This window comes from Planosporangium flavigriseum, from assembly GCF_011947225.1.
GTDB lineage: Bacteria > Actinomycetota > Actinomycetes > Mycobacteriales > Micromonosporaceae > Planosporangium > Planosporangium flavigriseum.
Genome location: NZ_JAATVW010000022.1, coordinates 1 through 56,208, shown reverse-complemented (window position 1 = coordinate 56,208; position 56,208 = coordinate 1). Strand labels below are relative to the sequence as shown.

Here is a 56,208-nt window from a genome sequence, read left to right as displayed (position 1 = left end):
TCGCCGCGGAGGAGTTCGCCCGTGGCCCGCAAGCCCGGGCGGCCCGACTGGTCGAGACGGGCCGGCGGCTGCTCGACGAACTGAGCGCCGGACCGCCGGAGCGCGATGACCGGATGCGCATTGAAGCTACTCTGCGGGAGATCGACGCGGGGTTCGTCCTTGCTGATGCTCCGCAGGCGCTCCAAGACATGCGCGGCCTCCTGGTCGCCGCGATCCAGCGGTGAGTCAGGCGTCGTTGACCCTGCGCTGGCACCGGCGCGACGCGCCGCTGCCGGCCGCCGCCGTCGTCGCGTCCGGTGCGGTCATGGCCGAACTGCGGGCGGACACCCTGATCCGGGTGGCGGCCGGTGCCCAGCTTCGCGTCTGTGCCAGCCAAGAGCAGGGCTGGCTGATCGTGCTCGGCGATCGCGCTGAGCTGCCCTGGGCAGACGGAGCCGTCTACCTGGGTTGGGACGGTGGTGTCCTGGTACCGACGCTTACCGAGCCCTGGCCGTGTGCCGACCTGCTGCGTGAGCCGCTGCGCCGACTCGTCGGCCAGCAGGTGGGACTGGTCGCGTTGCTGCCCGGTCTGGTCCTGGCCGGTCCGCTGCCGCGGGAACCGGTCGATCCCGCACGGCTGGACCCTGATGTCTGAGCGCCCCGATCTCCCGGCGTCGCTCGCCCCTTGGGCGCCGGCGCTTTCGACTCTCACCATCGATGTCGCGCTCGCCATGGGCCCACTGGTGCGGCACATCGACAAGCTCTTGTCCGGTGCGGACGGAAGCTCGGCCAGCCATGGGCAGCCGGACGGGTACGCCGGACTGACCAGCCATGGCGATGTCGAGCGGCTCCTGCCCTCTCAGCTGCTGCTCGCACAGGAGCTGCCGGAGGAGTTCGTGCGCCGCGCCGCGACTGGAGAACTGCTGTATTTGGCGCCCGCCTTCCAGAGCAGTGCGGTGCGCGGTCGGGTTGCCGCGCTCGTGGACACCGGTCCCGCGCAACTCGGGGCCACCCGGCTGGTCCAGCTCGCCGCGCTCGTTGTGCTGCACCGCCGGGCCATCGCGCAGGGGCGTTCACTGGTTGTCGGAATGTTGGGCGAGCGGCCGGGCTACTGGCGGAACGGTGGTCTGACCGGACAGCTCGACGCGTGGCTGGCCGCCCGCAGAGCCGCCGAGCCCACCTCCGCGACCGTGCGGGAGTGGATGGAACAGCTCGATGCGGCGGATGAAGCCTGGCTGCTGACTGGACCCGAACTGGCCGGCCAACTATCCAAACGCCACCGGGTATTGGTCAGCCGCGAGCAGGAGTGGGGCATCGACGGCGCGACCACGGTACGGATCTCCGTCGGCGAGCGCCGGATCGACCTGAGCCTGCCCGATCACGACATCGCGCTGCGGGTCCTGCGTGGCGCCGGATTCCAACGCGCCACCGTGCCTGCCAGCGCCGGTGCCGGACCGCTGCGGGCACCGCTGTTCCCAAGCACCAGGCCGTACCTAGTCGCCCGCGGCGAGGGCCCCGCCGAAATCGTCTCGTTCCCGGTGCCGACGGGACGCCCGCGACGACACCGGCTGCCCGGTCCCGTCTTGGGCGCCTCCTGGCTGGGCCGCCGGCTCGTGGTGCTGACCTGCGTGGACCAGACGCTGCGGGCGGTCGTGATCGGTAAGCCGCTCGGCCGGCTGCACCAGCTCGCGGTACCGCTCGCTGCCATCGGCATGTCGATCGGCGATGCCGAAGCAGCCGCGGAACCGGCTCTGTCGCCGCTGTACTTCCACGCCGGAGACCTGTTGTGTGAGATCGGTGGCGTCTGGTGGCGACTGTCCACGGATGATCCGCCTCTGCTGGAATCCTTCGCGGCCGTCGCACCCGGCCAGCAGGTGGACCAACCGCGCATGGCCTGGCGCATCAACACCGCGATCCGCGGCGACGTGCCGCGCGGAGCCGATATCCCCGCCGACGCTCAGCTCGTGCTCGGCCCCGGCGACAGCGGCGCCTGGACCGTGGACGCCACCACATGGAACATCTACACACCGCCCGGCGTCGTCCACCATGTCACGGTGCCGGACGGGGCGAAGGTCGTCGGCCTGGCCACCATCGACGGCCCGCGGTTGGTGACCCTGTCGAGCGGCGGCTTGATCGTCCGCCTGGTCTCGCCGACTCAGACCCGGGTCCTGACCCGCTGGTCCGGCGGAGTCGCCGAGCCGGCCTTGCACCCGAGCCAACCATGGCTTGCCGTGCCACGCCCGGATGGGCTGATCGAGGTTGCCGACCTCGCCTCGAACCAGCTGCTGTGCACCATCCGGAGCGGCGAATGAGCGCGTTCCGCGGCAGGCTCCAGGCCCGCGCCCTCGTGATCGACGTACCCCTGCTCGGAGAGCCTGAGGCCCGTCAACGCGTCATCGAGGCGTGGCAACCCGCCGCCGCGCTGTTCGAGTTACCCAACGGAGCGTGGCTGCTGGAGTACGACCGAGCGGTCGAGGTACGTGCGGAACTGTCCCCCGGCCTCGTCCTCGTCGACAGCGACGGCGTCCTACACGCTGACGGAACGCCCACCGCTGACGCCCGGCCCGGCGACGTGCTGATCCCACATGCGGCTACGACTACCCGGTTCAGCCGGACGGAGCTGACCCCTGTCGACCGGGACTCCTGGTTCGACCTGAGCAACCTGCGGATCGAACCGGTCGCGGCGCTGGACCGCCCGGCCACCGCGGCTGTGACACCGCCGCCCTGGCAACCGCCCCCGCCAGCACCTGACCTGCGGACACTGGCCGGCATCGCGCAGCCGTCACCTCGGACCCGCCGGCTGCTCACCACCGCTACCCGATCGAACCGTCGCAGTCGGCCGCCCGGCGCCGGTCCCGGTCGGGCCGCCCTGCTCACCGCCGCCCTGGTTGCCGTCGTATGCATCATCGGCGCGCTGGTGGCAGCCTCCAACAGTCACCTGATCGTGCCGGTCGTCGTCGGCCTCGGGGTGGCGTTGCTGCGCGGTGCACGTACCGGAACCGATCAGGGCGCCGCCTACCGCTGGGCCGGCGGCGAGGTAGCGGCGGCCGGGCGGCCCGGTAGCGCAGGAGGGCGGTGGGGCGCGCTGCTGGCCCGGCTCGTGCTGGCCAGCCCGGCCGCCGGGCTGGCGGCTCGCGCGCAGCAGCGGTACCTGCGTCGGCTCAACGCCGCGTTCAGCCGGCGCGACTGGGACACCGCCCTGCGTGAGGCGATCGCGGTCGGCGGTAAGGGCGGCGCCCTCACGCTTCGGCTTCCCCGACCACGCACGGGTGACCTGGTGCCACACCCGCATCTCGGGACCGGTAGCGGGATCCCGCTCGACCCGGGGGCGCAGAATCGCCTACGAACGCTGTACCGGCAGGCCGCCACCGAACTGGAACGCGCCGGACGTATCGAGGAGTCCGCATTCGTGCTTGCCGACCTGCTGGATGAGTCGGCCGAGGCGGTCGGGCTGCTGGAGCGGAACGATCAAGCCCGCCTCGCTGCCACGCTCGCCGAGGGACGTGAACTCGACCCGAATCTGGTGGTACGACTGTGGTGGCGAGCCGGCGACCGGGACCGCGCGGTCCAGGTGGCGCGGGCCCGGGGTGCGTTCGCCGGCGCCATCGAGCGGCTGGCCCAGGTAGACACCGCTGCGGCGAGGCAACTGCGTGCCAAATGGGTACACGCGCTGCAGGCCGCCGGAGACCATGGCGGGGCTGTCGACGCGGCCTGGCCCGACGAAGAGCTGCGCCCGCTCGTGGTGGCGAACATCCAGGCCGGCATGGCACTCGGTGGCCATACCGCGGGGTACCTGTTCGCGCACCTGGCCACGTGGCAACCGACCAGCGACACCATGACCACCGCGGTCGCGCTGCTCGATGGCCGGGACCAGGAGTTGGCGTCGGCGCAGCGCGGCTTCGTCTCCGCGCTGGCCGAACTGCGCTGCGCCGACGCCGCACAGGACCGACGGCTGTGCACCGCCGCGCTCCGTCTCCTGGTACGCGATCCCGCCGCCAACGCCGTCAGCGAGCCCAGCGGTCACAAACGGATCACCCGCGCGCTCCGCGACCGCGCCGACCGACTGGCAGCGGCCGACCTGCCACCGGTACCGACTGGGCGGGGGTCTGTGCTCGGTTCCAGAGTGGACATCACGACCACCGGTGACCCGGGACAGCTGCCGCTCCACGACGCAGTCACGCTGTCGGGCCGCATGATCATCACCGCGCACGGCGATTTCGGCGTACGCCTGATAGGCCTCGACGGCCGGACCCGCGCCAGCTGGGACGCCCCCGCGCACCAACTCGTCGTCGCCGACCACGGCGCCAACGTCTTGCTGGTCGCACGGCGCGGCCGCACCTGCGAGCTCCGAAGGCTCGACCTGACCACCCGCCGACTCGGGCCACCCGTCGTGGTCACCGCACACCACATACTGCCCGACTACGACGGCGCGCTGCTCACGGTGCTCGACGACGATGGCATCGCATTCATCGACCTGGTCGATACCACGCCCCGCATCGCCTGGCGTGAACTGGACTCCACAATCGAACTGCTGCACATCGACCGCAGTCCAACCAGCCTCGCCGCCCTGGTCCGGGTCACCGACCCGCTGTCCCTCGGTGAGGCGAGCACTCAGGTGTGGCGCTGGGACCTGCCCTCGCTCATGCTGCGGTCCCGGCAGCCCGTCAACCTCGACGGAACCGCCAACGTCGCGGTACTCGCATCGGCAACGCTGCTCACCACTAAACACGACGAGAGCACCGACACCTACGACGTCACCGGCCACCGCTTGGGCCCATGGATCACGAGCACCAAGCCGACACTGCTCGCCAGCGGCGGGGTGTTCGGCCTACGCATCGACGAACCCGATCGCACTACGGTCGAGATCCCCGACAGCAACCTGCGAGTCGTATTTCCCGCCACCGTCGCCGGCATTGGCGTTCGAAAACTCGCCGACACCCTCGCCGTGTGGGACCAGACCGGCCGGCTGGTCGCCATCGACCTCTCTCGACGCCAGCCCATCGCGCGCCTGCGGACGCGTCTTTAGTTTCTCAAAGAGCAACGGGCGACGGCCGCACCGACGGCGTCGAGCCGGTTGCCGCTTCCCTCGACGCGGTCGCCACAACCCGGCCGGCTCGCCTGGGCGGCATTCTCGGGCTTGGCCGCTGCCCGTTGACTATTCGGCGCCAAGGATACGCAGGCCGTGGTGGGCCTTGAAGTCCTCGTAGTCTTTAAGGTTGAGCGTGGCCAGCGGCAGATCGTAGGTAATGGCGCAGGCCGCGATCCACATGTCGTTGATCGGGCGGGGCCGTCCGCGCTGGATGCCTGCGGCCGACAGGCGGCCCCAGACGGTGCCGACGGCTTCGTCGCCGGGCAGGACCGGGATGCCGGAGAGCCAGTCGGCGAGTTCCTGGCGGCTGCGCGGGCCCCAGTGGCGGATCTCGGTCCACTTGGTCAGCTCACCGTAGGTCACGAAGGTGATCAGCGGCTTGCGTCCGATGAGCCGGTGGCCAACGGACCGCTGAGCTTGCGCTTGTGGGACAGCGAGGCGACGTCGGTGTCGAGGATGACAGGTTGCACGGCCGCGCTCAGGCGACGTCGCGGCGGCGCTCGGCGTACGTGAAGGCCAGGAACTCCTCCAGCTCCTCGTCCGACTCGAAGGTGTCAGCGGCGAGGTCGTCCAGGGAACGGATCGGCTGGGTGTTCTTCGCCGCCAGCAGCTCTTCGACGGACATGTACGGCCGGGGCGGCGGGTAGCCAGAGTAGTCCGCGTCGGGTGTGCTCATCGGGACCTCCACCAAGGGCGGGGTGTGGGCTACCCCGGCCAGCATACGGGGGCCGACCCGCACTGACACAGGGCTTTCGACCGGGGCCGGTCGAAAGCGCGTACGCCGACCCGGCGGGTGTCAACGGAACCTTGCGCTGACTCGGACGCTACCGCGCTATATGAGCAGGTCAAGACGCTGTGCTCGTTGGTCTACAGAGGTGCGAGACGGTCGTTTCGACAAGGTTGTATTCCAGATTTCTCCCCGCGCCGCCTGTGGACCTCACTCCCCCACCTGAGGGCATCCCGAAGCGCCCGGGTCCAGGGCCAGAGGCCCTGGCTGCCGGAGGCAACTGGCGGGTTCCAGGGCAGCCGCTTTGGCCGCCGGAGGCGCCGCTTCTAGCTCTGGCTGGTCACTCCGCTCAGCGCGAGGGCGACCGCGACCGCGAGCATGACCAGGCACGCGACGACGGCGACGCCAACCATGATCAGCGCTTTGACGATCGACGGGATCCGGGTACGGGCGACGGCCACGTTGGCCAGGACGCCCAGCGCTCCGAACAGTCCACCGACGAGACCCCCGCCAATGGCCAGCGCGAACGGCAGCAGCGACAGGACTCTCAGAACGACGGGTATCTTCGGCCCGGTACGGTGCCGTACGCCATTGACCTCCACGGTCGGGTAAGGGTCGCCGTATGCGCTCCGCACGGTGGCGTAGACGGTACCGCCGGCCGTGGCCGGCAGCGTGTACTGGTGCTTACCGACCCGGGGCGCCGGCTGGCCGCCGACCGTGAGCGCGCGGTGGCCCCAGAGTGCGTTGGTGGCGACGACAACCGGGCCTGCTACGCCATCAATGGTGATGGGTTCTGTGTTCACGGCCGTGATCATAGAGACTGCGCTCGGCCGCACCTCCCCCATTTGGTCGGATCTTCCGTCCGGCCGCCAGTCGGCTCGCGCATGACCATTCTGTTAGGACCTATTAGTCACCCAGAGACGACGAGAGGGCATATCCATCACTCGGATATGCCCTCTTACCTGTGTGGGAACGGCCGGATTTTGACCGACGGCCCCTTGACCCCAGAGCACGGCAACGGCGGCCCGCAGGTTGTGGAGGGATCTCCACCGAGGGCGCGCCCCGTTCCCACCGACATCCTCGGCGTGGGTTTCCCACTTGTTCAACTCCCAGACTTAGTACTGCTCCTGTCGGCTCCGCTCAAGATCGGGTTCCGTGTTCCTTGGCGGCGTCAGCCGCCGGACGCACGACCCGCACCTGCAAGGAGATCCGCACCAATGAGCGAAACCGACAACAGCGGCCCACTGCGCCTAGTCGCCCCCGACCAGGGCGCGAACGCGGCGCGACGCAGGCAATACAGCCGTCGCACCTTCGTCGGGGTCAGCCTCGCCGCCGGCCTCGCGGTAGGACTCGGCGGCCGCGGTAGCGCCGCGGCCGCCGCCACCGGGCACACGTCGCCCAGCTGGACCGGGCAGGACCCGTTCCGGCTCGGCGTCGCCTCCGGCGATCCCACTCCCGACGGCGTGGTCCTGTGGACCCGCCTCGCCATCGACCCGCTCGCCGAGGACGGCGCCGGCGGGATGCCCAGTCAGAACATCGACGTCAGCTGGCAGCTCGCCCGCGACCCTCAGTTCCGCCACATCGTCCGCTCCGGCGTGGCGCCCGCCGTTCCCGAATGGGCGCACTCCGTCCACGTCGAGGTCGAGGGCCTGCAGCCGGGTCACGAGTACTGGTACCGCTTCCGCGTCGGCGGCCATCTCTCGCCGGTCGGTCGCACCCTCACCAGCCCGGCCCCTGGCAACCACCGCGACCTGCACGCCGTCGCCGTCTCCTGCTCGCACTACGAAGGCGGCTACTTCACCGCCTATCGGCACGCCGCAGAGGAGAACCCGGACGTCGTCTTCGAACTCGGCGACTACATCTACGAGGGTGCGGGCGTGGCCGGCCGCTTCCGCGTCCACCCCGGCTCCACCTGCGTCTCCCTGGCCCAGTACCGCGCACGCTACGCCCTGTACAAGAACGAGCCCGAGACCCAGCAACTCCACGCCGCCGCGCCCTGGATCGTCACCTGGGATGACCACGAGGTGCAGGACAACTGGGCCGGCGTCTACGACAAGAACGGCGTGCCGTCCGACGCCTTCGCCGCACGCCGCGCCGCGGCCGCCAAGGCCTACTACGAGAACATGCCGCTGCGCCGGGCCTCCATACCCAACGGCCCAGACATCAAGCTCTACCGGCGCCTACGGTGGGGCTCGCTGGCCGACATTCACGTCCTCGACGAGCGGTCCTTCCGGGACCGCCAGGCCGGCAACACGAACGGCTCAACCTGGTGGTTCTCCAACCGCAAGGACGAGTACAACTCCCCCAACCGCACCATCCTCGGCGCCGAACAACGCGCCTGGCTGCTCGACGGCCTCCGGCAGTCCCGGGCTACCTGGCAGATCCTGCCGCAGGGCGTGTTCTTCGCCAAGCGGGACATCACCGCGGGCCCCGTCGAGACCCTCGGTTCTGACGGCTGGGACGGGTACGGCTACGACCGCGACAGCATCCGCGACACCTGGGCCGCACGCCGGCACAACGCGGTCGTCCTCACGGGTGACGTCCACATGCACTTCGCCAACGAGATCAAGGCCGACTTCGCCAACCCCGACTCGGCCACCGTCGGCGTCGAGCTGGTCACCACCTCGGTCACCTCGGGCGACGACGGCAGCGACACGGTCAATGGCGGCGCGACCGTACTCGCCGAGAACCCGCACATCAAATTCATCCAGAACCGCCGCGGTTACGTCAGGATGAAGTACACCCGCGACGAACTCCGCTCCGACTTCATGTCAATGCCCTACGTCCAGCGGCCCGACGCTCCCATCTCGGCAGCGGCCTCCTTCGTTACCCCGGCCGGCGCCCCGGCCATGCACCGGGTCTAGCCACCAACAGCGCGGGCGGCCCCACCCGGCAGTGGGGCCGCCCCGAGAACGGCGTCAATCCCGGCGGCTGCCAGCGAGGCTCGTTCAGAAATGCTCCAGCAGTTCGGGGAACCACCGGTGCCACAACCGGTCCGCCGTCGGGGTGGAGCACCACCGGCGGCGACCTGCGCGTCGGCCACTTCGTCGGCATGCATGCGCTCCAGGCCTTACCACTGGCCGCGTTCGCACTCGCCCTCGGCGCCCGCCGGATCCGCCGGCTGCACGACGAACGGGTACGGGTCCAACTGATCGCCGTGCTGGCTGCGGCATACGCCGGACTCACTCTGCTGGCCACTTGGCAGGCGCTGCGCGGCCAGTCGCTGATCGCCCCCGACGGGCTGACCCTCGCCGCCGCCGTCGCGCTTATGGCGGTGACGACCGGTGGGGTGCTGTGGGCGCTCGGCGAGGCGTCCCGATTTGCGCCTCAAGGATTCGGCGCCACGCGCCGCACGTCAGGACTTTTTGACGGCGATGGTCTCGACCGTATGGGCAACGTGTTCGAAGGCGTCGCAGGCCGCCTCTAACTCGTCGGCGACCTCTTTCATCTTCAGCACGGTCAGCGCGTCATACTCGCCGGAGAACAGGCGCACCAGCAGCATCCGGTAGGCGCGGTCACCCTCGTCTTCCAGACGATTGCACTCGACCCAGTACTCCCGCAGGTCCGTCATGGTTTTCAGCCGGGGCATCGCCTCGGCCGTCACCCTGGCCTGCTGGTCGAGCACTCTGACGATCTCGTGTATCTCGCGCGGCAACGTCGGCAACGTGGTCAGCCCGTACAGGTAGAGCAGACTGCCGACGGCTTCGAGGTGGTCCATCACGTCGTCGAGTTGGGAGCCGAGTCGCCAGATGTCCGCTCGGTCGAACGGCGTGGCGTCCCTGGCATTGACCTTGTTGTACAGCTCGTGGGTGATCGCATCGCTGTCGTGCTCGACCTCGATCAAGCGCTCGCTGATCGACTGCACGTCGGCATCGGGCAGGGCCAGCTCGTTGAGCAGTTCGGTGCCGCGGACGAGATTTGCCGCCGCTTTGGAGAAAAACTCGTAGAACCGGTCGTCATTGGCACTCGGCGTGAATCGCACGGTCTAACCTCGTCTTGGCAGTCGGAATCCGTTGCGGCGTAACAACTTGCAGTCCTAGATAAGCATTGTCGCAACCGTCACGAGCTGTTGCCATCCCGCCCGACCACTCACCCACCGTGACGACCCTACGGATCTTGGCCATCCCGGGGCCGGACCACCCCGGCCGGAGGCGAAAAGCCCTGCCACCGCGGCGCGCACCTCGCGCTACGGCGCGGCGTGGCTGCCACCCCGCGCGCCCAGCTCGCCGCCGGCCGCCTGCCGGCCCACTGACATCAGCAGCCCTCGGCGCTGTGCGTCCTCGGCGGACCCGAGGTATTGAGTGGGACGAGCTGGCATGGTGGGCGTTCGCTGTTACCACGCCTGTCACCACGCATAGTTAAGTACGGTGCCTGTCGTCCAGTCCGGGCCGGTTCCCGAGTCGCCCGTCCGCTGCCTCAGCGCCCTCAGCCACGTCATCAGCGGGACATCGCACCGCAAGACGCGGGGACCAGAACGGGATCACCGCCTGATTGACCATCAATTCGAAAGATCCTTATGACGCTGCGCCGGTGCCCGTGTCAGGCCACCGTGACCGTGCCCGCCATCCTGGCCCTGCGCCACGTCGAAGCCCACCGCCACACGGGACGAAATGGCTCGGTTTTACCCTCTGTCGGACCGCCCCCATGTGGATCTACGATAGGCCGGGGTCCGATCGGTCGTTGCTGCGGCTGGGGAGAAGGGTGTGACACCGACTCAGTTGCGCGCCTTCGCTGCGGTAGTACGGCTGGGTTCGGTAAAGCACGCGGCAGCCGACCTACAGGTATCCGAGGCCGCGGTGTCCTTGCACATCGGTCAATTGCGCAAGGAGTTCGGCGACAAGCTGTTCGTCCGGACCTCCTCGGGTCTGGCTTTCACACCAGGCGGGCTGCGCCTGGCCAGCAGAGCGACGGAGATGCTCAATCTGCAAGATCGCACCATCATCGAGGTACGCCAAGCCGGCGGTGGCCGGCGGCTGCTGCGGGTAGCCACGGAGGCCCTGTTCGCCGAACACGCCGCGCCCGGCCTGATCGAGCTCTTCGCTGACCGTGCGAACGATCTGGACGTTGAGCTCAGCAGCCATGATCCCGGCCGCTTCGAAAAGCTCTTGCTGACCCGAACGGTCGACGCGGCAATCGGTCCGCGCCCGGCCAGTTTGGACGCCTCGATCACCAGCGCCCACTTCCTGAATTACCAGGTTGTCGCCGTGGCAGCGCCGGACCACCCGATGACCAGACTCCAGCCGGGCGTCAACGCTCTCCGAGAACAAAGGTGGTTACTCGGTCCGTCAGCGGCTTACGATACGGGCGTAATTCCAGACATACTGCGCCGAATCAACGTCCCCGAGGGTCATCAGCGCATCTTCCAGAGCCACGCGGCCGCGGTCGAAGAAGCCAAGCGCGGCAAAGGACTAGCCCTGGCCTTATCGTTCGCCGTCGCGCAGGCCCTGGTCCACGGCGACCTTCGGCGTGTCCCGATCCAGGCCCAAGGCACCTGGAGCATCCTCACCCTGACGGCGGAACAGGCGCCGCCGACGGCGGCCGAGTTGGCGCGTTTCGTTACCACACCTCGCGCTACCCAGGCCATGTTGCGCGACTCCGGGGTCACCGTGCGCCATTTCAAGCCGTCGATTCACGTGACGCTCTGGAGCTAGGCAGCGCGCGGATCTGCCCGGTCATGAGCAACTGGCGAAGTCAGATAGGTGGTTGCGGGTTGCCCCGGATAGCCTCCCACAGCCGTGACGGGGTCAGGGGCATGTCGGCATGGCGGATGCCGTAGGGCTTGAGCGCGTCCATTACCGCGTTGACCACCGCCGGGGGCGAGCCGACGGTCGCGGATTCCCCCACCCCTTTCGCTCCGACCGGATGGTGCGGCGACGGGGTCACGGTGTATCCCGTCTCCCAGTCGGGCACTTCGAGGGCGCTGGGAAGGAGGTAGTCCATCAACGATCCGCTGAGGCAGTTGCCGTCATCGTCGAACGCGATCATCTCCATGAGTGCCATGCCGACGCCGTCGGTGAGGCCGCGGTGTACCTGGCCTTCGATGATCATGGGGTTGATGCGGGTACCGCAGTCGTCCACGGCGACGAATCGCCGTACGGTGAAAACGGCGGTCTGGGCGTCCACGTCGACGACGCAGATATATGCGCCATTGGGGTACGTGAGGTTCTCGGGGTCGTAGTGGACCTGTGCTTCGAGGCCACCCTCGACGCCGTCGGGCAGGTCGCCGGTGCCGTACGCGTGCATCGCTATCTCCTGGATGGTGACGCACGAGGTCGGGTCGCCCACGACGTGGAAGGAGCCTTTGTCCCATACGAGATCGGTGACCGAGATTTCGAGCATCGCGGAGGCGATGAGCCGGGCCTTGTCACGCACCTTGCGGGACACCAGGACCGCGGCCGCTCCGGAGACGGAGGTGGAGCGACTGCCGTAGGTGCCGAGCCCGAACGGCGTCTGGTCGGTGTCGCCGTGCACGACCTTGATGTCAGCCGGCGGGATGCCGATCTCCTCGGCGACGATCTGCGCGAACGTTGTCTCGTGGCCCTGCCCTTGCGACTGGCACGACACGCGCAGCACGGCCTTACCGGTGGGGTAGACGCGCAGTTCCGCGCCATCGGCCATGCCGAGGCCCATGATGTCCATATGTTTGCGGGGTCCCGCGCCGACGGCTTCGGTGAAGAAGGAGACGCCGATCCCCATCAGTTCGCCTCGCGCACGCTTGTCTTTCTGCTCGCGTCGCAGTCCGTCGTAGTCGGCGATCCGCACCGCCTCGCGCAGGGTGACCTCGTAGTTCCCTGAGTCGTAGACCCACCCGGTCTTGGTCGTGTACGGGAACTGTTCGGGCTTGAGCAGGTTAGCCAGGCGTAGCTCGACGGGATCCATCGTCAACTGGAAGGCGAGGCAGTCGACCAACCGCTCGATCAGATAGACGGCTTCGGTGATGCGGAACGAGCAGGAGTACGCGACACCGCCGGGAGCCTTATTGGTATAGACGGCCGTCATCGTGCAGTAGGCGGCCTGAAGGTCGTAGCTGCCGGTGAAGACCCCGAAGAAGCCGCCCGGGTACTTTGCCGGGGCCGCGACGCCGTTGAAGGCGCCATGGTCGGCGAGCACGCTGGTCCGGACAGCGAGGATCGTGCCGTCTCTGGTGGCCGCGATCTCGCCCTGCATGATGTAGTCGCGGGCGAAGGCGGTACTGGTGAGGTTCTCGGAACGGTCTTCCGTCCATTTGACCGGCTTGCCCGTGAGCATCGAGGCGACGATCGCGCAGACGTAGCCCGGATAGATCGGCACCTTGTTGCCGAAGCCGCCGCCGATGTCCGGGGAGATCACCCGGATCTGGTGCTCGGGCAGACCGGCGACGAGCGCGTACAGCGTCCGGTGCGCGTGCGGTGCCTGGGTCGTGGACCACAGCGTGAGCCCGCCGTCCACCGCGTCGTAGTCGGCTATGGCACCGCAGGTCTCCAGCGGTGCCGGATGGACCCGTGGATACACCATGTCCTGACTGACCACCACGTCCGCGCGGGCGAACGCCGCCTCGGTCGCGGCCTTGTCTCCGGTCTCCCAGTCGAAGCAGTGATTGTCGCTCTTGCCCGGGAGATCGTCGCGGATCACGGGCGTGGACGGGTCGAGCGCGGTGCGGACGTTCACGACGGCCGGCAACCGCTCGTACTCGACGTCGATGAGTTCGAGCGCGTCCCGGGCCGCGTAGCGATCCTCGGCGACGACGAAGGCGACCTCCTGCCCCTGGAACCGGACCTTGTCGGTGGCCAGGACGGCCTGCACGTCGCCTGACATGGTCGGCATCCAGGCGAGGCCCCTCTCAGCGAGCATCGCACCCGTGACGACCAACTTCACCTTCGGATGCGCCTCGGCGGCGCTGGCGTCCACGCTCAGGATCCGCCCGTGCGCGATCGGCGCGCGCAGCAGCGCCAGATGCAGCATGCCGGGCAGCTGGATGTCGTCGAGAAAGCGACCCTTGCCGCGGACGAACCGCGGGTCCTCCTTACGCAGCATCCGACCGTGACCCACCGGTTTACGGTCGTTGTCGACGAACGCGGTGGGCCGGGAGTCGGGCGCCGAGGCCGCCTCGGGTACCCGATGATCAGGCGCTTTCGGTGCGCGTCTCATGGCGCACCGTCGTCGACGATGGACGTCCGCGTGCCGGCTTCTTCGGCGGCGGCCCACTGGACCGACCGTACGATCGTCGCGTAGCCGGTGCAGCGACAGGTCTGGCCGGAGATCGCCTCCCGGATCTCCTGCTCCGACGGGCTCGGATTCCGGTCGAGCAGGGCACGGGCCGTCATCAGCATCCCCGGGGTACAGAAGCCGCACTGCAGCCCGTGGCACTCCATGAAGCCGCGCTGGACGGCGTCGAGCTCTCCAAAGCGCTCCAGACCTTCGACGGTGCGCACCTCGTGACCCGCGGCCATTGCGGCCAGCACCGTGCACGACTTCACCGGCTCACCGTCGAGCCATACGGCGCACGCCCCGCAGTTACTCGTGTCGCACCCCCAGTGCGTGCCGGTCAGACTGAGGTGATCGCGCAGGAAGTGCACCAGCAGCAGGCGGGCTTCGATCTCACCGGTCGCCTCGGCGCCGTTGACCGTCATCGTGACCTGCATGCTCACGACTCCCGGCCGTCGAGGCGGGCAACCGCTCGTCGCAGTGCCCGCCGGGTCAGCTCGGCTGCGAGGTGGCGCTTGTAGCCGGCGCTGCCGCGCTGATCGTCGACCGGAGTGCAGCAGGCGGCCGCGATCGCGCCGGCCTCGGCGAAGAGTTCCTCCGACGGCGGCCGCCCGCGCAGCGCCCGCGAGACCGTGGGGATCCCCGTCGTGTTCGGCCCCACCGCCGCGAGCCCGACCCGGGCATCGGTGATCACGGCGCCGTCCAGCCAGACCGCGACTCCACAGGAGACGATCGGCCAGTCGCCCGCCCGGCGCCCCACCTTCTCGAAGGCGCTGGAACCGTTGGGCCGTAGCGGAATGCGGATCTCGGTGAGGATCTCGGCGGCGCCGACCGCGGTCTCGTAGGGACCGCGGTAGAACTCGGCCATCGTCACGACCCGTTCCCCGCCGGGCCCACGGATCACGCAGCTCGCGTCCAGGGTCGTGCACACGGCCGAAAGGTCCTCGGAGGGGTCGGCCTGGCACAGCGCCCCGCCGATCGTGCCCCGGTTGCGGACGAGTGGATCGGCAATCGCCCGCTCCGCGTCGTGGAAGATAGGCAGCGAACGGCGCAGTTCAGGGCTGTCGAGCAGCTCGCGATGGCGCGTCATCGCCCCGATCCGGATGCGCGCCGGCTCGACCCGGACGTAGCCGAGCTCGCGGTGCAGGTCGTTGATGTCAATCAGGTACTCGACGTTCACCAGCCGCAGCTTCATCATCGGCAGCAGGCTGTGCCCCCCGGCCACGATGCGTGCGCCGCTGCCGAGCCGATCCAGCAGCTGGATGGCATGGTCGACACTCGTCGCCCGCTCGTAGTCGAACGGGGCCGGCAACTGCATGTCCGCGCCCTCTCGTCCTGGTACGACCGCTGCCCGGGACCCCATTGGGACCCCCGGCCGTGACATTGTCAATCATGACTTAAGCAATGGCTTGATTCCGCAGGTCACGGGGCGCGTGCCGACGGCGTGGCAAGCCACCACGGTGCGATCGGTGACCGTCTGGCTGCCCCGACCGGGCCCCCGCCCCCGCCGAAGAAGCGAGGCACCGCGCAGCCGCCCGTCTATGAAGCCGGAGCGACATAAGCCTTTGCTTAATCATCAATTGCGGGGGTTGTAAATGGCGCGCACCATGACCGCGCACCACCGACGACAGCGCACATAGGGCCCTCGAGCGAAAGGGCGTCGGTCATGGCGGTCGAGTCGAGCGGACATCACCAGGGCAACCCGCGACTGTACGAGCTGATCGAGAACGCGCCGAAGACCGGTAAGAGCCCCACGGTGTGGGCTTTCCCGCAACTCGTCGAATACCTCAAGGTGGCCGCTCAGCCGGTGCAGGGGCCGTGGCCGCCGCACCAGCAACCCCGGCCCGACCCCGAGGCGGAGTCCATGCCGCAGGCGGTCGCCGATCCCGAGGCGACCGGGAAACCTGAGTCCCACCCCAGATAACTCGGCCGACCAGGAGGCAGGATGTATCCGTCCCGGTTCCGTTACGAGTCACCGCGCTCGATCAACGAGGCGATCGCCCTGCTGCAGGAGGGCGGAGGCGAGGCGAAGGTGCTCGCTGGTGGCCAGAGCCTGGTGCCGTTGCTGAAGTTGCGCTTCGCCGCGCCGGAACTGCTGGTCGACATCAACGGCCTGCCAGGGCTGGACCACCACACGGTCGACCCCGACGGCACGATCCGTATCGGCGCGCTGTGCCGGCATGCCGACTTGGAACGCTGGGCGGTCCTACCCGCCCGGCAACCGACGATGGCGGCGGCCGCTCCGCTCGTGGCCGACCCCATCGTGCGTAACCGCGGCACACTGGTCGGCTCGTTGTGCCACGCCGATCCCCAGGGCGACTGGGCCTCGGTCGTCACCGCTCTGGGCGGCCATGTCGTCGCGCAGGGCGCCAACGGGAGGCGCAGCATCCCGGTGACGCAGTTCGTCACCGGCCCATTCCAGAACACCCTCGGCTACGACGAAATCGCTGTCGAGGCCGTGATCCCCGCCCCGAAAGGGCAGGCCGCCGGCGGGTACCTGAAGTTGGAGCGGCGGGTCGGCGACTTCGCCACCGCGGGCGTGGCCGTCGCCGTCGAGTTGTCCGGCGCGGTTGTCACCCGTGCCGGAATCGCGCTGACCGGCGTGGGCGGCTCGACCATCGACGCAGGCGACGCCGCGCAATCCCTCGCGGGCGGCCAACTCACCGGCGACAGCATCGACAACGCCGCCGATCTGGCCGCGCGGGCCGCCCAGCCGAGGACCGACCACCGGGGAAGCGCCGAGTACAAGCGACAGATCGTCCGCACCTTCGTCGTGCGCATCCTGACCGGCGTCAAAGAGTCAACCGAGAGGGCAGCCTGACATGACCGGCCTCTACGAGGAGATCCGTGAACAGCCGGCCGGTGACGTGCCGGTGCGACGGGTCACCATCACCGTGAACGGCGCGAAGCGCACGGCCGACGTCGAGCCGCGACTGCTGCTGGCCCACCTGCTGCGGCAGGGGTTCAAACTCACCGGCACGCACACCGGCTGCGACACCACCAACTGCGGTGCGTGCACCGTGTTGTTCGACGGACGACCGATCAAGAGTTGCACCATGCTCGCCGTCCAGGCCGACGGCCATGAGGTCACGACCGTGGAGGGCCTGGCTGGGACGAGCGAGTTACATCCGATCCAAGAGGGTTTCAAAGACGAGCACGGCCTGCAGTGCGGCTTCTGCACGCCGGGCATGATGCTGGCCGCCAAGGCACTGCTGGACTCCAACCCCGACCCGAGCGAAGACGAGGTCAGGTGGGCGCTGTCCGGCAACCTCTGTCGCTGCACGGGCTACCAGAACATCGTCAAGTCCGTGCTGTGGGCCGCCAAGAAGCTGCAGTCGCAGTCCACAAGCTGAGCGAGACGGGAGCGATCATCGTGACGCAGGCACGGGACGAGATCAAGATCGGCGGGCTGGGCGCGAGCCGCAGGCGCGTCGAGGACAACCGCTTCGTCCGCGGTAAGGGCCGCTACGTCGATGACATCGTCCTGCCCGACATGCTGCACATGGAGATCCTGCGCAGCCCGCTGGCGCACGCCCGGATCACCTCGATCGACGTCAGCAAGGCCTGGCAGGTACCCGGTGTCAGGCTCGTCCTCACCGGCGAGATGATGGCCTCCCGCAACCTGGCCTGGATGCCGACACTGTCCTATGACACGCAGGCGGTCCTGGCCACGGACAAGGTGCGCTTCCAGGGCCAGGAGGTCGCCTGCGTGATCGCCGACGACCCGTACATCGCCAAGGACGCGTGTGAGGCGATCGTCGTCGAGTACGAGCCGCTACCGGTGATCGTCAACCCCGCCCAGGCGTTGGCCGAGGATGCGCCGTTGATCCGTGACGACAAGGAGAACCAGCCCGACAACGTCGTCTTCGACTGGGAGGTCGGCGACAAGGAAGGCACCGATCGGGCCTTCGCGCAGGCGGACGTGGTGTCGACGCTTGAGTTGCACTATCCCCGCTCGCACCCGTCCCCGCTCGAGTGCTGCGGTTCGATCGCCGACTTCGACCGGTCGACGTCCAAGCTGACGGTCTACATGACCACGCAGGCGCCCCACATCATCCGCGCCGCGGTGGCGCTCGTCGCGGAGCTGCCCGAGCACATGATCCGCATCGTGTCGCCGGACCTCGGCGGTGGCTTCGGCAACAAGGTGCCGGTGTACCCGGGCTACGTCGCGTCGATCCTCGCGTCCATCCTGCTGGAACGGCCGGTCAAGTGGATCGAGGACAAGACCGGCAACCTCATCTCCACCGGCTTCGGACGCGACATCTACCTGCGCGGCGAGATGGCGCTCCGCAACGACGGCAAGATCCTCGGTGTACGGATGCAGACTGAATCCGACCACGGCGCGTTCTTCTCCGACGCCCAGCCGAGCAAGTTCAAGATCGGGCTGCTGCACTCGGCCTTCGCCTGCTATGACATTCCCGCGGCGCATCTGGTCAACCGCGGCGTCTACACCAACAAGGCGCCCGGCGGCGTCGCGTACCGCTGTTCGTTCCGGGTCACCGAGGCGATGTATTTCCAGGAACGGATGATGCAGGCCGCCGCCGACGACCTCGGCATGGACCAGGCCGAGTTCCGGCGCCGCAACTTCGTGCGCGACCACGACTTCCCGCACCGCACCCCGTTCGGCTTCCTCACCGACTCCGGCCAGTACGGCAAGTGCCTCGACGTCGGGCTGGAAGCGATCGGGTATCAGGGCTTCCTCAAACAGAAGGAGGAGGCGAAGCAGCGGGGACGCCTGCTCGGCATCGGCATCTCAACGATGACCGAGCCGCTGGGCGCCGGCAACAGCCGCGAGTACGACATCCTCGGCATCAAGATGTTCGACTCCGCCGAACTGCGCGTGCACATGACCGGCAAGGCGATCCTGCGCACCGGTGCCAAGAGCCAGGGCCAGGGGCACGAGACGACGTGGGCCCAGATCGTCGCCCACGAGCTGGGCATCCCGGCCGAGGACATCACCGTCGAGGAGGGCGACACCGACACCGCGCCCTTCGGGATGGGTACCTACGCCTCGCGCAGCACCCCGGTCGCCGGGGCGGCCGTCTCGATGGTGGCGCGCAAGATACGGGCGAAGGCCCGCAAGCTCGCCGCCCACCTGCTCGAGGTCTCCGAAGAGGACATCGAGTGGGAGCTTGGCCGTTTCTACGTCCGCAGCGCGCCGGGCCAAGGCGTCACCATCCAGGAGTGCGCGGCGGCCGCGTACAGCAACATGCCCGACGGCATGGAGCCCGGCCTGGAGAACGTCGCCTACTACGACCCGCCCAACCTCACCTGGCCATTCGCTTGCTACATCGTGACCGTCGAGGTGGATCCGCAGACCGGCGTCTGGGACGTGCTGCGGGTGGTCGCGGTCGACGACTGCGGCGTCCGGATCAACCCCATGATCGTCGAAGGGCAGATCATGGGCGGCCTCACCGAGGCGTACGCCATGGCCAGCATGCAGTTCATCACCTTCGACGCCCAGGGCAACTGCGTGGGATCGAACTACATGGACTACCTGCTACCCACCGCCTGGGAGACCCCCGGCTACGAGCTGCACGAGGTCGTCACGCCGTCCCCGCACCACCCGATCGGCGCCAAAGGCGTCGGCGAGTGCGCCACCGTCGGCGGCCCGGCCGCCTTCGTTAACGCGGTGATGGACGCGATCAGGGACACCGGCGTCCGCAACATCGACATGCCGTTGCTGCCGGACCGGGTGTACGAGGCGCTGACCCAGCGCCACGACGTGTCCGGGGCGCCACCGGTCAGGACGGACGACTGATGAACCGAGAACCGATGGACCCTCCGATCGACGGCCGGGACATGCTCGACCTGGCCGGTGAGCTGTCGCGGCGCGGAGAGGAGTTCGCGCTCGCGACGGTGGTGTGGCGCCAGGGCCCGTCCTCCGGGCACACCGGCTCGCGGGCGCTCATCACCGCGGCCGGGCAGCTCCACGGCTGGATCGGCGGCGCCTGCGCCGAGCCCGCGGTGGTACGCGAAGCCCAGCGGGTGATCGCCGAGCGGAAGCCGAAACTGCTGCTACTCGGCGCGAGCGACCAGTTCGGCGGAGCCGTACCGGAGGGCATGGTGGCGGTCCCGATCTCCTGTCAGAGCGAGGGCGCGTTGCAGGTCTACATCGAACCCGTGATCTCGACCCCACACCTCACGATCGTCGGCCGCTCGCCGATGGTCCACACGCTCGTCGATCTCGCGCGGGCCCTCGGGTGGCGGGCGGATGTCCGGGACGGACCGGATTTCTCCGCCACCGACCTGGACGCCCGCTCCATCGTCGTGGTCGCCACCCAGGGCCACGGTGACGAGGACGCGATCGAACAGGCGGTGTCGGCGTACCCCGCGTTCGTCGGGCTGGTCGCCTCCCACAAACGCGGCGAGGCAGTCCTCGGCTACCTCGCCGACCGTGGATTACCCCGGAACCTGCTCGACCGGGTCCACGTACCGGTAGGGCTGGACCTCGGCCCCACCTCGCACCGTGAGATCGCCGTGGCGGTCCTCGCACAGCTGGTACAGCTGCGCGCCTCGGGCGGGCTCGCGCCCGAAGCCGCGCCGGCGGCCGCCGGTACCACCGTGGCGACCGAAGCCCGCGATCTGGTCTGCGGCATGACAGTCCGCGCCGACCCGTCGAGTCACCCGTACGCGTACGACGGAGTCACGTACCACTTCTGCTGCGTCGGCTGCCGTGACGCCTTCGCGAAGGACCCGCACGCCTACCTCAGCACGCAGGAGGCCTGATGCTGATCAAGAGCGGTTTCGAGGTAGCCCAACCCGTCGACAAGGTTTGGCGGTTCTTCGACGACATTCCCCAGGTCGCCGCGTGCCTGCCCGGTGCGGAGCTGACCCAGGACCTCGGCGGCGACAAGTACCTCGGCACTGTCGCTGTCCGGATGGGACCGGTCAGGCTGCAGTTCGCCGGGACCGCGCAGATCAAGGAGCGAGACGACGCGGCCAAACGCATCGTCGTCGACGCCGTCGGATCCGACGAGAAGGGCCGGGGCCAGGCCGCCATGCTGGTCACCGCGACCCTGGTCCCCGCGCGCGGCGGTACGAGGGTGGACGTGGCCCAGGATCTGCAACTGTCCGGGGCCGCCGCCCAGTACGGCCGCGGCATGATCTCCGACGTCACCGCCGTGCTGATGCGCGACTTCGCGACCAACATGCAGACCCGCATCGACGCCATCGACCGCGGCCTGTCGCCGGACCAGGTCGACTCCGCCAAGTCGGCCAGCGGCTTCGCCATAGCGCTGCGGGCGATGCGGATGGCGCTCGGACGGGTGCTGCGGCGGTTCTTCCTGCCCTACCAGCCCAACCCGAGTTGAGGAGGACCACTGATGATGCTGTGGTGGATCGGCGACGCGGTTCTGTTGCTCGTCGTGGTCCCCGTACTCGTCGCACTGCTCAACCGCGTACTCGCGGCGCTGGAGCGGATCCGCGGGGCCACCGACGAGATCCTCGCCGGGGGCGTCGCCCTTACCGGCGAGCTCGACGACGTACCGGAGATGCTGGCCGTCACCGACCGCACCATCCGCGACGTGGCCGTCGGCGCGACGCGGTACGCGGGTTCCGTCGCGAAGCTCCTGCCCGAGCAGAGCTGAAGTAGAGAGGAGCGTCGACATGCCGGCAGCCGCCTGGGTGACCCTGGTCATCACCGCGCTGATCGTGCTTGCCGCAGCGATCGGTCTGCTGCGGGTCATCTTCCACCTCAAGGCCATCCGGCAGACCCTCGGCACCGTCATCGTGGGCGTGTGGGTCGTCGCCCATCAGACCCGGACGGTCCCGGAGGTACTGCCCTCGGTCAACGCGAACCTGAAGCCGGTCCGCGACTTCTGCGAATCGGTCTGAAAGCGGGAGGAGCCGACGATGTACGAGTTCCGATGCGGCAGCCCGGTATGCCGGACCAGCTTCACGGCGCCCGATGAAGACGCACTGATGATCGAAGTGGCCCGGCACGTGGCAGCCAGACACCGCATCCCCAAGCCCACCAAGTCGCTGGTGCAGTTCCTCAAGGACAACACCATCCGTGAGATCCCATCCACGGCAAAGACGGGGTGAATCCATGATCGCACTCGCGGCAACGGACAACGGCACCACCGGCTGGATCGTCGGCTACACGATCACGATCGTCGTCGTGTTGGTGGTCGTCGCCCTCGTGGTGCCGATCCTCGTACTGGCTGCGTCGATCGGCAAGGAAGCCAAGATGATCAACGACTCTCTCACCGAATCGGTGCACAACACCGCGGCTCTCAAAGAGCTGAACACGACGATGAACCATGCCGAGGTCATCGTCGCGGGACTCAACCGCGGACGCACCCGGCTAGGAGGCTGACCATGCAAGCCACGTCCGCAGTACTCGCTGATTCCGCTCCGCATGCTTCGCTGGAATTGGCGCTGACCGCGACTCAGCATGGCCTGTGGTGGGGGGCGATCATCGGCGGATTCGTCATCGTAATCGCGGTCGCCGCGCTGCTCACGATCCTGGTCGTCCTGGTGCGCCGGATCGACCAGCGCGTCGTCATGGTGCGCGACACCCTTCGGGCCGCCGCGACCAACACCGAGAACACCGCGCTGATCGGCGAGACCGCCCGACGCGTGGACGCCGTTCTCGCCGAGGGCCTGCAGCACCACCTGTTCCTGGGCCGCGTACTCGACAAAGTGAGGTCGTAGCCGTGATGGTCATCCTGTCGGTGGTCGATATCGTCCTGCTGATCGCCGGGCTCGCTTTCTATCTGTACATCGTCGGCAGCCAGCTCAACCGGATCGCCACCAACCTCGAGGAGTGCGCGGAGATCGTGCGTACCATCGTCGGGCACGCGGAGGCGATCAAGCCCGGCGTCGAGCACATCAACCGCACCGGCGGCGTGGTGGCCGGGGCGCTGCCCTTGCTGTACAGCATGGCCGAGGGCATCGTCGCCGGCGTGGCGCCGCGGCCCGCCCAGCCGGCCAAGCGTCCACCGGCCCGCCCGGCCGCCGGACGGCGCCGCTCACGACTGCACGACGCGGTCGGCTACCAGCCGGGCAACGGTGCGGTTTCCGGCGACGCCAAGCCCGACCAGCAGGCGAACCTCGTCATCGGGTAGTCGAGTCGCTTCACTCAGCGGGCGGTGGGATCGGCGGGGTCACGTCCAGTGGTGAGCGGCCCGGTTGTCGGCGCCGTGTACCCGCCGATCCATTCGTCCTTCCACGACCGCTCGTAGTGCTGCTCGTTGCAGCTCGGGCGGTAGATCGCAACGAGTTCCTGCAGGATCTGTTCCCGGTGCGAACGCAGGCCCCCGGGCACCTCGTACGTACAGATGTAGACCTGCCACCGGTTTCCTGCCCGCAGGATCCAGCACGGTGCGCGGGGGTGGTTGAACGGGAACCGCTCGGCTGACAGGTCGTCGGCGTGGCCGACGTAGATCACCGCGTACGTCTCGTGCCGTGTCTCGGGATCCGGCTTGTACATGATCGCGTACACCGCGGGTCTCGCCTGCGGCGTCCACCCGCCGAGCAGTCGGGGCCCCTCGAAGGGGTACCCGGCGAGCGAACCGAGCCTGATCATTCGAGGTAACCGAGCTGGTCTTCGGCTTCGCTGATGGCGCCGACCTCCGTGATCGGCCACGAGGGCAGCCCGGCCTGTGCTGCCGCCCGGACAAACGCGTCCGCGCCACGCCGCACCGCGGTGTCACGGTCCTCGGCCTCAACGACCAGTTGCGCGCCGTAATACTGGCTGCCCATGCCCGAAGCGATCCCGCTCCAGGCGGCTACCGCGTCCGCGAGCTCCACCACCTCGTCGTGGTTAACCACTCGGTCACCTTCGGCCACGATGGACACGCTCCATCTCACGGTCCGCTCCTAACTCAACTCTGACAGCAGCGCCGCGAACTCTTCCAGGCTATGCAGGTTGTGTCCGGACAACAGTGCGTCGATGTGCGGTGCCACGACCATCATCCCCAGTGTGCTCGGCTGAAAGTTCCGGTTGTCGCCCTTGTGCGGGTTCAGCCAGACCACCCGGTGACTCAGCCGCGCCAGCCGTTCCATCGCCGTGGCCAGCACCTGCGGGTCGCCCCGGTCGAGCCCGTCGGAGCAGATGACGACGATCCCACCGCGGCACACGCCGCGCCGTCCCCAGTCGCGTACGAACTCCGCCAGGGAGTCGCCGATCTGGGTCCCGCCCTCCCAGTCGAAGACGGCCTTGGCTGCCTGCTCCATCGCCTCGTCAGCCCGGCGGCGCTCCAACGCCCTCGTGATGCGGGTGAGCCGGGTGCCGAAGCAGAACGCCTCGACCCGCGCGGCGGCGCGCCGGGCCGAGTAGGCGAACTGCAGCAGGCTTCGGGAGTAGTCGGCCATCGAACCCGAGACATCCACGATCAGGATCAGCGGTCGCAGCCGAAGCCTGCGCTGGCGCCAGTGTAGCGTCGAGGGTTCGCCGTGATTACGCATCATCGCGCGTACCGTCCGGCGCGGGTCGGGCCTGCGACCGTCGCGTGCGGCGACCGTCCGCCGCGTCCGCCGACGTGGCGGGGCGAGCCGCATGCGCGCGATGATGCGCCGCAGCGCGGCCAGCTCCTCGGGAGTACACGCCGCGAAAGCCTTGTTCCGCAGGACCTCCGCGTCCGAGCCCACCAGGCCGAGCTGCACCTGCTGCTCGTCCAGACTTTCCGTACCAGGCTCGGTCGCGGGTACCTGCAGCACCGACTGGGTCTCGGTCGTGACGCGGAGGGTGAGCTTAACCGGCTCCGGCAGCGCATCCGGATCGTCGAGAAAGAACTTCCGGAATACCCGGTCGTAGACCGGAAGGTGCTCGCGCCGGGTGACCATGGTGGTTCGCCCGGTCCAGTACAGGTCCAGCAGGTCCGTCGGGTCGAGGAGCGCCAGAGCCGCGCAGTAGGTGAGCACGTCGCCGGAGCCGACGGCCACGCCTGCCCGGCGCAGGTCATTGGCAAAGTCGACCAGGACCCCGACCATCGGCGCCTCGTCAGCCACCTGAAGCGATCCCGTCCAGGTCGGCCCGCACCAGTTCCAGATCGTCGTGCTCCTTCACGACCGCGCCCAGCGTGTCGTCGACCGTCCCGGCGTCCAGCTCGGTGACCCCTAGCACGTCGAGGGTGCGTACCCAGTCGATCGTCTCCGCGACGCCCGGTGGCTTGGTCAGCTCCAGGCTGCGCAGCCGGTTGACCGCGGCGACTACCTTGCGCGCCAGCGCCTCGGACGCCCCCGGCTCCCGCGCCAGTACGATCTCCACCTCACGCTCGGCGCTCGGGTACCCCACCCAGTGGTACAGGCAGCGCCGCTTCAGCGCGTCGTGCAGTTCACGCGTCCGGTTCGAGGTCAGTACGACCAGCGGCGGCGTTTCGGCCTTGATCGTGCCCACCTCGGGAACGGTGATCTGGAAGTCGGCGAGTACCTCCAGGAGGAACGCCTCGAACTCGTCGTCGGCCCGGTCAACCTCGTCGATGAGCAGGACCGCCTGATCGCCCGTGCGAACGGCCTCCAACAGAGGCCGTTCGATGAGGAATTTTGGTCCGAACAACTTGTCGACCGCCTCGTCGCTGTCCAGTTCACGCTGGGACAAGGCACGGATCTGCAGCATCTGCCGGGCGTAGTCCCACTCGTAGAGCGCCTGGCTGGTGTCGATGCCCTCGTAGCACTGCAATCGGATCAGTCGCCGGCCGAAAACCGCCGCGAGCACCTTCGCGACCTCGGTCTTGCCGACGCCGACCTCTCCCTCGATCAGGATCGGACGGCCAAGCGACAACGCGACGAACAGCGCGGTCGACAACCCTCGGTCGGCCAGGTAGCCACCGTCACGCAAGAGCTGGGTCAGCTGAGCTACCGTCTCCGGACGGTCCATCCGGTCTCTCCTCATCGCCGGCGCGTCGACGCGTCCGGTGACCATCCGATCGGTCAGGGTGTTTCGGCGGGGCCCAGCACCAGGTCACGGATGCTACTGCCCGACGGGCGGAGCTTTCCCTCGCGGCGGAGCCGCTCCCGCCAGGCGACGCGTAGGTCGCTGCCGGACTCGGCCATCCCGTCGAAGCTGACGTCCTTCATGTTGCGACAGGGCTTCGTCGACCCGCCCACCTCGTCCAGGTCCTCGGACCGCTGACCCTCTGCGGCCCACACCGCGCGCAGCACATCGACCGCGTCATCGGGCTGGTGCGTCATGGCCAACCGTCCTCTCCGGTCGCTGTCGAACTATCGACCTTGGATATCGACCCTAGGCGGCACAGACGGTTGATGCGACAGCAGATTAAGACATGCCTTAACCGGTCGCCGGGTCTGACCGGATTCCCCTCCCGTCGAGCGACGCTCGCTGCGCCCGGCGGCAGAAACTGCCAGTATCGGCTAGTGGATCGACCCGGGCTTCTCGCGTAGCGAGCCGGCGTTCGCCTTCGAACTCACCGCTAACGCCTCGGCGAGAATGGATACGGCGATCTCCGGCGGAGTATTGGCACCGATATCGAGCCCCGCAGGTCCATGAACGCGGTCCAGGTCGGTGATCCCGCGATAAGCGAGCCAGTCCGCCCGGGACTGCTGTGTCCGGCGCGAACCGAGAGCCCCGATGTAGCCGACCTCACCGGCCAGCGCCGCGGCCAGTGCGGGGCCTGCGAGGTCGTCATCGTGGCTGATGACCACGACCTTGTCCAGGCCCGCAAGCCCCGCGATCACTCCGGTTGCCGTACTGACCTGGGTGATCACCTGCGTGTGCCAACCGACGAGATCCGCCGCGCTCCGCAAGGCATCGGCAACCGCACCGGCTCCAATGATGACCAACTTCGGAACGGGCCAGAAGACCGTCACCACCGTGCCCGGCGCGATGGCTGAATCGCTCGCGCCTCGGCTGAACAACCGCGCCGCGTCCTCCCCCGCGTCGGCGATCGTCTCCGGACCGTAGATCGCGATGTCCGACACCCGGTCGCCATCGAGGCGAGTCAACAGGCAGACCGGATCACGCTTCCGCAGCCGCTCCCACAACCCGGCCGGCAGATCAGCCGCCGGCACGAGCAGGCAGCGCGCGTCACCGCCGCAGGCCAACCCCGCCAACTCGGCGTCCAAGTCCCCGACGTGCAGGTTGACGATTCGACCGCTGGCGCCCTGCTCGGACAGATCCACGAGCTGGTCATTGAGCGCACCCGACAAGACAGCGCCCACTCGACCGCCGCCCGGCGTGATTGCCAGCGCCTCCCCCATGTCCCGGGCGCCCAATCCCCGGGCCTCGATCACCCACGCGACGTCCACTTTGGTACCCGCCCTCAGGCACGCCGCCACGCTCAGCGCGATCTCGTACACCTGACCAGCCTAAGCCCGGAAGGCGCTGATGAGAATCCATGCGTTTCCGGCGCGGTGCCTACCCATGTCGTCACGTTTACCTTGATCCACTTCGACGCCAGTGGTCCACTGCGCGCACGTGCGCCAACTATTGCCAGCTGCCGCACCGCACCAACCCGACGAACGGAGCGTCCATCCCCGCATTATGCGCTGTCGCGCCGCCAACGCTACGGGGCAGGCGCACTCCGGTACCCGCCCCGGATTCCGAGGTAACGGCAGCGCCATGGTCGTCGGCGGCAGGGCCGCCCGCCTTCCGCGCGCTGATCGGTGGTCAGCCGCCGCCCCCTCGCGGAATCACGACATCGCCAGCAACATCACCCCCATGCCCGCGCTCATCAGCGCATGCGAGGCGATGGCGGGACCGGAGGTAAGCAGCCACTCTCGGGCCGGGATCACAACGTTGCCACCGCGACTGGCCCCCACAGACCCCGTCAGACCCACCGGCGATTCAGCAGCCCACGACCGTCGTCCCGTCCTGCCCAGCCACCGCAGTGTGGCCAGCAGGAAGTACGTACCCGAAACGCGTTGACCATCGTGACATCACCAGCCAACAGCAGATCCGCGCCGAGGCCACACCCGCCGCCGGCAGCACCATCCCCGGCCCCTGTCCGGCAGGGTCTGGCGAGACACAGTTCAGGCTTCCGTTCTGACCGTTGACATGCCCTAGCCACCGCTGCATCACGTGCTCCGGCACGCCACGACGATGGTCAACCGGGCGGGACTCGTACCGGAAGCCACCGGTGGCGAGTCTGCGGTCTCCATGGTCAGCCGCGCCCGGGACATCATGCGGCGCCTGAACTGCCTCCGGCCCGACCTTGCAGCCGAAGATGATCGCATCCTGACCAGCCTCAACCAATTCGACTTCCTTGCCTGTCATCGCGCTGGCTGCGACAAACAACTCCGGGCCGAGCGGTGTTTACTATCCCACTTCGCCAAGTTCTACGGCTCCCGCACCCAGCTCATCGCGGAACGGCTAATCGCCGATCAAACGCTGCGCGAGCAGATCTACCCCGGAAGTGACCAACAACTGGCGGAGGCGCTGTACCAGATCGACAACGCCGCGCGCAAAATCGGTTTCGCCTACGACGGATGGGAGGGATACACCGCCCTCGTCCAGGAGTTCGTCAACGCAAACCTGCCTACTTGAACGGGCGACTCTGACAACGCACGGCTGACGTGGGTCTGCACAACGAACGGCTCTGGCACGCATACGGTGATGGGCCATCCTTGGTGGAGGGTCGGGGTGCGGCAGGCTGACGCTGGTGTGGCTGTGACCTGATCAAGACTGCGTTTTGCCGGCCGCGCAACTTGGTGATCTTCATGGGCGGTGCCGGGAGCGGCTGCCCCAGCGGTGAGTGGTCCGCGCTCGTCGTCGGGATTTCAAATGATGCGGTTTTGCCGCCAACTGGGCGTTTCGGCCGGTATGCCTCCGGTGGTTACGCTCGGTTGGAAGGGGGTGATCGCGATGCCGAGATTCCTGATCCAGTCGACCTACACAGTCGACGGGCTACGCGGGCTACGCAAGGATGGGGGCACCGGACGAGTCGAGGCGGTCCGGAGAACGGTCGAAAGCGTCGGCGGACGGCTTGAGTCGTTCGACTTCGGATTCGGTGAGCCCGACGTGCATCTGATTTGCGAACTGCCCGACAACAAGGCCGCCGCCGCCGTCGCTCTCGCGGTTGGCACGTCCGGTGGAGCTACCACCAAGACCGTGGTGCTGCTGACCCCGGCAGAAGTCGACCAAGCGGTCAAGCAGACCGTCGACTACCGCGCGCCCGGCGCGTGATCCGGGGACGGCCAGCCGGTTCCGCCCTTCGACGGCTGGCGTGCGTCCGTCGACCACTACAACACGCATCGTCCACACCGTTTCGTTTGGCTCTGGCACGGTAACGGTGGTCGCGGCCGGTGACCTATGCGAGCAGGATCCGCTGGCGTAGGAGGGCGAATCCTGCTCGGCCGTACATCTGGCACCCCTCTGTGTCAATAGCGGGCGAGGAGCAGTGTTCTAGGGTGGGTGTCGGCGGGTCCGGGAAGCGACTGATCCGAAGAGCTGGCCATCGGGATTGGGCCGGCCGCGCTGGATTGAAGAGCCGCTCCCGACTGTCCTCCCGGGCCCGTCCTCGCCGCCTTGGCGTCGGCGGCCATCTGCCGGTAGACCACGTCGGACAGTCGTCGTTTGAGGGCGCGCATGGCTTCCATCGGGGTCTTGCCGGCGGCGACTCGGCGCCGGTAGTAGGCGCGGCCTTCGGTATCGTGGCGCAGCTGCACGACGGCCATGATGTGCAAGGCGCGGTTGATGCGCCGGTTGCCGGCCCGCGAGAGCCGGTGGCGTTCCTGGTCGCCGCTGGAGGCGTCCAACGGTGCGGTGCCGTTCCAGGAGGCGAAGTGCCCGCGGCTGGCGAACCGGGCGATGTCGCCGACGTCGCCGATCAGCCGGGCAGCGCCCGACGGGCCGATACCGGTGAGTTCTTGCAGCCGGCTGCCGGTGGCGGCGATCAGCGCGGTCAGCCGCGCGTCGGCGGTTTTGATCTTCTTGTCGATGACGGCGAGTTCGGTGATCAGCTCGGCGGCCAGCTGCCGGCGGGTGCGCCCGACAATGTCGCGGGGACGCACCGTGTTGAGCAGGGCGCGGGCCTGCAGCGCGGACAGATCCTTCTTGGCCCCGCCCGCCACCAGCTCGAGCAGCAGCAGGTGCAGCCGGTTGACCGTGTCGGTGCGGGCCCGGCCGAGTTCGTCGCGGCGGTCGGCCAACAGCCGCAGCGCGACGGTGGCGTCATCGACGACGACCTGGCGTAATCCCTTGGTGCGTAGGGCGGCCACGGCCACCGAGTGGGCGTCGACGGGGTCGGTCTTGCGGCCCTGGCCGGTGGCGAACACCCTCGCCCGGGCGGACAGTTTGGCCGGCACGTCGAGCACGGTTTCGCCGTCGGCGACCAGGCGTTGGGCGATGTGATGGCCGATGCCGTTGCAACCCTCGACCGCCCAGGTGCGGTGCCGATACTTGCGGCCAGCCTTGAGCATGGCCTGGTAGCCGGCGGTGTCGGTGCCGAACCGGCCCTGAGCGAGCATGTTCTCGCCGTCGTCGATGACCTCGATCGTCGCCGATCGTTTGTGCGGATCCATGCCGATGATGACTCGTCCCACGCTGTCCTCCTCGATCCCACCGACCTGATATCGGCGAGGAGGGCAGCGCTACTTCGAGCTGGGCAGACCCCTCTGGAGCCTCTCCGCGCCACGGTGACCGGCGGGACGCATGCCAGATGAGAGCCACACCAACTTGCGGTGGGCAGCCGCTGAGAGAGCGATACCGCCGGTCACCTCGACCAAGCCTGGCCGGGCTGCGGCCGTAACACCAGTCAACAAGTAGCCGCTGAGCGGGCGGGCCGGTTGCCACCGCGGCCGTCACGGTCGGTGCCCCAGCGGGATGGGACCGACGAGTGATCATGTCGAGAAGAGGACGTCCTGTCGAGGCTATCCTTCCCTTCCTTCGCTTAGCGTGAGCGCTAGAACTCCAGCCGCAGTCCGGCCCATCGGCCGAGCCATCCCTTGGCCTCTACGCGACGCTGTACCTTCGCCCGGCCCGCTGCGTTGGTGAAGGTTGGAGACGGGCGGACAATCATTCCCACAAGGTCGGCCAGCCCATGGCAGGACACCAGGCGAACAGAATCACCCCGTAGAGTAACCGCGACGCACGTTGCCGTTTCGGGCCAGCGCGATATCGCGTCCAGGGTGGACGTGTAGAGCTCATCGCCATTGCGCAGATGCATCCGTGCTTGATTACGAATCTCCACGGCACCCCAGGCAGGATCACCATGGCTTGGGCCTCGGCGCGTGCGTCCTCGCGGGGGTCCAGCTTCTCCGGGTATGGACGTAGGCGCACAAGTGCCGCTAGCTGATCCCCAAATGGTCCCCGGCGCTTACGACGAAGTTCGCGCCCACTGCGGCCATGAAGGGCAAAAAACGCCGCTGACCTGGGCCTTCTGCCCGAGTCAGCGGCCTTCCACATCTGTCGGGACGGCCGGATTTGAACCGACGACCCCTTGACCCCCAGGTCGGTTTGGTTAAGCGTTTCCGCAGGTCGCGTGCGGGCCCCCGCGCGGCTAACGCGTCAAGGAGCACTGGTCGTGCGGCACGGCGCACCACATGTGGTCCCCGCATGGTCCCCAGCAACGTCGCCACGGGCACGTCCCGAACCTCGCCTCGCAAAGTCAAAGCGACTTGTCGGCCGCGGCCGGTCAATGCCTCTGACCTGCGCGAACTGTCCGCGGTCGTCGCTCTCCCCCGGCCTACGTCGGCCGGCTTGGCTGTACCAATGGCTGTACAGCCAAGCCCTACGCAGATGTCATGATCAAAACGTGGACCTGCGTAAATACCGACCCGGTCTGAGGTACCGCCTCGCGGCATGGGACCCCATCGGACTCGCCGATTTTGGATCTGACGAGTACGACTTCATGCTGGAACCGCTGTTGACCCGCTTGCATGCTGGCGCTGACCGGACAGCGATCAGTGAATTCCTATGGTCCGAGCTACAGGGCCACCCCGGCCTAGTCCTAGCCCGCCAGGAAGTCGACTCCATGGCCGACGAAATCGTCGGGTGGTGGGAGAAGCCAAGATTCCGGGAAGGCCTGCTTGGTTGTACCAGTCGACCCACTCGGCGGTGGCCAGTTCGACCTGGGCGAGGCTGCGCCACGGCCCGCGTGGTTTGATCAGCTCGGTCTTGTACAGGCCGATGGTGGACTCGATCAACGCGTTGTCCAGGGCATCGCCGACGCTGCCGATCGAGGCGGCGATGCCGGCCGCGGCCAGGTGGGTGGTGAACCGGAAGCTGGTGTATTGGGTGAATTCAACCGGTCGTCGCAACACCTCCATACTCGAGGTGTTGCGACGACCGGTTGAATTCACCTTGGCTGCCGGCATCCGAATGATGGATTAGACCGGACGCGCAGCCGTGGCCGTCACGGTCACGTCGCCACAGGCCCATCTCCAGCGCGCCCAGCACCAACGGGCTGCGTTTGTTCGTGGCGGCCGACCAGCCCACGATCGCCCGCGAGTACACGTCGACGACGAACGCGACGTAGACGATCCCGCACCAGGCGGTCACACGGGTGAAGTCCGCGACTCAGGTCCGATTGGGCCGCTCGGGCGCTGAAGTCCCGGTTGACCAAGTCACCGGCGCGCTGGTGGCGGTCGCCGGCGACCGTGGGGCGGATGGCCTTGTCGCGCACGACGCCGGCCAGCCCGTCAGCGCGCATCAGCCGCTCCACCGTGCACCGGGCCACAGCAACATCCTCACGCCGCAGCTGCTGCCCGACCTTGCGGGCGCCGTAGACGCCGTAGTTGGCCGTGTGCACTCGCCGGATCTGGTCGATCAGCCAGGCGTCGCGGGTCGTCCGTGCTGACGGCGGCCGGTTTGTGGCCGCGTAGTAGGTGCTCGGCGCGATACTGACCCCGTGCTCGGCCAGCACGCGGCAGATCGGCTCCACGCCGCCGAACTCCTCCTTATGAGAGTCGATGAATCTAACGAGTGTGTCTGTGGCCGGTCGAGCTCGGCCGCAAAGAAAGCCGAAGCGGCCTTGAGGATCTCGTTGGTCCGGCGCGGCTCGGCGTTCTCCCGGCGCAGCCGCTTGAGCTCGGCCGACTCCTCACTCGTGACCCCCGGCCGCTGCCCGGCATCGACCTGCGCCTGGCGCACCCACTTGCGCAGCTTCTCGGCCGTGCCGATGTTGAGCTTCTGCGCTACCGCGGTAATCGCCGCCCAGTCCGACTCATAGTCGGGCCTCACGTCGCCCACCATCCGCACCGCCCGTTCACGCAGCTCCTGCGGATACACGTCCGAACGTGACATGACTCGATCCTTCCCAAGGACATGAGCCTCCATCAAATCCGGGCGGTTCACGGGTGGTGCGGGCACGGGTGGTGCGGGTCGGTGACTCCGCAAAATGTGGGGCACTCCGCCGCGCTACAGAGCGATCGCGGTGAGGACCAGGCCGGAGTCGATCTTCCAGCGGCCGGTGAAGCCGGTCAACCGGCTGCCGTCCACTTCCGGGCCCGACACCAGGAGTCGGACGGTGAAACTGCGCCGTGCCGGGTTGAACGTGATTTCCGCTTCCTCGAACCCCAGCCAGCGTCGGGCCAGCGGGAACCATGCTTTGTAGACGCTCTCCTTCGCGCTGAACAACAGGCGGTCCCAGTGCTTTCCCGGCGATGCGGCTTTCAGCGCGGCCAACTGTTCCTTCTCCTGCGGCAGCGCGACTGCGTCGAGCACGCCGTCGGGGAGTTCGTCGTGCGGCTCCGCATCGATGCCGATGGTCCGCAGGTGCGTGGCGTACGCCAGCGCGGCGGCCCGGTAGCCGTCGCAGTGCGTCATGCTGCCGACCACGCCGCCCGGCCACTGCGGCGAGCCACGTAGACCGGGGAGTACGGGTGCCGACGGCAGGCCCAGATCGGCCATCGCGCGGCGGGCGCACAACCGGACCGTGCTGAACTCACGGCGCCGTTTGTCCACCGACCTGGCGATCATTGCTTCCTCTTGGGGGAACAGGGTGGCCTCGGCCACGTCGTCGAAGGCCTCCGAGGAGGCGACCTTCGGGGGCAGGATCTCCTCGATCACTCGGGCTCCGCGTAGGGTAGGACGGTTCGCAGCCAGCTGCGCGGGACGGGCCACCGTCGCCGTTCGCGTGGGTAGCCGAGCGAGACCTCCTGGAAGCGCACGCCGTCGTGGTATGTCACGCGCGGGATGTGCAGGTGCCCGTAGACCGACGCGGCCGCGTTGAATCGGGCATGCCAGTCGGCGGTTAGTTCGGTGCCGCACCACTGGGCGAACTCCGGATAGCGAAGGATCCGGGTCGGTTCGCGGACCAGCGGCCAGTGGCTGACCAGCACGGTCGGCAGGGCAGGGTCGCAGGCTGCCAGTCGCTGCTCGGTCAGCGCCACCCTGGCCCGGCACCACGCCTCCCGGCTCGGGTACGGGTCGGGGTGCAACATGTACTCGTCGGTGCACACCACGCCGGCCTCGTGCGCCCTGGCCAACGCTTGCTGCTTGGTGAAGGTACCGTCCGGTCGGAAGGTGTAGTCGTAGAGCAGGAACAGTGGTGCGACGGTGACCGGCCCGCCCGCACCGTCCCAGACAGGGTACGGGTCTTCCGGCGTCGTGACGCCCAGCGTCCGGCACAGCTCGATCAGCTTCTGGTAGCGCTGTTCCCCGCGCAACTGCACCGGATCATCGGGTGGGGTCCACAGCTCGTGGTTCCCGGGTGTCCAGACGACGTTGGCGAACCGGCTGGCGAGCAGAGCCAGGGCCCACTCGACGTCGGCCATCACCTCGCCGACGTCTCCGGCCACCAACAGCCAGTCGGCGTCCGACTCCGGCCGTAGCTGCTCGACGACCTGCCTGTTCTCCAGGTACGCGACATGCAGGTCGCTGACGGCAAGCAGCTTCCCTGCCGCATCGGCGGTCTTCACCCACGCCATTCTATAGTCATGTGCATAATTATCGATCGACTTCTCCATGCTGGCGGTCGTGATGGCCATCGGGCTCGCGCGGGGCGGGCGCCGTCCATTCCGGCACGGGTAGCGCGCGCCGGTCGACCTTGCCGTTCCTCGTGACCGGCAGATCGTCCAGCACCACGTACCGGGCCGGCACCAGGTAAGACGGCAGCCGCGCGGACAACGCACGCCGAAGCTGAGGAACGCGGAGTTCGGCGCCGGGCGAGAGGACCAGGTAGGCTACGAGACGCTTGTCACCGGGCCTGAACTCCTGGGCGGTCACCACAGCCCTGCGTATGGTGGACTGCTCAACAAGAGCGGCTTCCACCTCAGCAGGCTCGATACGATACCCGCGTACCTTCACTTGGTCGTCGATCCGGCCGAGGAATTCCAGCAACCCGTCGCCGCGCAGCAGCACCAGATCGCCGGACCGATAGGCACGGGAATCCGGTCTCCCCGGTTCGGGAACGAACTTACGGCTACTCTCGTCCGGATCCCCCAGGTAGCCGAGCGACACGCCATCGCCGGCAATCCACAGCTCGCCTGCCTCCCCAGGGGCCGCGGGCACACCCTCCTCAGTCATGATCCACAACCGGACGCCAGGGATCGCGCGGCCGATCGGCATCGGATGGCAGGCGTCCTCGACCGCGGACACGCGATGACAACACGCGAAGGTCGTGGTCTCCGTCGGGCCGTAGCCGTTCACCACGGCTCGGCCCGGCACCGCCGCCAGCGCCCGCCGCACGTGATCGGCGGAGAGCACATCGCCGCCCGCCAGCAACTGAGTCACCGGTTCGAGCGCCGGCAGATCGGTGTCGACGATCCGGTGGAACAGCGCCGAGGTCAGCCACATCGTATCGACCTTGTGGCGCGCCAGCATCTCACCGATCCGGTCGCTGCCGAGCAGATCCTCGGGTGCGACCACCAACTTGGCGCCGTTCAGCAGGGCACCCCAAATTTCGAACGTCGACGCGTCGAACGAGATCGGAGCGAACTGCAGCACCGTCCGGGCCGGGCTCAGATCCACATAGTCGGCACCGGTCGCCAGATTGACGACGTTGTGATGCGAGACCACGACGGCCTTGGGCCGGCCGGTGGTGCCCGACGTGAACATGACGTACGCCGGGTCCAAAGGCCGGCGCTCGGGCTCGGTGAACGGGTCAGTCGCCGCGACGTGTCGCTCCTCGTCCAGGAGGATCACGTCCACGCCGAGTCCGCCGATGTGGTCGTGAGCAGCGGCGGTCGTCAGCACCAGTGTGGTGCCGCACTGCTCGATCATCTCCCGGAGCCGTGCCTGGGGGTACGCCGGCTCGAGCGGTACATAGGCCGCGCCGGCCTTCAGGACGGCGAGCAGAGCGACGATGGTCCGCATCGAGCGGCCGAGCAGAACACCCACGAACCCGCCCTGGCATCCTCGGTCGACGATGGCCCTCGCCAGCGCCGTCGCTCGCTGATCCAGCTCGGCATAGGTCAGACAGTCCTGGTCGTCCTCGACGGCGACCGCCCCAGGCATCGAGTGAGCGAATCCGGCGAACACACCGTGCACTGTCCGCGGCGAAGCCCGAGTCACGCTGTTCCCCTTCGCACCGCATCGGCGAGCGCCGCGACCGTCGGATGGCGCAATATGGCTGCCGGCTGCATCGGCATCCCCGCCGCGACTGCTTGACGAGCCACCACGAGCGCCAGCAGCGAGTCACCGCCGAGGTCGAAGAAGTCGTCGTCAGGAGCGACGGCGACACCTAGTTCGGCCTCCCAGATCGCCGTCAGCTTCGCCACGAGTTCAACGCCTACAACCTGTGACATCCCAGGCTCCTCTCATCACGGCGACGCCGGATGCGCTGTCCGGCTCTGCATTTCTTGATTGCTGGGCACGGCGCGCGATCGGGCCCAATGCCTCTCGACCAAAGCACAGACGAATCCGGCAATGGAGACCACCAGGGCAAGCGCGACCCAACCATAAATCCCTCCGTTGACGCACAACGTGATTACGATCACCGGTGCCACTGCGGCGGCAATGGAGTGCCCCAGGCCCATGACGCCCTGGTACTGTCCTTGTGCCTCGGGCTGTGCGAGCGCGAAAGACAACTCGAAGGTCCCACCGGCCTGCCATACCTCTGCCAGCGAGTGCACGAGCACACCGAACAACAGCAGCACAATGGCGATCCACGCGGCAGGGCCGGCCGACAACGCCATCATGAACCAGGCAACCAGGAAAACTGGTCCGGACAGCGTGATCAGACGCGCAGCCGATTGTGGACCGTCAATGGAGCGGGTCGCCGGCATCTGCATCGCCGCGACGGCGATCGACGCGATGAAGAGCACCAGCGCCGCCATTGAACGCGGGGCGTCCGTCTTGAACACAATCCACACAGGAAGAGCTTGAACAAGGACCCAATACTGCAGGCTGGCCACCGACGACGCGACTGTCAGACCTAGATAGTGGCGGTCACGCAGAGCAACCCACTTGCGTTCAGCCTTGGCGGAGTCGTCGATTTTGGCGACACGCGTCGGCGGAAGGTGCGGCAGCCGAGACAGAATGGCGGCGGAGAGCAGGAACGTGACCGTGTCGGTGACGATGAGGAAGAGGTAGGCCGGACGAGTATCGATGGACAGAGCAACTGCGGCCGACAGCGTGCCGATCGCGAGCCCGACGTTTGTCACGGCACGCAGGTACGAGCGCAATCGTGCGCCCTTGCCCGCTTCGGCGAGCACACCGATCATTGCGCCGCGGGCACTGCCGGTCCCTCCGCTCCCGACAGAGGCGACGGCGGCGACGGCTATCAAGGTCCACAGATTGTCGACCAGCAGGAGGCAGATGCTCCCCACGGCCTCCAGCAACATGGCGGCGATGACGACCTCGCGTGAGCCGCGGCGATCGGCCAGGTCACCGATCAGCACGCCGGCCCCGACACCGATTAAAGATCCGACCGTGAGCCCGGCACCGACCGCGGCCGGACTCAGGCCGGTAAACTTGATCAGGAAAATAGTCCCGGCGGACAGGAACATCCCCATGCCGACGGTGTTCACGATCGTTGCTCGCGCCAGTAGTTGCTGGCGACGATCCTCCGGGCCACGCAGCGCAGCGCGGAACTGGGCCAGCCGGCCGGTACCGCTCATCGGGCGCCCCCGACCGGAATCGCGACAACGTCGGCCACCTTCGCGAGGGTGGTCCGGGCAGCACCGACGTCCTCCCAGCCACGCCCATCCATCCGCGCGACGACCGCTGTGACAGGTCCGACGGTATTCAGCTCGATCTCCTCGTCATTGTTCTCGAACTTGCAATGCACCTGGCTCGGTCAGGAGCCCGTCAGGAATTCGCCCTCGAGTCGGACAAGGTGCCCTTGGGCCCAACGCGCTACGCGCAGCGCGCAGTCCCCGTCGGACTCTCCCGGGCGGGCGCCGTCCAGCACCGCGGACCGGAACTCATCGGCACCTATTCCGCACTCGGGCTTGCTCCGCAAACGGCGCATCGTCCATTTTTCGGCGTGGCAGAAATCCCCGTACAACGCGAGACAGGCGTCGGCCACCCGGAACGCCGCGACCCGGGCGGATATGCGTGCTGAGGCCTGATCCCCGGTATCCAGCTGACCCGCCACATCGGTGAGGGAGTTCTCCGCCCGTACCTTGGCGGTCCTGGCGCGTGCGCGACGGAACGACGACCTGTCCAGGAGTTCACGCGCCTCCACGAAGTAACTGTCGTTCTTCAGCGGGATGGCGATGGACATCCGGTAGACGAAAGCCAGCATGGCTTCGCTCGTGCCGCAGAACTCCACCTCGTCGTCGAGGTAGGGCTGCAGCACCTTGGCGAAAGTGCCGGTCGGCCACACCGTCAGATCGACACGTGCCTTCTCATACTCACCCATCCAGTTGTCCCAGCGAATTCCGCTCTTGTCCACCCCCGGCCAGGTCTCCATGGTTTCGTCCACCGGAAACTCGAGGGTCCGATCCGAGAACGCAAAGAGGTCGTAATCGCTGAAAACGTTTCCCCAGCCGATCGCGGTCGATCCGGTCCAGCAGACGGCATCCGCCTCCACCAAGCCCGGGAATCGCTTGAGAATACTGTCGAAATTCATGTCCGGAGGCTGCTGCCGGAGTCTCGACTGAGCCACAATAACGTCAATAGTGGGGTTGAACACCAGAATCCCTCCCGGGCCATTGTCAGAAATCTTCGGACATGCTGCAGAAAAGCTACTGAAAAAGCATCTCCGGCACTTCACACCGGACCGCCGCCGGCATAGTATCCATTGTTATGAATCAGGCCGATCCGACACCGATGCCGACACCTGAAAAGGGAAGATTGCTCGTCTCCTGGGGCGCGCCGGCGAAGAACGGCCTGGCGCTCGTGTGTATTCCGTGGGCTGGTGCCGGAGCCGCTCCTTTTCGCTCGTGGAGTCCGGTGCTCGACGACGTGTCCACCGTTTACGGTCTGCGACTGGCGGGGCGCGAGAGCCGTCGGATGGAGCCGCCGGCGGACACGGTCGCCGAGGTTGTCTGCGACATCGTTGCCGAGCTGGTCGGTCTGGGTGTACCGCGCGTGGCGCTGTTCGGCCAGTGCTTCGGAGCGGTACTGGCGTTCGAGCTGGCGAAGGCCTTGGCCAAATCCGACCATGACATCGAGGTGGCCCACCTTCTCGTCGCGTCGCAGCTGCCACCCCCCTACTTCGCCGAGGCCGATCTCGAAGCGGAGCACGACCTCATGCAATACGTGCCGGAGAATTTCCGAGAGGAACCCGACTTCGTCGAGTTGCTGCTTCCCGTCATCGCCGCGGACATCAGCCTGGTATCGCGCTACATCTACGAGCCCGGGGCCCCCCTCGCGGTGCCGCTCACCGTCGTGTACGGCGCCCATGACAGCCAACTGAGCAGGGACCGAGTCGATGCTTGGCGCTGGGAGACGACTGGTCCGACGAACTTCTGCGAGATCGCCGAGGGTGATCACCTGTTCGGGGGTGAAGCGTGGCTGCGGCTCGCAGCGACGGTCCGTGCCGCGTTGACGTGCCGGACCGCATCCGATGTCTGACCTATTCATCGTCGAGGAACGCGGCGAGCTGCCCGACGGTCGGGTGGGAGAAGATGTCCACGATCCTGAGGCGGGGCCAGCGCCGGCGGAGAACGCGAACCACGCCGAGCATCATCTCCGACGTCATGCCGAGGTCGAAGAAGCCGGCGTCCGGGTCGACCTCTTCGACGCCGAGAGCATCTGCCCAGACAGCTTGAAGGATCTCGACCGGGGTGCCATCGAAGTCAAGGTCGGCCTCCGGGACACGTGTCCGATCAGTCATCCACTGCCTCCCGCAAGGTCGTGCCGACGGCATGCAGGTGCGCGAGATCGGTGGGGTCGAGGACAGCGAGGATGAATCCATCCACCCCGGACTCGCGGTACTTCCGCACCTGACGCCGCACCTGGTCCCTGGTGCCGCAGAGGGCGAATCCACGAGCGGCACTCGGTGTCAGATTCAGGAGTACTCCCAGCCGATCCAGCGCCTCATGGAGCTCCCACTCGGAATCGGTTATGATCACGTGGCCCAGCCACGTCTTCGTGATCTCACTGCTGTCGCGGCCGACGGCCGCGCATGCCCGTTCCAGAACTTCGATCTTGTGTCGTACGGTCGCCGGCCCGCCGAAGAAGTTGCAGGCATCCCCGAGCCTGGCGATCATCGGAATCAGCACCCGCTCACCGCCACCCCCGATAAGGATGGGCGGGCCGTCAGGATTGATCGGACCAGGCATGTTGAGCGGCCCGTCGATGCTGTGGTAGGTCCCGGAGAACCGCGGCGCGTACTCGGTGAACATCGCCCGGCAGATCTGCACCGCCTCGGCGAGCTCCGCCAACCGCTCCCTCGCGGAAGGGAAGTCAAGACCGTACGCGCGGTACTCCTCCTCGTGCCAACCGGCACCGATACCGAGAACGGCCCGGCCACCGCTGATGATGTCGATCGTGGTGACCATCTTGGCCAGGACGGCTGGATTCCGGAATCCGCAGGCGGAGACGAGCACTCCGAGACGTGGGACCGAGGTGACGGCCGCAAGGGCAGCAGTGGTGGTATATGCCTCCAGGATGGGTTCATCCCGGCCCCCCACCGATCCGATCTGGTGGAGGTGATCCATGGTCCACAGGCTGTCGAAGCCGGCGGCCTCGGCTGCTCGTGCGGCGTCCGCGACGTGCTGGAAAAGCTTGTCGTCTGTGACACCTGCGAACGAGTAGCCACTGAACTGGAGGCCGACGCGAGTGATCGGTTGGCGGGTCATCCGAGACCTAACGGCTGGTGATGGCGTCGACATCGGCAGCCGTGGCGACTTCGACGAGGCCGAGTTCGAGTAGCCGCTCGCAGAGCTGGTACGTCGACTGCCGGATCTGTTCGAGTGGCAGGCCCGACGTCTCGGCGACACCGTCGAGCAGTTGACCGAGGCTGCGGCGACCATCGATCAGCAGCCATGCCATACGTGCGTCACTGTCGAGAACGTAGCGGCCCGTCAGGGTTTCCAGCAGGACGCCGCCAGCGGCACGGTCGCTGAGTTCCGCGACCGTCTCGGCGAGGCGGGCCGTCACATCCAGCCCGCGGATGAGGATCATATTGTCGTTGATGGTGACCATGAGCCTGTCTCCTTGTTGGCCGAGGCTTCCTCGACGAAAGCCGCGGTGGCAGCGACTGTGGGGGCTACGAACGGCAGGTCAACCGGCAATTCGAGCCCCAGCCCCTCGCGGAGGCGGGCAGTGACCTCCACCGCGTATATGGAGTCGCCGCCCAGATCATCCGAGAAGTGCGCGTCCAGCGGGATGTTCTCGACGCCGAGAACGTCGCGCCACACCTGCTCGACATAGTTGACGATGTTCACCCCGTTCCGGCGCGCTGATTCGCCCGAGGAGCTACCGGCGACGCCGGACGGGCGCACGGGACGGTCGAGCCAGAAGCGGCGCCGGGTGAACGGATAGGAGGGCAGCGAGACACGCCGTCGCGGTTCTTCGGCGTAGTAGGTCGCCCAGTCGACCCCGGATCCCGCCTGCCATGCCGTAGCCAGCACTTCGTCCAGGTCGAACGATGGTCCGATCACCACTTGACCGGGGCTGTGGCGGGCGTCTCTGCCCTCGGCAGGGTCGGTGCAGGCGCCCAGGACCGCAGCCAACGATGCGGTGTCGGCGCCCGCGGCGAGCCATTGCGCGACCGGTCGCGCCCAAGCCTGCGCATCCACTCGGGAGAAGACCAGCCCGAGACGCTGCAGGACCCGGCCGACAACAGCCGCCACGAGCGCGCCGGCTCGTTCTGCGGTTAGGCCACTCAACTCCGTCGATCCAGTGAGCTCGACGAGGCCCGACCGCACCATCGGCTCGGATACCTGGAGCCGCTTCCCCAGCTCCGCCAGATCAGCAGGGGCCCCGGCGATCGCCAGCGACCAGCGCGCGTTGGACCTGGCCATCTCACCGGGTGCTCGTAATTTCGCGATCGCGTCGGCACTGTTGCTGACCACCGCCGACCACCGTCTGACGAAACGGCCGCGCCCGACGGCAAGCGTGTAGGCGATGTCGGCGAGTTCGGCAGAGTCGGCCGGCGTCACCGTCTCGAGCCGTTCGGCGAGCCGCTCGCGCATCCGATGCAGCTCTTCGTCGGTACGGGCGGACAGTGTCAGCACTACGCGGGGTCTCATGGTCGTCACGGCTGGCTCGGCAAGCGCCCTCTCGAGGACGACGTGGACGTTTGACCCACCCAGCCCGAAAGAACTCACGCCGGCGATGCGCGAACCGTCCGTCAACCATGGGCGGGTCTCGGTGGTCATGGCGAAGGGCGTCGAGCCCATGTCGAGTTCAGGATTCGGCGCGGAGAAGTGTGCCGTCCCAGGCAGCGTGCCGCTCTCGACAGCCAAGGTCGCCTTGATCAGTCCCGCTACGCCCGACGCCGCATCGGCGTGGCCGATGTTCGCCTTGACCGCACCGAGGGTGACGGACCCGGACGGTCGGCCATCGCCGGCGAACACCCTCCGGAGCGCCTCGAACTCGACCATGTCCCCGAGGGCGGTACCGGTGCCGTGAGCTTCGACGTAGCCAACCTGGCCCGGAGTGAGACCGGCCCGAGCGAGCGCGGCTCGGATCACCGCCTCTTGACCGTCCACATTGGGTGCAGCGAATCCCGCGCGTGCTCCACCGTCGTTGTTGACGGCCCAGCCACGGATCACGGCCCGACGGTTGTCGCCGTCGGCCTGCGCGTCATCGTCACGTCTGAGTACCACAATTCCGGCGCCAGAGCTGGGCACGGTCCCCGATGACCCGACGTCGAAGGGACGGCAGCGCCCATCAGCCGACAGTATTCCGCCCTCGTGGTAGGTGTAGCCATCGATATCCGGCGGCAGGAGACTGACACCGCCGGCCAGCGCGATATCGCAGTCCCCTGCAGCCAGTGACGAGCATGCCAGCGCGACCGCGCTGAGCGACGTGGCACATCCGGTCTGCACGGTGATGGCAGGTCCGGTGAATCCCAGCTTGAACGCGAGCCGTGGCGCGAGAAAGTCCTTCTCGTTCGCCAGGGCGACCCGGACATCGCCAAGGCGCCCGGCGCTGGCCTCGACGGGAGCGAGGAAGTCGCGGTAGTACAGGTTCTCCCCACACCCAACGAACACACCGACCACGGCATCGCGCTCGCCCGCGTAGCCGGCGTCGTCCAGGGCCTCGGCCGCGACCTCCAGAAGGATCCGCTGTTGCGGATCCAAGGTGACGGCCTCCGCCGGCGGCACCCGGAAGTGGTCCGCGTCGAACCGATCGACGTCGCTGACCTTCCCTACCGACCTCACGAACCCGCCGTCGGTCACAGGCCGCTCATCCGCCCGGCTAACCGATTCGACACCGTCAAGAAGGTTTCCCCAGTACTGCGCTACATCGCCCGCCCCAGCGAAGCGACCGGCCATGCCGATCACCGCGACAGGGCGACTACGAGGTGGCTCACTTCTCATCGGACCGCCCCATGCCCTATCAGCAGTCGGCGCTCGGTGATCAACGATTCGAGCACCCCGGTCAGCTTCTCCCGGATCCCGAGTACTTTCTCCGCAGTCGCGTTCCGAGCGCTCCGCCTTCCGCGAATGCCCATTCCCGCCGGCGTCGTCGAGCTTCGCAAGTTACCTCCCGTGGATCCATACCTTTGCGTCTGCGATAAGCATTCGAATGCCTCCGCAAAAAAGGCCACCATTGATCAGATCAAGCTCATCATGTCACGGAAAAACGCTCGACGAGAAGCTCGTACAACCCCGGTTTGCGGCACACCCAGCCGTAAAGATAATGCGAATGTGCCGCTCACCGAGTTCTTACATTAGTACCGCGACTTTCAAAACGTAAGCGAGCTAATAGCGAGGAGCATAGAACAGCATAAATTATCAGACAATGTGATGCAGATCACATAATCAGTGGAAGTAGCGTTATAGATTGGCACGGTCAACCCCTCACCTGGACGGGTATGGGAGCCAGCTTCTCGGGCTACGGACATCAACTGACGCTCGTCACCGTCACGTGCCTTGACAGATCGTGGCGATCGTGATGACGTTGCCAGCCAACTGATTTGCGAACGGGGCTCAATGCATCAGTTGTCGCTCAATGAGTGGCATGTGTCGCGGCCGGTCTAATTCGCTCCGCGACATCACTTGGTGCCGGTCGGGGCTTCGCGCAGCAAACGACGCCGTCTCACCCAGCCCAACTGCCAAGTAGGTCGGTAATTCCGAGAACCACATCACTCAATGGGAGCACAGTGCATGGCTCATCAACGCCTGGACCTCACCTCGAAGATCTATCAACACTCAGTTTGGCCAGCTGCGAAAACCATCGCACGTGGCGAACGCAGCAGTGCTCCGTTAGTCGTCGATCTTGATCCGACGACATTCTGCGATCTTGCCTGTCCGGAGTGCATAAGCGGCAAGCTGCTCAACAACGGGCGGTTCACCAAGGCGCGGCTCGGCGAGCTCGCAGCTGAGCTGGCCGAGTGCGGCGTGCAGGCGGTCGTGCTGATCGGCGGCGGGGAGCCGCTCGCTCATCCCGGAACGGGGGACGTGATCCGCGTCCTCGGCGAGAACTCGATCGCAATTGGCGTGGTTACCAACGGAACCATGATCGATCGCCACCTCGACGCCCTGGCAAAGTATGCATCCTGGGTCCGCGTATCGGTCGACGCTGCCACACCGGAAACCTTCCGATTGTTCCGCCCAAACAAGCAAGGCGGGAGTGAGTTCGACAAGGTCATCCGCAACATGCAGGCCTTGGCCGCGGCGAAGACGGGAAGCCTCGGCTATTCGTTCCTGACCATGTCGCGCCCGGCACTCGGCGAGCATGCGCCAGAGACAAACCATCGCGAGATTTACGAGGCTGCGCGATTGGCCAAGCAGATTGGGTGCGACTACTTCGAGCTGAAGACCATGTTTGACGACGACCACTACATCGTGACGCTTGATGACCAGACTCTTGCCGAGATACGCACGCAGCTCGGGGCGGCCCGGAGTCTTGAGAACGACGGCTTCGAGGTCGTGTGCTCGTCGACCTACCTTTCGCTCGATGGCGGCACTAGCCCAGTGCAGGTCAAGCCATACAGTCGTTGTCGCGTGGCCGAGTTGCGCACGCTTGTCACACCCACCGGGGTCTACGTCTGTTCCTACCATCGTGGCAATCCCGCGGCGATGCTGGGCGACGCAGTGACACAAAAGTTTCACGAGATCTGGGAGACGTCGGATCGTGGCATTGTCGACCCCAGGCGCGACTGTTCTTTCCACTGCGCGAGGCATCAGACGAATCTGGCCATCCTCGCAGGTGCCGAGCGCGATGACGTCGTGCTGACCGAGGACTTCGATCCCTTCATCTGAGGGCGCGTGATCTGGAGGAGCACAGCCAAATGAGCGCGCAGTTGATCAGCAGCCCCTCGCCATGCGACGCCGAAAGAGCACTCTGCGCAGTGCATCACAAATACGAGGCGTTCATGGCCGAGGCGTATCTGCGGCAGGGTCTGCGAGACATCCGCGATGTGCTTGGTGACGCCGGCTCGCCATTGATGCAGCGCGTTGCAATGATCATCATAAAGCCGGAAGCCGTCGTCGGTGGAAGGGCGGTGCCGATCATCGAATTCCTTGAATCGCACGCCTTCGTGCCCATACTCTTTCGCCGCGTACAGCTGACTCGTAACCTGATCAACACGATCTGGCGGTATCAATGGAATGTTGCGACACTTGACCGGTTGGATCTCGCAGAGTCACTCTACTGCGCGGGAGAAGGCGTACTGGTGATCTGTCGAGACGACCTCTTCGACAATGAGACGCCCGCCCCGGTTAGACTCCGCAAGCTGAAGGGACCAGCGCAGCCGGAGTTGAGGACTCCGGGCCACCTGCGCACTGCCATCGCGGCCCCGAATCGAACCATGTCCATGGTCCACGCCTGCGATGAACCGGTCGACCTGATTCGAGAGACATCGATATTATTCGAACGTGTCGATCGTCGCCAACTCTACAGTGAAATCGGCGCCGGATACCGCGGAACGAAGTCGAGCGAGTTACTCAAGGCGATCCAGGAGATGGCAAGCCTGGGCGAGGCCAACGACCTTTCCTACGAAAGCAGTCTACTGCGTCTTCGCGATCTCGTGGCGCCAGCGTCGTTCAATCGCCTCATAGAGATGATCGACCCCAGTGGACCGAAGGGGCGGCATTGGCGCCCCTCGTGGATAGAGATCGAAGAACTCGTGCGAACAACGGCGCCCGCCTTGTCCGTTTGGGATCGAATGGTCATCGGCGCAACGTTGATCGAACATGATGAGCCCGGCTCCGTGTGCACAATTGACGACGATGGCGTTGCACATTGGGCCGCAGGACTCGGCGTCATCTTGCCATTGCCCAACGGCATATAAATCACACCTACCGGAAAGGAGACGGTCAGTGAACTCGATCATGAGCAGCCAGCCCTCGAACCCGAGCGTCACCGTGCCCGACGCCAGGAACAGCTCGCTTCAAGTGCTCGAAAGCTATGCCGGCGATCGGTCGGAGCTCGCCCGCCTCGTCGAACGATCGCTTGCCGATCCAGTTCTCTCACGCATGACCGAGGTCGATGAGTTTCGGTTCAAATTCGTGCTTCGCGACGAGCTTGAGTCCGGGTTTCGCCTTCGGCTGCACGTGTGGCGCGACAAGGTGACCGACACCCCTCACTCCCATCGGTTCAACTTCGCCACCATGGTTCTTGCGGGCGGGATGACGCATTACGTGCACGCTCCGAACCAGGACCTCTACCCCGAGGGCATCTCCGACTTCTACGACACACACATCCCCATTACCGACGAAAGAGTGAGCGGGCTCATCGATCCGAGCAAATTCAGCACCGAGATGGCATTCCCTGTGGTGGCCGGGAGTGCCTATTTTCAATCCTCAAGCGTAATGTTGACGTCCACGACGGTCGAACCGGGCACGATCACGCTCTTCGTCCGCGGTCCAGCTGTTCGGCCGTGCGCATTCCAATGGCATCCGGATCAGCAGACCGTCGTCTGGCGAGCGGGTACCGCACATGCACCCGCCAGCCGACGCACGGAGGTCGCCGTCTCCCAGGCCGACATCGACCACGCATTGGACCGCATCAGAGCCATTGGAATCAAATGATCACTCGATCGGCGACGGCCCCCGCGCGGATCTGTCTCGCAGGCGAGGATCTGGACTGGATCGGCCTCCGGTCGCTTTGTATCGCCGTGGATTTGCCCACGACGGCTCAGACGGCCGGAGTCGAGGCCGCAGCGACTGAGGACGACCTAACCGCTGCTGCCGTGGCTCGAGAGGTCTGGTGGTTTTTGTGCGACCGGTTACACATATGCGGTCAGATGCCGGGGGTGGTGGTCAGTACCGCCGCTCCCATCGGCGGTGGCCTATCATCCTCCACGGCCCTTGTCGTCGCGCTGATGAGGCTCTTCTTGAGTCACTGTCAAGCCGCCCCAATGGGAGACATTGAGATCGCTCGACTTGCATATGAGTTCGAGTTCACCACGTGTCACGGTGGTGGCATGGACCAGCTCGCGATCGCCCTTGGGGGTGCAGTGCTGACGCAAGGATGCGATGGCAGGCTTCCAGACGTCATCGACCGTGTCGAATTCCCGTCCGACTGGATTGCGATAGTTGTCGATTCGAAGATCCGCAAGTCCACCGCGCGGCATATTGCGTGCGTACGCACGCAGGTCGCGACCGGAGATTCCCGACTAGGGGAATACTGTCACCGAGTCGACGCGATCACCGAGGACATGTGGAACGCCCTGCTTGCGCATCAGCTCCATGAGGTATCGGCCCTGGTAGCAGATGCCCACGAAGCGATGCGTGACTGCCAGGATATGTCGACAGACCGATTGGAGTTGCTTCGGAAGCTCGCGTTTGAAGAGGCCGATCTTCACCTCAAGGTCTGCGGAGCGGGCGGTGGCGGGTCATTGGTCGGCGTGGCCCATCGGGACGACGCGCAGGCTATTCTGAGCAAGTGTCGGCGAGCGTTCCGCGACGGCGGATTGGCGGCCGACGTGGCCGCAGTGGAGGCAGTTTGAGTTACGTCGGTTCATACATCTGGTCGATCCGTCGCCTTGTTGGATCACGGCTGTTGCTTGCGCCCGGTGCTCAGGTCGTCGTGGTCGACGATGACGGGCGACTCCTATTTCAGCGGCGTGCCGACACGGGTCTGTGGGAGTTCCCGGCCGGCGCATGCGAGGAGGGGAGCAGTTTCGCATCGACGGCGGCGGTCGAGCTGGCCGAGGAGACCGGCCTTCAGGTCTCCGAAGAGGATCTCATCGCGTTCGGCTGTCTCTCAGATCCTGAAGTGCACACGATTCAGTACCCCAATGGAGACGTCCTCCACTGCTTTGCGCTGTGCTTCGAGGCAAGGACTTGGTCGGGCGTGATCCAGATGGATGAGCGAGAGGTGATCGATGCTCGCTTCATGACACCGGACGCGCCGCCTACTCCGCTGCATCCCCCGACGTCAGCAGTGCTCGACATGTACCGCCGATACTCGGTCACCGGAGTCTTCCAGGTGGGATGACCGATCTACTGGGTTACGGTGCAATGCCGTTTAGATAAGGCATCGATGCAGCTCAGCCATGGTGCCGTGCTGGTCGGAGTAGATACCCGAACGTCATGCCTACCAGACAGGAGGCGAGAGGTTGCATTCACAACGATCTCTTACTTAGGTTCCTGGCGTCTCCGGTACGTGGGTCTTGGCGGTCGGTCGGCGGTTACTGAACGTTATGGCGAACACTCGCAGTAGCACTGGCACCGAGCCGTCGATGTCGAAGCCGCACGCCGAGCTGGAACGCCTCCGGTTGGCGACGATCCAATCGAACGCCCGCCATCCACACCGGCCCGAATCCGTGGCGTAGAGAGGGAACATGAGCGACGCTGCTATTCGGCAATCCTCCGATGGGTTGCGGAGCGTTGTCGATCTCGTCCACTTTCAGGTGCGGCATGACCCGGACCGGCCGGCCGTGCGAGCGCGTGCGGAATCCGTGAGTTACGGCCAACTGTGGCGCCGCTCCGGCGTGATCGCCACACAGCTACGTGACCACGGCGTACGGCACGGCGATGTGGTGGGTCTCTGCCCGCTGCGCTCCCCCGATCTGGTCGTCGGCATCCTCGGCATCCTGCGGGCCGGCTGCGCCTATCTGCCGCTCGACGCCGGTTATCCGCAGCAGCGACTGGAGTACATGCTCAGCCAGGCCCGCGCTTCGGTGCTGGTCGGGCACCGCGAGAGCGCCGAGGTTCTGGCCGGCGAGCGGACACTGATCCCCCTCGACGAGGCGCACGACGGCCCATCGGCCGTGGATGATTCACCGATCGCGGCGGGCGATATCGCGTACGTCATGTTCACCTCCGGGTCGACCGGCGTACCCAAGGGGGTCATGCAGACACACGGGGCACTGACCAACCTGATCCAGTGGCAGCTCCGCGATTCGGTGGTGGGCGCGGGCGAGGTCACCGCACAGTTCGCACCAATATCGTTCGATGTCTCTTTCCAGGAGATTTTCGCGACTTTGGCGGCCGGAGGCGTGCTGCTCTGCCTCACCGATGAGGAGCGTCGCGACCCGGTCCTGCTGTGGAAGCTGCTGGCACGGGAGCGAGTCGCCCGGCTGTATCTGCCGTTCGTCATGCTGCAGACGTTCGCCCTGTTCGCCGACAAGCTTGCAGCCGACGCCCCGCCTCTGCGGGAGGTCATCACCGCCGGCGAGCAACTGCGCTGCGACGACCGGATCAAACGCCTGTTCGCCGGCCTGCCCGGATGTCGCCTCGTCAACCAGTACGGGCCCACCGAGACGCACGTCTGCACCCGGTACCTACTTCCCGCGATACCCGACCATTGGCCGCTGCTACCGCCGATCGGAACACCGATCGACGGCGTCCGCGTGCACGTCCTGAACGTTGGCGACGATCCGGTGCGGGACGGTGAGCCCGGCGAGTTGCATGTCGCCGGCATCGCCGTGGCACACGGATATATCGGACAGCCGGAATTGACCGGCAAGCGGTTCCGCCCCGAGCCGGGTGGCGCCGCCGTCATGTACGCCACCGGGGATGTCGTCCAGTGGCGTGACGGACAGCTGCACTACTTGGGTCGCAACGACGATCAGGTAAAGATCAACGGCATCCGGGTAGAGCCCGCCGAGATCGAACGCGCCCTGCTGGCCTTCCCGGACGTACGCGAGGCGGCCGTAGTCGCGCGCGCGGACGCCGGCGGGGGTATCCGGCTGGTTGGCTTCGTCACCAGCCACCTCGATACCGACCGCATCGCCATGATCCGCCGGCGGTTGGCCGAATATCTGCCCGCACACCTGGTGCCGCACCGGATCTTGCCCTTGCCGATGATGCCCACGACACCGAGCGGGAAGCTCGACCGCGCTGCGCTGCTCGACCTCGCGTCGCAGGTCCGAAGGCCCGCACCCGGGACCGATCTCGACGCGGCGGACCTCGCGGCGATCTGGCACGCGGAACTCGAACTGCCCGACGAGCATGTCGAAGATCTGCGGGCCGCCGGTGTGGATTCCCTCGCCGCGGCGCGCATCTCGGCTCGAATTTCCCGAGAACTGGGCGTGCTCGTCGCGACGGACCAGTTGCTGGCCGCGACATCCCTGGAGCACTTGGCCGAGATCGTCGCATCCAGCCCTCTGGTGCCCCGCCGCACGGCGAGCGAGCCCACCGGTCCACGGCCGGTGACCGTGATGCAGCGGCAGATCTTCATCGACGAGCGGCTCGCGGAGGACGGACCGTCGCACTGGGTATTGACAGAACTCGACATCACCGGACCCTTCGATCCGACCGGCGCCGAGCTGGCAATTCGCGCACTCACCCGTCGTCATGCCGCACTACACACTCGTTACAACTTCACCGGTCGAAACATCACGCAGGAGTACGTGGCCGATGCTCCGCCGGTAGTCACGTACGCCGATGCGATCGACCTTCCAGCGCTGCGCGGGCGTCGCCTTGCCGACCGTTACGAGTTCGGAGAGGTCGCGACGCCAGTGGTGGACATCGTCCGGCTCGGCGACCAGCATCACCGGATGCTGTTCCGGCTGCATCACGCCAGCTGCGACGGCTGGTCGATCGCGTTGCTGTTCGAGGAGTTCGCCGCTCTGTACCGCGGGGACACCCTGCCGTATGCCATCCAACCCTGGGAGCTTCCGACGGCCGACCGTGATGTCGACAGCGATCTTTCCTACTGGGTGGAGCGCCTGACGCCGTCGGCCGACAGGCCGCCGGCCGGCTGGGGCCGGGAACGCGATCCGACGCCGGCACTGCGCCGCACCCCGGTCGTACTGGACGCGGTGGAGGTCAACGCCGTCCGGAAGCGGGCCACGGACGCACGGGGGACACCGTTCGCCGTGCTGCTGGCCGCATGGGCCGCCCTGTTCTGCAGCGACGACGCCGAGGTGTGCGTGGCGGTGCCGATGTCCACGCGAGTCACGGCCGAAGAGGCGAGCTGCGTCGGCTTGTTCCTCAACACCGTTCTCCTGCCCCTGGCGACCTGCGCGGAAAGCCTGACTGTGCTGGCCGACCGGACGCAGCAGGACGTCACCGCGGCCCTGCGGCATCGCGCCGCGCCCCTCCCCGACGTGCTGCGACGCCTCCACGTCGACCGAAACGGCAGGCACCATCCGCTTGCCCAGATGATGTTCACGCTTCAGCCGCCGGGCCCGCGCCGGTGGCAGCTGCCCCATGGTGCGCGCGCAGAACTGGTCCTCGATGTCGGCATCCCGGAAGTCACCAGATTCGATCTGGTGCTGAACCTCGACGACCGTGGTGACCAGATCGTCGGATGGGTCGACTACGACGCAGGATCGGTCAATGCCTCACAGGTCGCGGCACTGGTCGCCCGGTGGCGTCTGACACTGAGGAGCTGAGTGCTGAGAGGCTCGGACGCCGTCGATTCGGTGCGACGGCTACCAGACCGTTGGCGACCTGGCGCCGTATGAGGGCGTCGGACAGGGGGGGTGTCGACCAGGTCGGTGCACAGGTGATTGGTGACAGCCCAGCCGACCACGCGGCGGGAGGCGAGGTCAATGACGGCGGCCAGAAACAGCCAGCCCTCCTACGTATTCCGAACCTAATGGCTTCTTACTCGAAACGCTCATTGGTCGCTACCTCCTAAACAGCGACGCCCGTGAGGTTTGGCAGAGAATCGACGGACGATGGTCGTTGCGCGAGATTACTAACCTCGTCGCAGCCTCGAAGATTGTTGCCTCTGACACTCTAAGCGGTCGGGTGGAGTCAATCTGCCTGCAGCTGGGTGACCTTCGACTCCTAGAGTATTAATCGCGAAACCAAAGGAGCATAACAACACGAAATTGAGCGACGCAGAAAGCGCAGCTACGCAGTTGTGTTCGCACGCTAAGCAGTAGAGAGGCCGACAATGCCCCAACCCGCACACCTTGACGACCTTCCGTAGATTTCAGCGAGCCGACACGTTCACCTGATACAAAATGCCAGATGCGCTCCATCACCCACCCCTGAAATCATCAAGGAATTAGCAAACCAGTTTGGCTGCGAAGACGCGGCCGAATCGTCCACCCATGGATCGTAGAGTCTGGTTTCCAGACCTCGGTACGGGCGTCATTGGGCGTGCCCCAGAGCAGGAGACGACCCCTCGTCGTTAACTTCCTCCAGTTCGTCGGCGCCGACTGGCACACCCTGGCCGACGTGATGCTCGCCAACACCTCCGCCGCGATGGCCCGCGAGCACCAAGAGGCCGCCTGCGGGGCACTGGCCGCCTTGGCCGTCTGAACGGCCGTCTCACGGGGAGGACCCCCGCGCGTGCGGGGATGACGACACCCCGTCCGAGCCGCCCGACTTCCCGCGCGGAAGACCCCCGCGCGTGCGGGGACGACCAGCAGCCGGCCACGTGCCGCGCGGCGGTCGAGGGAAAACCCCCGCGCGTGCGGGGACGACGCTTGCTGACCTGCAATGTTACCGACGGGGTCGGGCTGCCAATATCAGTCCGTTGAGGTCTACGGGATACCAGCGATCGCGACCCGCAGTGCGAACCGCCCAGCCTTGTTCGTTACGAGGCCAAGCCGTGAACAGGTTTGGGTGATTAGGACGTTGAGTCGGCGGGGGTCTTGGAGGTGGTGAGGGTGATTAGGTTGCGCTGGCGAGCGTAGCGGTGCGGGTCGGGGTCAGGTGCCGGGGCGACTGCACCGGTGAAAATGGCCAGGATCGTAAGGGCGAGCATGGCCAGGGTCATGAACCGGTGCCCGGGTCTCCAGCGGCTCCTACTTGCGTGCGTCTCTCAACTCGCTGGCAGCTGAAGAGGCGGATTGAGGGCTGCGTGCGGGGTGCCTTAGAGCCGCACCGTGTCGCGATGAAGGCACAGATACGGATGCCGGGTCACCCGAAGAGTGCGAGAAGAGCAGCCTGCTCCGGGGTGAGGAGCAGGGGCGAGTTCGGGCCAGGTTCTGGGAAAACCCGGACGGCTTCGAGGTCGGACTTGCGTACGCTCGTCGCCATTCCAATCTTGACGTCCCGCTCAGTCAGCAGTGCGCGCAGTCGAGCGGTGTCGAACAGAAACGCTTCCGATATTTGCCACTGGTGATGGCGGACGGTACCGGCTGGTCGTCGTGGCCCGCTGAGTACCAGGTAGTAGTCGCAGGGATGCGGGCTGATGTCGATACCGGTGAAGGCGTCCCCGTAGGTCTTGATGTTGACCGTCCTACCCATGAGCGGTCCGGACCTGAATACCCCGTCATGGCCGGCCTGGGTCGCAGTGGCAGCGAGTTCGATGTCGAACACACGAGACGCAATGAACTCGCCGACATCTCCTTGCCTCGCTGACCGCCCCGTCACCTCAGCAATCCTGGCCTCCGCCTCATCGCGAACACGCAGTAATTCGGCCAGACTGTGCAAATCGTCGTTCACGTCCACTCCGCCACCACCTCACGAAGGCTAAAGGTGCGCTGGTCAGGGTGCACGCTGCCAGCCGTTCATCTAGCACCCACGCCGGAGAACGTACGCTGCTCGGTCATGAGACCAACGCGGCGAGGTAGGCAGCCTCGATCCATCGCGGAGTTGAAGCCACAGGCACCGGAATACCTGGACGCCTATACCGACCCCGCCGGGAACTACGCGTTCACCACGTACGACCAAGCCCCCATACACGATGGTCCCCTCACCGCCGCAGACGTACTGATGGCGAATCTGCTCAGTCTCCACCTGGGTTGGTCTGACGTCGTCCCCTTGTTCTCGACAGCCCAGACGCTCTTCACCCGTCTACGACAAGCCCTGGATGCTGCGCTCGTCGAGGCCCGGCGACTGCCTTGCCTGGAGGACTGCGACGACGTACAGGTGGCGATGCCCGCGCTGCGAAACGCGAATGAGACGGCTTGGGCGACGGATCCGTTTGTACCGTACCGCCATAGGACGTGGACGGACGTGACTGTGTCGAAGGTGCTCCATCGGTTAGCACCGACTGTGCCGATCATCGACTCGTCGGTGAAGGCGTTCTACGCGACCGCTAAGGCGGAGGACATCCGGAAGCGAATGCGCAACGATCTGAATGCCAACCGCGACTGGATGGCGGGCCTCGCTGGTTCTTACCCGGTCCGGGGGCAGGCGATGCCGTTGACCCGCGTGGCGGACATCCTCATCTGGATGGACGGACGCAGACAGTCTTCGGGTGGTCCCACGGTTTGAGGACCTTATCGACCCACCGGTCTGGTTGCGGCTCCGCGTGACTGCCCCTCAATCCGGCCGTGGCAGGACGACAGGGAGCAGAGACAGTCTGATGACGCGTTTCTGATCTCCGGTCGCGTGGAGCAAGTAGTCTCGGCGGCGGACGGGTTCGTCTGGCGTGATGGCCTGCAGCAGCCGGGGGTGCCCGGCCAGATGCGCACCGGCACTGTCGATGACAGCCGTGGTGTCCCGCCGGTCACGGATGAACAAGATGAGCGCGACTCGGGTGTCCCGCCAGACCGTGTAGCCGAGCAACTGGGCGACCGCCTCGGCGAACTTGGCGGGCCCCTGCCAGAACTTGCACTCCCCGATGAAAGCGTCGCGGTCGCGCCAGCGAAGCAAAATGTCTGTTTTGCCGCGCCCCAGGAAGGTCTCCCCGGTCGCTGCTCCTTGGTAGTTCGCGTTGAGGATGAAGAGGAGGAAATCGCGGATAGTTTCCTCGTCCTCGCCAACGAGCCTGTTCGCTGAGCGTACGAGTCGTTCAAGCGCGGAAGTGACCGACATGATCGTGGTGGTGATGTCGTCGGCGATCTGCTGGGCGAGGTGCCACTCCGTGGCTCCGGCGGCAACGGCTGCATCCAACTGCGCCACGGTGAGCCGGCGTGGTTGTAGCGGAATACGCTGATCTTCGTATCGTGGAGCGACCGGAATGCTGAGCGCATCTGTCGCCGTGCGGACGGCCAGCACTCGACGAGCGCGTGCGCCCACGATCGCCATCACCTGCGAACGCATGTCCGCCCGATGCTGCTGGATCTCCTCGTTGGCGGCAGTCGCTGCCTGCCGCAGCCTGTCTTGGAACTCTTCGGCGAACTTTCCAAACCGCCCAGCGTCGGCCATCGCGTCAGCGATTTACTCGTTGGTACCCTCGGCCGCTGTCAGGTACCACTTACCGGGCTTATCACCCTCGGTGTAACCACCCGAGAGAACTCCTCGGCGGCCTAACGCGCTGGATGCGCCATCGACCGTTACGCAGAGGTTCAGTTGGACCAACTGCTCCTCGCGTCCATTGGTTGGCTGTAGTTCGACCTGTTCTACCCACAGGCCCGCGTGATCGACTTCGACCGGAGCGGCCGCACATTCGTCCACGATGGCGTCGACAAGAGCGTCCACGGGAGTACGGGCGAGTATTGCCTCAGGTAGTTCGCGTGCGCAGTGGAGAGCCACCTGCAGGCGTGGATCGTATTCCGTGGCGCTGCGCACGATTGGGTCCTTGAGCGAGTGGTGCCTGAGCGCCATCTACCCTCCGTCGTCCGGTCTGCATCGC

At 66.7% G+C, this 56,208-nt stretch carries 59 protein-coding genes and 1 pseudogene (1 of these 60 only partly in view); 31 read left to right on the top strand and 29 right to left on the bottom strand.

The window, feature by feature from the left end:
* The 4 genes in view from HC028_RS23490 to HC028_RS23475 are tightly spaced (each overlapping or abutting the next) and all read left to right on the top strand, a layout consistent with a single transcriptional unit that may run on beyond the window.
* Positions 1-224 carry the final stretch of an AAA family ATPase gene (locus tag HC028_RS23490; protein WP_203981413.1) on the top strand. 928 nt of this gene lie to the left of the window's left edge, so only the last 224 of its 1,152 coding nucleotides appear in the window; its start codon lies off the left edge, out of view; the stop codon is at positions 222-224.
* Complete coding sequence (locus tag HC028_RS23485; RefSeq protein WP_168079570.1) at positions 221-634, top strand: bpX5 domain-containing protein; 414 nt, start codon at positions 221-223, stop codon at positions 632-634. The genes HC028_RS23490 and HC028_RS23485 overlap by 4 nt, the downstream gene beginning before the upstream one ends.
* Positions 627-2,291, top strand: coding sequence for a hypothetical protein (locus HC028_RS23480; protein WP_168079569.1), 1,665 nt, complete (start codon positions 627-629; stop codon positions 2,289-2,291). The genes HC028_RS23485 and HC028_RS23480 overlap by 8 nt, the downstream gene beginning before the upstream one ends.
* Positions 2,288-5,005, top strand: coding sequence for a bpX6 domain-containing protein (locus HC028_RS23475; protein ID WP_168079568.1), 2,718 nt, complete (start codon positions 2,288-2,290; stop codon positions 5,003-5,005). Before HC028_RS23480 ends, HC028_RS23475 begins: the two co-directional genes overlap by 4 nt.
* 129 nt (positions 5,006-5,134) lie before the next feature.
* Here the strand turns inward: HC028_RS23475 and HC028_RS23470 are convergent, their stop codons facing one another.
* The 3 genes from HC028_RS23470 to HC028_RS23460 form a co-directional block, all read right to left on the bottom strand.
* Entirely contained in the window at positions 5,135-5,431 is a 297-nt protein-coding gene (locus HC028_RS23470) for a PIN domain-containing protein (RefSeq protein WP_239075568.1), read from the bottom strand.
* A gap of 115 nt (positions 5,432-5,546) precedes the next feature.
* Positions 5,547-5,744 (bottom strand): hypothetical protein, encoded by a 198-nt coding sequence (locus tag HC028_RS23465; RefSeq protein ID WP_168079567.1) that lies wholly within the window; start codon positions 5,742-5,744, stop codon positions 5,547-5,549.
* A gap of 377 nt (positions 5,745-6,121) precedes the next feature.
* Complete coding sequence (locus tag HC028_RS23460; protein ID WP_168079566.1) at positions 6,122-6,598, bottom strand: hypothetical protein; 477 nt, start codon at positions 6,596-6,598, stop codon at positions 6,122-6,124.
* 414 nt (positions 6,599-7,012) lie between these two features.
* Here HC028_RS23460 and HC028_RS23455 point away from each other — a divergent pair, with 414 nt between their 5' ends.
* Positions 7,013-8,659, top strand: coding sequence for an alkaline phosphatase D family protein (locus HC028_RS23455; protein WP_168079565.1), 1,647 nt, complete (start codon positions 7,013-7,015; stop codon positions 8,657-8,659).
* 188 nt (positions 8,660-8,847) lie between these two features.
* Positions 8,848-9,222 (top strand): hypothetical protein, encoded by a 375-nt coding sequence (locus HC028_RS28580; protein ID WP_308442066.1) that lies wholly within the window; start codon positions 8,848-8,850, stop codon positions 9,220-9,222.
* Here the strand turns inward: HC028_RS28580 and HC028_RS23445 are convergent.
* The gene (locus tag HC028_RS23445; RefSeq protein ID WP_168079564.1) at positions 9,151-9,777 is read right to left on the bottom strand and encodes a DUF47 domain-containing protein; all 627 of its coding nucleotides are present in this window, start codon (positions 9,775-9,777) and stop codon (positions 9,151-9,153) included. The two genes, HC028_RS28580 and HC028_RS23445, sit on opposite strands and share 72 nt — an antisense overlap.
* A gap of 721 nt (positions 9,778-10,498) precedes the next feature.
* Here HC028_RS23445 and HC028_RS23440 point away from each other — a divergent pair.
* Positions 10,499-11,446, top strand: coding sequence for a LysR family transcriptional regulator (locus HC028_RS23440; protein ID WP_168079563.1), 948 nt, complete (start codon positions 10,499-10,501; stop codon positions 11,444-11,446).
* A 40-nt stretch (positions 11,447-11,486) separates the two neighbouring features.
* Here the strand turns inward: HC028_RS23440 and HC028_RS23435 are convergent, their stop codons facing one another.
* Genes HC028_RS23435 through HC028_RS23425 form a run of 3 tightly spaced genes read right to left on the bottom strand, consistent with a single transcriptional unit; the run spans position 11,487 to position 15,297 of the window.
* Positions 11,487-13,922: an aerobic carbon-monoxide dehydrogenase large subunit gene (locus HC028_RS23435; protein ID WP_168079562.1), complete on the bottom strand. Its 2,436-nt coding sequence runs from the start codon at positions 13,920-13,922 to the stop codon at positions 11,487-11,489.
* Positions 13,919-14,416, bottom strand: coding sequence for a (2Fe-2S)-binding protein (locus tag HC028_RS23430; protein ID WP_168079589.1), 498 nt, complete (start codon positions 14,414-14,416; stop codon positions 13,919-13,921). Before HC028_RS23430 ends, HC028_RS23435 begins: the two co-directional genes overlap by 4 nt.
* Positions 14,417-14,418: 2 nt before the next feature.
* Positions 14,419-15,297 carry an FAD binding domain-containing protein gene (locus HC028_RS23425; protein ID WP_168079561.1) on the bottom strand — a complete coding sequence of 293 codons (879 nt, stop codon included), beginning with the start codon at positions 15,295-15,297 and terminating at the stop codon, positions 14,419-14,421.
* A 348-nt stretch (positions 15,298-15,645) separates the two neighbouring features.
* Here HC028_RS23425 and HC028_RS23420 point away from each other — a divergent pair, with 348 nt between their 5' ends.
* Genes HC028_RS23420 through HC028_RS23365 form a run of 12 tightly spaced genes read left to right on the top strand, consistent with a single transcriptional unit; the run spans position 15,646 to position 23,050 of the window.
* Positions 15,646-15,903 (top strand): hypothetical protein, encoded by a 258-nt coding sequence (locus tag HC028_RS23420; RefSeq protein ID WP_168079560.1) that lies wholly within the window; start codon positions 15,646-15,648, stop codon positions 15,901-15,903.
* 21 nt (positions 15,904-15,924) lie between these two features.
* Positions 15,925-16,800 carry an FAD binding domain-containing protein gene (locus tag HC028_RS23415; protein ID WP_168079559.1) on the top strand — a complete coding sequence of 292 codons (876 nt, stop codon included), beginning with the start codon at positions 15,925-15,927 and terminating at the stop codon, positions 16,798-16,800.
* Position 16,801: 1 nt separating this feature from the next.
* Complete coding sequence (locus tag HC028_RS23410; protein ID WP_168079558.1) at positions 16,802-17,332, top strand: (2Fe-2S)-binding protein; 531 nt, start codon at positions 16,802-16,804, stop codon at positions 17,330-17,332.
* Between the two features lie 20 nt (positions 17,333-17,352).
* Positions 17,353-19,740, top strand: a complete 2,388-nt coding sequence (locus HC028_RS23405) for an aerobic carbon-monoxide dehydrogenase large subunit (RefSeq protein ID WP_203981414.1) — start codon at positions 17,353-17,355, stop codon at positions 19,738-19,740.
* A 14-nt stretch (positions 19,741-19,754) separates the two neighbouring features.
* Complete coding sequence (locus tag HC028_RS23400; protein WP_168079557.1) at positions 19,755-20,708, top strand: XdhC family protein; 954 nt, start codon at positions 19,755-19,757, stop codon at positions 20,706-20,708.
* Positions 20,708-21,292 carry an SRPBCC family protein gene (locus tag HC028_RS23395; RefSeq protein ID WP_168079556.1) on the top strand — a complete coding sequence of 195 codons (585 nt, stop codon included), beginning with the start codon at positions 20,708-20,710 and terminating at the stop codon, positions 21,290-21,292. Before HC028_RS23400 ends, HC028_RS23395 begins: the two co-directional genes overlap by 1 nt.
* 12 nt (positions 21,293-21,304) lie before the next feature.
* Positions 21,305-21,568 carry a hypothetical protein gene (locus tag HC028_RS23390; protein ID WP_203981415.1) on the top strand — a complete coding sequence of 88 codons (264 nt, stop codon included), beginning with the start codon at positions 21,305-21,307 and terminating at the stop codon, positions 21,566-21,568.
* Between the two features lie 19 nt (positions 21,569-21,587).
* Positions 21,588-21,815, top strand: a complete 228-nt coding sequence (locus HC028_RS23385; RefSeq protein ID WP_168079555.1) for a hypothetical protein — start codon at positions 21,588-21,590, stop codon at positions 21,813-21,815.
* An 18-nt stretch (positions 21,816-21,833) separates the two neighbouring features.
* Positions 21,834-22,025, top strand: a complete 192-nt coding sequence (locus HC028_RS23380; RefSeq protein WP_168079554.1) for a DUF1059 domain-containing protein — start codon at positions 21,834-21,836, stop codon at positions 22,023-22,025.
* A 4-nt stretch (positions 22,026-22,029) separates the two neighbouring features.
* Positions 22,030-22,299 carry a hypothetical protein gene (locus tag HC028_RS23375; protein ID WP_168079553.1) on the top strand — a complete coding sequence of 90 codons (270 nt, stop codon included), beginning with the start codon at positions 22,030-22,032 and terminating at the stop codon, positions 22,297-22,299.
* Between the two features lie 2 nt (positions 22,300-22,301).
* Entirely contained in the window at positions 22,302-22,637 is a 336-nt protein-coding gene (locus tag HC028_RS23370) for a hypothetical protein (protein ID WP_203981416.1), read from the top strand.
* Between the two features lie 2 nt (positions 22,638-22,639).
* A complete protein-coding gene (locus HC028_RS23365) occupies positions 22,640-23,050 on the top strand; it encodes a hypothetical protein (RefSeq protein ID WP_203981417.1) in 411 nt (136 codons plus the stop codon).
* Positions 23,051-23,064: 14 nt separating this feature from the next.
* Here the strand turns inward: HC028_RS23365 and HC028_RS23360 are convergent, their stop codons facing one another.
* The 6 genes from HC028_RS23360 to HC028_RS23335 all read right to left on the bottom strand — a co-directional run bounded on the left by HC028_RS23360 (position 23,065) and on the right by HC028_RS23335 (position 27,242).
* Positions 23,065-23,511, bottom strand: coding sequence for a hypothetical protein (locus HC028_RS23360; protein ID WP_168079552.1), 447 nt, complete (start codon positions 23,509-23,511; stop codon positions 23,065-23,067).
* Entirely contained in the window at positions 23,508-23,795 is a 288-nt protein-coding gene (locus tag HC028_RS23355) for a hypothetical protein (RefSeq protein WP_168079551.1), read from the bottom strand. The genes HC028_RS23360 and HC028_RS23355 overlap by 4 nt, the downstream gene beginning before the upstream one ends.
* 9 nt (positions 23,796-23,804) lie before the next feature.
* Positions 23,805-24,935, bottom strand: a complete 1,131-nt coding sequence (locus tag HC028_RS27875) for a vWA domain-containing protein (RefSeq protein WP_203981418.1) — start codon at positions 24,933-24,935, stop codon at positions 23,805-23,807.
* Positions 24,928-25,803 carry an AAA family ATPase gene (locus HC028_RS23345; RefSeq protein ID WP_168079550.1) on the bottom strand — a complete coding sequence of 292 codons (876 nt, stop codon included), beginning with the start codon at positions 25,801-25,803 and terminating at the stop codon, positions 24,928-24,930. The genes HC028_RS27875 and HC028_RS23345 overlap by 8 nt, the downstream gene beginning before the upstream one ends.
* A 53-nt stretch (positions 25,804-25,856) precedes the next feature.
* Positions 25,857-26,117: a hypothetical protein gene (locus HC028_RS23340; protein ID WP_168079549.1), complete on the bottom strand. Its 261-nt coding sequence runs from the start codon at positions 26,115-26,117 to the stop codon at positions 25,857-25,859.
* Positions 26,118-26,297: 180 nt separating this feature from the next.
* A complete protein-coding gene (locus tag HC028_RS23335; RefSeq protein WP_168079548.1) occupies positions 26,298-27,242 on the bottom strand; it encodes an XdhC family protein in 945 nt (314 codons plus the stop codon).
* 742 nt (positions 27,243-27,984) lie between these two features.
* On the opposite strand from HC028_RS23335, the gene HC028_RS23330 reads away from it, so the two are divergent.
* Positions 27,985-28,428, top strand: a complete 444-nt coding sequence (locus HC028_RS23330; RefSeq protein ID WP_168079547.1) for a hypothetical protein — start codon at positions 27,985-27,987, stop codon at positions 28,426-28,428.
* A gap of 318 nt (positions 28,429-28,746) precedes the next feature.
* Entirely contained in the window at positions 28,747-29,067 is a 321-nt protein-coding gene (locus tag HC028_RS23325) for a GYD domain-containing protein (protein ID WP_168079546.1), read from the top strand.
* A gap of 194 nt (positions 29,068-29,261) precedes the next feature.
* On the opposite strand, the gene HC028_RS23320 is transcribed toward HC028_RS23325, so the two are convergent.
* The 9 genes and pseudogenes from HC028_RS23320 to HC028_RS23280 all read right to left on the bottom strand — a co-directional run bounded on the left by HC028_RS23320 (position 29,262) and on the right by HC028_RS23280 (position 38,839).
* Positions 29,262-30,425: an IS110 family RNA-guided transposase gene (locus tag HC028_RS23320; protein ID WP_168079545.1), complete on the bottom strand. Its 1,164-nt coding sequence runs from the start codon at positions 30,423-30,425 to the stop codon at positions 29,262-29,264.
* A gap of 359 nt (positions 30,426-30,784) precedes the next feature.
* Positions 30,785-31,048 (bottom strand): nucleotidyltransferase family protein, encoded by a 264-nt coding sequence (locus tag HC028_RS27870; RefSeq protein WP_239075572.1) that lies wholly within the window; start codon positions 31,046-31,048, stop codon positions 30,785-30,787.
* Between the two features lie 736 nt (positions 31,049-31,784).
* Positions 31,785-33,126 (bottom strand): annotated as a pseudogene (locus HC028_RS23310) (IS3 family transposase).
* A gap of 114 nt (positions 33,127-33,240) precedes the next feature.
* A complete protein-coding gene (locus tag HC028_RS23305) occupies positions 33,241-33,891 on the bottom strand; it encodes a 4'-phosphopantetheinyl transferase family protein (protein ID WP_168079544.1) in 651 nt (216 codons plus the stop codon).
* Positions 33,888-34,751, bottom strand: coding sequence for a metallophosphoesterase family protein (locus HC028_RS23300; RefSeq protein WP_168079543.1), 864 nt, complete (start codon positions 34,749-34,751; stop codon positions 33,888-33,890). The genes HC028_RS23305 and HC028_RS23300 overlap by 4 nt, the downstream gene beginning before the upstream one ends.
* Before the next feature lie 19 nt (positions 34,752-34,770).
* The gene (locus HC028_RS23295; RefSeq protein ID WP_168079542.1) at positions 34,771-36,303 is read right to left on the bottom strand and encodes an amino acid adenylation domain-containing protein; all 1,533 of its coding nucleotides are present in this window, start codon (positions 36,301-36,303) and stop codon (positions 34,771-34,773) included.
* Between the two features lie 29 nt (positions 36,304-36,332).
* Positions 36,333-36,569, bottom strand: a complete 237-nt coding sequence (locus HC028_RS23290) for a phosphopantetheine-binding protein (protein ID WP_168079541.1) — start codon at positions 36,567-36,569, stop codon at positions 36,333-36,335.
* Between the two features lie 15 nt (positions 36,570-36,584).
* A complete protein-coding gene (locus HC028_RS23285) occupies positions 36,585-37,883 on the bottom strand; it encodes an MFS transporter (RefSeq protein ID WP_168079540.1) in 1,299 nt (432 codons plus the stop codon).
* Positions 37,884-38,062: 179 nt separating this feature from the next.
* Positions 38,063-38,839: a hypothetical protein gene (locus HC028_RS23280; RefSeq protein ID WP_168079539.1), complete on the bottom strand. Its 777-nt coding sequence runs from the start codon at positions 38,837-38,839 to the stop codon at positions 38,063-38,065.
* A gap of 176 nt (positions 38,840-39,015) precedes the next feature.
* On the opposite strand from HC028_RS23280, the gene HC028_RS23275 reads away from it, so the two are divergent.
* Positions 39,016-39,786 (top strand): thioesterase II family protein, encoded by a 771-nt coding sequence (locus tag HC028_RS23275; protein ID WP_168079538.1) that lies wholly within the window; start codon positions 39,016-39,018, stop codon positions 39,784-39,786.
* A gap of 1 nt (position 39,787) precedes the next feature.
* Here the strand turns inward: HC028_RS23275 and HC028_RS23270 are convergent, their stop codons facing one another.
* From HC028_RS23270 to HC028_RS23255, 4 genes are read right to left on the bottom strand one after another with little or no spacing between them, the layout of a single operon-like run.
* Positions 39,788-40,048 carry an acyl carrier protein gene (locus HC028_RS23270; protein WP_168079537.1) on the bottom strand — a complete coding sequence of 87 codons (261 nt, stop codon included), beginning with the start codon at positions 40,046-40,048 and terminating at the stop codon, positions 39,788-39,790.
* The gene (locus tag HC028_RS23265; RefSeq protein ID WP_168079536.1) at positions 40,041-41,015 is read right to left on the bottom strand and encodes a TIGR03560 family F420-dependent LLM class oxidoreductase; all 975 of its coding nucleotides are present in this window, start codon (positions 41,013-41,015) and stop codon (positions 40,041-40,043) included. The genes HC028_RS23270 and HC028_RS23265 overlap by 8 nt, the downstream gene beginning before the upstream one ends.
* A 7-nt stretch (positions 41,016-41,022) precedes the next feature.
* Positions 41,023-41,361 carry a PqqD family protein gene (locus HC028_RS23260; RefSeq protein ID WP_168079535.1) on the bottom strand — a complete coding sequence of 113 codons (339 nt, stop codon included), beginning with the start codon at positions 41,359-41,361 and terminating at the stop codon, positions 41,023-41,025.
* Entirely contained in the window at positions 41,337-43,706 is a 2,370-nt protein-coding gene (locus tag HC028_RS23255) for a beta-ketoacyl synthase N-terminal-like domain-containing protein (RefSeq protein ID WP_275408265.1), read from the bottom strand. The genes HC028_RS23260 and HC028_RS23255 overlap by 25 nt, the downstream gene beginning before the upstream one ends.
* Before the next feature lie 789 nt (positions 43,707-44,495).
* Between HC028_RS23255 and HC028_RS23250 the strand changes: the two genes are divergently transcribed.
* From HC028_RS23250 to HC028_RS23215, 8 genes are all read left to right on the top strand, one after another.
* Entirely contained in the window at positions 44,496-45,593 is a 1,098-nt protein-coding gene (locus HC028_RS23250; RefSeq protein ID WP_168079533.1) for a radical SAM protein, read from the top strand.
* A 29-nt stretch (positions 45,594-45,622) separates the two neighbouring features.
* Positions 45,623-46,624, top strand: a complete 1,002-nt coding sequence (locus HC028_RS23245) for a nucleoside-diphosphate kinase (protein WP_168079532.1) — start codon at positions 45,623-45,625, stop codon at positions 46,622-46,624.
* 28 nt (positions 46,625-46,652) lie between these two features.
* Positions 46,653-47,363 (top strand): hypothetical protein, encoded by a 711-nt coding sequence (locus HC028_RS23240; RefSeq protein WP_168079531.1) that lies wholly within the window; start codon positions 46,653-46,655, stop codon positions 47,361-47,363.
* Complete coding sequence (locus tag HC028_RS23235) at positions 47,360-48,283, top strand: GHMP family kinase ATP-binding protein (RefSeq protein ID WP_338091296.1); 924 nt, start codon at positions 47,360-47,362, stop codon at positions 48,281-48,283. Before HC028_RS23240 ends, HC028_RS23235 begins: the two co-directional genes overlap by 4 nt.
* Positions 48,280-48,774 (top strand): NUDIX domain-containing protein, encoded by a 495-nt coding sequence (locus HC028_RS23230; RefSeq protein ID WP_168079529.1) that lies wholly within the window; start codon positions 48,280-48,282, stop codon positions 48,772-48,774. Before HC028_RS23235 ends, HC028_RS23230 begins: the two co-directional genes overlap by 4 nt.
* 346 nt (positions 48,775-49,120) lie before the next feature.
* Complete coding sequence (locus tag HC028_RS23225; RefSeq protein WP_239075571.1) at positions 49,121-52,120, top strand: amino acid adenylation domain-containing protein; 3,000 nt, start codon at positions 49,121-49,123, stop codon at positions 52,118-52,120.
* Positions 52,121-52,349: 229 nt separating this feature from the next.
* On the top strand, positions 52,350-52,532 hold the full coding sequence (locus HC028_RS28800) for a PqqD family peptide modification chaperone (protein WP_168079583.1): 183 nt from the start codon (positions 52,350-52,352) through the stop codon (positions 52,530-52,532).
* A 306-nt stretch (positions 52,533-52,838) separates the two neighbouring features.
* A complete protein-coding gene (locus tag HC028_RS23215; protein ID WP_168079522.1) occupies positions 52,839-53,000 on the top strand; it encodes a hypothetical protein in 162 nt (53 codons plus the stop codon).
* 603 nt (positions 53,001-53,603) lie between these two features.
* On the opposite strand, the gene HC028_RS23205 is transcribed toward HC028_RS23215, so the two are convergent.
* Entirely contained in the window at positions 53,604-54,137 is a 534-nt protein-coding gene (locus HC028_RS23205; RefSeq protein WP_168079527.1) for a hypothetical protein, read from the bottom strand.
* Positions 54,138-54,236: 99 nt separating this feature from the next.
* Between HC028_RS23205 and HC028_RS23200 the strand changes: the two genes are divergently transcribed.
* Complete coding sequence (locus HC028_RS23200; RefSeq protein ID WP_168079526.1) at positions 54,237-54,905, top strand: DUF6308 family protein; 669 nt, start codon at positions 54,237-54,239, stop codon at positions 54,903-54,905.
* Positions 54,906-54,953: 48 nt separating this feature from the next.
* Here HC028_RS23200 and HC028_RS23195 read toward each other — a convergent pair whose 3' ends face one another.
* Entirely contained in the window at positions 54,954-55,781 is an 828-nt protein-coding gene (locus HC028_RS23195) for a hypothetical protein (RefSeq protein ID WP_168079525.1), read from the bottom strand.
* A gap of 12 nt (positions 55,782-55,793) precedes the next feature.
* Entirely contained in the window at positions 55,794-56,180 is a 387-nt protein-coding gene (locus HC028_RS23190; RefSeq protein ID WP_168079524.1) for a hypothetical protein, read from the bottom strand.
* Between the last annotated feature and the right edge of the window lie 28 nt (positions 56,181-56,208).

What these genes read in the sequence shown, in the direction of transcription:
- HC028_RS23480 (WP_168079569.1), top strand. Translation starts at nt 627, where the DNA reads ATGTCTGAGCGCCCCGATCTCCCGGCGTCGCTCGCCCCTTGGGCGCCG.
- HC028_RS23475 (WP_168079568.1), top strand. Translation starts at nt 2,288, where the DNA reads ATGAGCGCGTTCCGCGGCAGGCTCCAGGCCCGCGCCCTCGTGATCGAC.
- HC028_RS23465 (WP_168079567.1), bottom strand. Translation starts at nt 5,744, where the DNA reads ATGAGCACACCCGACGCGGACTACTCTGGCTACCCGCCGCCCCGGCCG.
- HC028_RS23455 (WP_168079565.1), top strand. Translation starts at nt 7,013, where the DNA reads ATGAGCGAAACCGACAACAGCGGCCCACTGCGCCTAGTCGCCCCCGAC.
- HC028_RS28580 (WP_308442066.1), top strand. Translation starts at nt 8,848, where the DNA reads ATGCATGCGCTCCAGGCCTTACCACTGGCCGCGTTCGCACTCGCCCTC.
- HC028_RS23435 (WP_168079562.1), bottom strand. Translation starts at nt 13,922, where the DNA reads ATGAGACGCGCACCGAAAGCGCCTGATCATCGGGTACCCGAGGCGGCC.
- HC028_RS23430 (WP_168079589.1), bottom strand. Translation starts at nt 14,416, where the DNA reads ATGCAGGTCACGATGACGGTCAACGGCGCCGAGGCGACCGGTGAGATC.
- HC028_RS23425 (WP_168079561.1), bottom strand. Translation starts at nt 15,297, where the DNA reads ATGCAGTTGCCGGCCCCGTTCGACTACGAGCGGGCGACGAGTGTCGAC.
- HC028_RS23420 (WP_168079560.1), top strand. Translation starts at nt 15,646, where the DNA reads ATGGCGGTCGAGTCGAGCGGACATCACCAGGGCAACCCGCGACTGTAC.
- HC028_RS23415 (WP_168079559.1), top strand. Translation starts at nt 15,925, where the DNA reads ATGTATCCGTCCCGGTTCCGTTACGAGTCACCGCGCTCGATCAACGAG.
- HC028_RS23410 (WP_168079558.1), top strand. Translation starts at nt 16,802, where the DNA reads ATGACCGGCCTCTACGAGGAGATCCGTGAACAGCCGGCCGGTGACGTG.
- HC028_RS23400 (WP_168079557.1), top strand. Translation starts at nt 19,755, where the DNA reads ATGGACCCTCCGATCGACGGCCGGGACATGCTCGACCTGGCCGGTGAG.
- HC028_RS23395 (WP_168079556.1), top strand. Translation starts at nt 20,708, where the DNA reads ATGCTGATCAAGAGCGGTTTCGAGGTAGCCCAACCCGTCGACAAGGTT.
- HC028_RS23390 (WP_203981415.1), top strand. Translation starts at nt 21,305, where the DNA reads ATGATGCTGTGGTGGATCGGCGACGCGGTTCTGTTGCTCGTCGTGGTC.
- HC028_RS23385 (WP_168079555.1), top strand. Translation starts at nt 21,588, where the DNA reads ATGCCGGCAGCCGCCTGGGTGACCCTGGTCATCACCGCGCTGATCGTG.
- HC028_RS23380 (WP_168079554.1), top strand. Translation starts at nt 21,834, where the DNA reads ATGTACGAGTTCCGATGCGGCAGCCCGGTATGCCGGACCAGCTTCACG.
- HC028_RS23375 (WP_168079553.1), top strand. Translation starts at nt 22,030, where the DNA reads ATGATCGCACTCGCGGCAACGGACAACGGCACCACCGGCTGGATCGTC.
- HC028_RS23370 (WP_203981416.1), top strand. Translation starts at nt 22,302, where the DNA reads ATGCAAGCCACGTCCGCAGTACTCGCTGATTCCGCTCCGCATGCTTCG.
- HC028_RS23360 (WP_168079552.1), bottom strand. Translation starts at nt 23,511, where the DNA reads ATGATCAGGCTCGGTTCGCTCGCCGGGTACCCCTTCGAGGGGCCCCGA.
- HC028_RS23345 (WP_168079550.1), bottom strand. Translation starts at nt 25,803, where the DNA reads ATGGACCGTCCGGAGACGGTAGCTCAGCTGACCCAGCTCTTGCGTGAC.
- HC028_RS23340 (WP_168079549.1), bottom strand. Translation starts at nt 26,117, where the DNA reads ATGACGCACCAGCCCGATGACGCGGTCGATGTGCTGCGCGCGGTGTGG.
- HC028_RS23330 (WP_168079547.1), top strand. Translation starts at nt 27,985, where the DNA reads ATGGTCAACCGGGCGGGACTCGTACCGGAAGCCACCGGTGGCGAGTCT.
- HC028_RS23325 (WP_168079546.1), top strand. Translation starts at nt 28,747, where the DNA reads ATGCCGAGATTCCTGATCCAGTCGACCTACACAGTCGACGGGCTACGC.
- HC028_RS27870 (WP_239075572.1), bottom strand. Translation starts at nt 31,048, where the DNA reads ATGCATCTGCGCAATGGCGATGAGCTCTACACGTCCACCCTGGACGCG.
- HC028_RS23300 (WP_168079543.1), bottom strand. Translation starts at nt 34,751, where the DNA reads ATGGCGTGGGTGAAGACCGCCGATGCGGCAGGGAAGCTGCTTGCCGTC.
- HC028_RS23290 (WP_168079541.1), bottom strand. Translation starts at nt 36,569, where the DNA reads ATGTCACAGGTTGTAGGCGTTGAACTCGTGGCGAAGCTGACGGCGATC.
- HC028_RS23285 (WP_168079540.1), bottom strand. Translation starts at nt 37,883, where the DNA reads ATGAGCGGTACCGGCCGGCTGGCCCAGTTCCGCGCTGCGCTGCGTGGC.
- HC028_RS23280 (WP_168079539.1), bottom strand. Translation starts at nt 38,839, where the DNA reads ATGAATTTCGACAGTATTCTCAAGCGATTCCCGGGCTTGGTGGAGGCG.
- HC028_RS23275 (WP_168079538.1), top strand. Translation starts at nt 39,016, where the DNA reads ATGAATCAGGCCGATCCGACACCGATGCCGACACCTGAAAAGGGAAGA.
- HC028_RS23270 (WP_168079537.1), bottom strand. Translation starts at nt 40,048, where the DNA reads ATGACTGATCGGACACGTGTCCCGGAGGCCGACCTTGACTTCGATGGC.
- HC028_RS23265 (WP_168079536.1), bottom strand. Translation starts at nt 41,015, where the DNA reads ATGACCCGCCAACCGATCACTCGCGTCGGCCTCCAGTTCAGTGGCTAC.
- HC028_RS23260 (WP_168079535.1), bottom strand. Translation starts at nt 41,361, where the DNA reads ATGGTCACCATCAACGACAATATGATCCTCATCCGCGGGCTGGATGTG.
- HC028_RS23255 (WP_275408265.1), bottom strand. Translation starts at nt 43,706, where the DNA reads ATGAGAAGTGAGCCACCTCGTAGTCGCCCTGTCGCGGTGATCGGCATG.
- HC028_RS23250 (WP_168079533.1), top strand. Translation starts at nt 44,496, where the DNA reads ATGGCTCATCAACGCCTGGACCTCACCTCGAAGATCTATCAACACTCA.
- HC028_RS23245 (WP_168079532.1), top strand. Translation starts at nt 45,623, where the DNA reads ATGAGCGCGCAGTTGATCAGCAGCCCCTCGCCATGCGACGCCGAAAGA.
- HC028_RS23235 (WP_338091296.1), top strand. Translation starts at nt 47,360, where the DNA reads ATGATCACTCGATCGGCGACGGCCCCCGCGCGGATCTGTCTCGCAGGC.
- HC028_RS23225 (WP_239075571.1), top strand. Translation starts at nt 49,121, where the DNA reads ATGAGCGACGCTGCTATTCGGCAATCCTCCGATGGGTTGCGGAGCGTT.
- HC028_RS23200 (WP_168079526.1), top strand. Translation starts at nt 54,237, where the DNA reads ATGAGACCAACGCGGCGAGGTAGGCAGCCTCGATCCATCGCGGAGTTG.
- HC028_RS23195 (WP_168079525.1), bottom strand. Translation starts at nt 55,781, where the DNA reads ATGGCCGACGCTGGGCGGTTTGGAAAGTTCGCCGAAGAGTTCCAAGAC.
- HC028_RS23190 (WP_168079524.1), bottom strand. Translation starts at nt 56,180, where the DNA reads ATGGCGCTCAGGCACCACTCGCTCAAGGACCCAATCGTGCGCAGCGCC.